The 56,633-nt window shown below is 73.1% G+C and carries 49 protein-coding genes (1 of these 49 running past the window's edge); 27 read left to right on the top strand and 22 right to left on the bottom strand.

Annotated features, from left to right (window positions below; genetic code table 11):
• On the bottom strand, positions 1-1,260 hold the 5' end (the start) of the coding sequence (locus tag A949_RS0118345) for a helicase-associated domain-containing protein (RefSeq protein WP_019357485.1). The gene continues 1,392 nt to the left of window position 1, outside the view; the window shows 1,260 of its 2,652 coding nt (coding positions 1-1,260); its start codon is at positions 1,258-1,260; the stop codon falls past the left edge of the window.
• A 220-nt stretch (positions 1,261-1,480) separates the two neighbouring features.
• Here A949_RS0118345 and A949_RS0118340 point away from each other — a divergent pair, with 220 nt between their 5' ends.
• Entirely contained in the window at positions 1,481-2,560 is a 1,080-nt protein-coding gene (locus A949_RS0118340) for a hypothetical protein (RefSeq protein WP_026004793.1), read from the top strand.
• A 98-nt stretch (positions 2,561-2,658) separates the two neighbouring features.
• Here the strand turns inward: A949_RS0118340 and A949_RS0118335 are convergent, their stop codons facing one another.
• Positions 2,659-3,240 carry a hypothetical protein gene (locus tag A949_RS0118335; RefSeq protein ID WP_139141059.1) on the bottom strand — a complete coding sequence of 194 codons (582 nt, stop codon included), beginning with the start codon at positions 3,238-3,240 and terminating at the stop codon, positions 2,659-2,661.
• 264 nt (positions 3,241-3,504) lie between these two features.
• On the opposite strand from A949_RS0118335, the gene A949_RS0118330 reads away from it, so the two are divergent.
• Both A949_RS0118330 and A949_RS33810 read left to right on the top strand, forming a co-directional pair.
• On the top strand, positions 3,505-4,101 hold the full coding sequence (locus A949_RS0118330; protein ID WP_019357482.1) for a hypothetical protein: 597 nt from the start codon (positions 3,505-3,507) through the stop codon (positions 4,099-4,101).
• A gap of 64 nt (positions 4,102-4,165) precedes the next feature.
• The gene (locus A949_RS33810) at positions 4,166-4,873 is read left to right on the top strand and encodes an HAD family hydrolase (protein WP_019357481.1); all 708 of its coding nucleotides are present in this window, start codon (positions 4,166-4,168) and stop codon (positions 4,871-4,873) included.
• Positions 4,874-4,946: 73 nt separating this feature from the next.
• Here A949_RS33810 and A949_RS0118320 read toward each other — a convergent pair whose 3' ends face one another.
• Positions 4,947-5,189 carry a hypothetical protein gene (locus A949_RS0118320; protein WP_078534696.1) on the bottom strand — a complete coding sequence of 81 codons (243 nt, stop codon included), beginning with the start codon at positions 5,187-5,189 and terminating at the stop codon, positions 4,947-4,949.
• A gap of 295 nt (positions 5,190-5,484) precedes the next feature.
• Between A949_RS0118320 and A949_RS39530 the strand changes: the two genes are divergently transcribed.
• On the top strand, positions 5,485-5,868 hold the full coding sequence (locus A949_RS39530; protein ID WP_019357479.1) for a cold-shock protein: 384 nt from the start codon (positions 5,485-5,487) through the stop codon (positions 5,866-5,868).
• A 151-nt stretch (positions 5,869-6,019) separates the two neighbouring features.
• Here the strand turns inward: A949_RS39530 and A949_RS0118310 are convergent, their stop codons facing one another.
• From A949_RS0118310 to A949_RS0118295, 4 genes are all read right to left on the bottom strand, one after another.
• The gene (locus tag A949_RS0118310; RefSeq protein ID WP_019357478.1) at positions 6,020-6,922 is read right to left on the bottom strand and encodes a 1,4-dihydroxy-6-naphthoate synthase; all 903 of its coding nucleotides are present in this window, start codon (positions 6,920-6,922) and stop codon (positions 6,020-6,022) included.
• 126 nt (positions 6,923-7,048) lie between these two features.
• The gene (locus tag A949_RS0118305; protein WP_019357477.1) at positions 7,049-7,726 is read right to left on the bottom strand and encodes a futalosine hydrolase; all 678 of its coding nucleotides are present in this window, start codon (positions 7,724-7,726) and stop codon (positions 7,049-7,051) included.
• A 90-nt stretch (positions 7,727-7,816) separates the two neighbouring features.
• Positions 7,817-8,344, bottom strand: a complete 528-nt coding sequence (locus A949_RS0118300) for a hypothetical protein (protein WP_019357476.1) — start codon at positions 8,342-8,344, stop codon at positions 7,817-7,819.
• A 164-nt stretch (positions 8,345-8,508) separates the two neighbouring features.
• Positions 8,509-9,957 carry an MFS transporter gene (locus A949_RS0118295; RefSeq protein ID WP_037706789.1) on the bottom strand — a complete coding sequence of 483 codons (1,449 nt, stop codon included), beginning with the start codon at positions 9,955-9,957 and terminating at the stop codon, positions 8,509-8,511.
• Between the two features lie 403 nt (positions 9,958-10,360).
• On the opposite strand from A949_RS0118295, the gene A949_RS0118290 reads away from it, so the two are divergent.
• From A949_RS0118290 to A949_RS0118280, 3 genes are all read left to right on the top strand, one after another.
• Positions 10,361-11,251, top strand: coding sequence for a DUF3027 domain-containing protein (locus tag A949_RS0118290; protein WP_019357474.1), 891 nt, complete (start codon positions 10,361-10,363; stop codon positions 11,249-11,251).
• Between the two features lie 306 nt (positions 11,252-11,557).
• The gene (locus A949_RS38140) at positions 11,558-14,746 is read left to right on the top strand and encodes a sacsin N-terminal ATP-binding-like domain-containing protein (RefSeq protein ID WP_019357473.1); all 3,189 of its coding nucleotides are present in this window, start codon (positions 11,558-11,560) and stop codon (positions 14,744-14,746) included.
• 161 nt (positions 14,747-14,907) lie between these two features.
• A complete protein-coding gene (locus A949_RS0118280) occupies positions 14,908-15,144 on the top strand; it encodes a hypothetical protein (RefSeq protein WP_019357472.1) in 237 nt (78 codons plus the stop codon).
• A gap of 282 nt (positions 15,145-15,426) precedes the next feature.
• Here A949_RS0118280 and A949_RS0118275 read toward each other — a convergent pair whose 3' ends face one another.
• Entirely contained in the window at positions 15,427-16,395 is a 969-nt protein-coding gene (locus tag A949_RS0118275; protein WP_019357471.1) for an alpha/beta hydrolase, read from the bottom strand.
• Positions 16,396-16,710: 315 nt separating this feature from the next.
• On the opposite strand from A949_RS0118275, the gene A949_RS0118270 reads away from it, so the two are divergent.
• The gene (locus A949_RS0118270) at positions 16,711-17,616 is read left to right on the top strand and encodes an AraC family transcriptional regulator (RefSeq protein ID WP_019357470.1); all 906 of its coding nucleotides are present in this window, start codon (positions 16,711-16,713) and stop codon (positions 17,614-17,616) included.
• 155 nt (positions 17,617-17,771) lie between these two features.
• Positions 17,772-18,521, top strand: coding sequence for an SDR family oxidoreductase (locus tag A949_RS0118265; RefSeq protein WP_019357469.1), 750 nt, complete (start codon positions 17,772-17,774; stop codon positions 18,519-18,521).
• Between the two features lie 130 nt (positions 18,522-18,651).
• Here A949_RS0118265 and A949_RS33805 read toward each other — a convergent pair whose 3' ends face one another.
• Positions 18,652-21,120, bottom strand: a complete 2,469-nt coding sequence (locus A949_RS33805) for a cation-translocating P-type ATPase (RefSeq protein ID WP_019357468.1) — start codon at positions 21,118-21,120, stop codon at positions 18,652-18,654.
• A 185-nt stretch (positions 21,121-21,305) separates the two neighbouring features.
• Positions 21,306-21,581 (bottom strand): DUF2530 domain-containing protein, encoded by a 276-nt coding sequence (locus A949_RS0118255; protein ID WP_019357467.1) that lies wholly within the window; start codon positions 21,579-21,581, stop codon positions 21,306-21,308.
• A 215-nt stretch (positions 21,582-21,796) separates the two neighbouring features.
• Between A949_RS0118255 and A949_RS0118250 the strand changes: the two genes are divergently transcribed.
• Complete coding sequence (locus A949_RS0118250) at positions 21,797-23,275, top strand: NCS2 family permease (protein ID WP_019357466.1); 1,479 nt, start codon at positions 21,797-21,799, stop codon at positions 23,273-23,275.
• Between the two features lie 91 nt (positions 23,276-23,366).
• Here the strand turns inward: A949_RS0118250 and A949_RS0118245 are convergent, their stop codons facing one another.
• Positions 23,367-23,618, bottom strand: a complete 252-nt coding sequence (locus A949_RS0118245) for a hypothetical protein (RefSeq protein ID WP_019357465.1) — start codon at positions 23,616-23,618, stop codon at positions 23,367-23,369.
• A gap of 285 nt (positions 23,619-23,903) precedes the next feature.
• On the opposite strand from A949_RS0118245, the gene A949_RS0118240 reads away from it, so the two are divergent.
• From A949_RS0118240 to thpR, 3 genes are read left to right on the top strand one after another with little or no spacing between them, the layout of a single operon-like run.
• Entirely contained in the window at positions 23,904-24,281 is a 378-nt protein-coding gene (locus A949_RS0118240) for a MarR family winged helix-turn-helix transcriptional regulator (protein WP_051019546.1), read from the top strand.
• A 33-nt stretch (positions 24,282-24,314) separates the two neighbouring features.
• Positions 24,315-25,838: an MFS transporter gene (locus tag A949_RS0118235; protein WP_019357463.1), complete on the top strand. Its 1,524-nt coding sequence runs from the start codon at positions 24,315-24,317 to the stop codon at positions 25,836-25,838.
• 31 nt (positions 25,839-25,869) lie between these two features.
• Complete coding sequence (gene thpR, locus A949_RS0118230; RefSeq protein WP_019357462.1) at positions 25,870-26,469, top strand: RNA 2',3'-cyclic phosphodiesterase; 600 nt, start codon at positions 25,870-25,872, stop codon at positions 26,467-26,469.
• A 159-nt stretch (positions 26,470-26,628) separates the two neighbouring features.
• On the opposite strand, the gene A949_RS0118220 is transcribed toward thpR, so the two are convergent.
• The 3 genes from A949_RS0118220 to A949_RS0118210 form a co-directional block, all read right to left on the bottom strand.
• A complete protein-coding gene (locus A949_RS0118220) occupies positions 26,629-27,630 on the bottom strand; it encodes an aldo/keto reductase (protein WP_019357460.1) in 1,002 nt (333 codons plus the stop codon).
• Positions 27,631-27,682: 52 nt separating this feature from the next.
• Positions 27,683-28,357, bottom strand: a complete 675-nt coding sequence (locus A949_RS0118215; protein WP_019357459.1) for a TetR-like C-terminal domain-containing protein — start codon at positions 28,355-28,357, stop codon at positions 27,683-27,685.
• 400 nt (positions 28,358-28,757) lie between these two features.
• The gene (locus A949_RS0118210; protein ID WP_026004786.1) at positions 28,758-29,432 is read right to left on the bottom strand and encodes a GDSL-type esterase/lipase family protein; all 675 of its coding nucleotides are present in this window, start codon (positions 29,430-29,432) and stop codon (positions 28,758-28,760) included.
• Between the two features lie 118 nt (positions 29,433-29,550).
• Here A949_RS0118210 and A949_RS0118205 point away from each other — a divergent pair, with 118 nt between their 5' ends.
• A complete protein-coding gene (locus tag A949_RS0118205; protein ID WP_019357457.1) occupies positions 29,551-30,513 on the top strand; it encodes a hypothetical protein in 963 nt (320 codons plus the stop codon).
• Positions 30,514-30,615: 102 nt separating this feature from the next.
• On the opposite strand, the gene A949_RS0118200 is transcribed toward A949_RS0118205, so the two are convergent.
• Positions 30,616-31,404, bottom strand: coding sequence for a TetR/AcrR family transcriptional regulator (locus A949_RS0118200; protein ID WP_019357456.1), 789 nt, complete (start codon positions 31,402-31,404; stop codon positions 30,616-30,618).
• 97 nt (positions 31,405-31,501) lie between these two features.
• On the opposite strand from A949_RS0118200, the gene A949_RS0118195 reads away from it, so the two are divergent.
• Positions 31,502-32,515 (top strand): daunorubicin resistance protein DrrA family ABC transporter ATP-binding protein, encoded by a 1,014-nt coding sequence (locus A949_RS0118195; protein WP_019357455.1) that lies wholly within the window; start codon positions 31,502-31,504, stop codon positions 32,513-32,515.
• Positions 32,512-33,342: an ABC transporter permease gene (locus A949_RS0118190; protein WP_019357454.1), complete on the top strand. Its 831-nt coding sequence runs from the start codon at positions 32,512-32,514 to the stop codon at positions 33,340-33,342. Before A949_RS0118195 ends, A949_RS0118190 begins: the two co-directional genes overlap by 4 nt.
• A 78-nt stretch (positions 33,343-33,420) precedes the next feature.
• Here the strand turns inward: A949_RS0118190 and A949_RS0118185 are convergent, their stop codons facing one another.
• Together A949_RS0118185 and serC are read right to left on the bottom strand one after the other, a co-directional pair.
• Positions 33,421-33,813, bottom strand: coding sequence for a hypothetical protein (locus A949_RS0118185; RefSeq protein WP_019357453.1), 393 nt, complete (start codon positions 33,811-33,813; stop codon positions 33,421-33,423).
• Between the two features lie 106 nt (positions 33,814-33,919).
• Positions 33,920-35,038: a phosphoserine transaminase gene (serC, locus tag A949_RS0118180; RefSeq protein ID WP_019357452.1), complete on the bottom strand. Its 1,119-nt coding sequence runs from the start codon at positions 35,036-35,038 to the stop codon at positions 33,920-33,922.
• Between the two features lie 116 nt (positions 35,039-35,154).
• Between serC and A949_RS0118175 the strand changes: the two genes are divergently transcribed.
• Together A949_RS0118175 and A949_RS0118170 are read left to right on the top strand one after the other, a co-directional pair.
• Positions 35,155-35,526, top strand: a complete 372-nt coding sequence (locus tag A949_RS0118175; RefSeq protein ID WP_037706769.1) for an MmcQ/YjbR family DNA-binding protein — start codon at positions 35,155-35,157, stop codon at positions 35,524-35,526.
• Positions 35,527-35,795: 269 nt separating this feature from the next.
• Positions 35,796-38,702, top strand: coding sequence for an FAD-binding and (Fe-S)-binding domain-containing protein (locus A949_RS0118170; protein WP_051019545.1), 2,907 nt, complete (start codon positions 35,796-35,798; stop codon positions 38,700-38,702).
• 60 nt (positions 38,703-38,762) lie between these two features.
• Here A949_RS0118170 and A949_RS0118165 read toward each other — a convergent pair whose 3' ends face one another.
• Entirely contained in the window at positions 38,763-39,425 is a 663-nt protein-coding gene (locus tag A949_RS0118165; protein ID WP_019357449.1) for a dioxygenase family protein, read from the bottom strand.
• 116 nt (positions 39,426-39,541) lie between these two features.
• Positions 39,542-40,468 carry an AraC family transcriptional regulator gene (locus A949_RS0118160; RefSeq protein WP_019357448.1) on the bottom strand — a complete coding sequence of 309 codons (927 nt, stop codon included), beginning with the start codon at positions 40,466-40,468 and terminating at the stop codon, positions 39,542-39,544.
• 246 nt (positions 40,469-40,714) lie between these two features.
• Between A949_RS0118160 and A949_RS0118155 the strand changes: the two genes are divergently transcribed.
• The 7 genes from A949_RS0118155 (at position 40,715) to A949_RS33800 (ending at position 49,944) form a co-directional block, all read left to right on the top strand.
• The gene (locus tag A949_RS0118155; RefSeq protein WP_019357447.1) at positions 40,715-41,566 is read left to right on the top strand and encodes a TIGR03084 family metal-binding protein; all 852 of its coding nucleotides are present in this window, start codon (positions 40,715-40,717) and stop codon (positions 41,564-41,566) included.
• Positions 41,563-43,371 (top strand): acyclic terpene utilization AtuA family protein, encoded by a 1,809-nt coding sequence (locus tag A949_RS0118150; RefSeq protein WP_019357446.1) that lies wholly within the window; start codon positions 41,563-41,565, stop codon positions 43,369-43,371. Before A949_RS0118155 ends, A949_RS0118150 begins: the two co-directional genes overlap by 4 nt.
• On the top strand, positions 43,368-45,119 hold the full coding sequence (locus A949_RS0118145) for an acyl-CoA carboxylase subunit beta (protein WP_019357445.1): 1,752 nt from the start codon (positions 43,368-43,370) through the stop codon (positions 45,117-45,119). The genes A949_RS0118150 and A949_RS0118145 overlap by 4 nt, the downstream gene beginning before the upstream one ends.
• 29 nt (positions 45,120-45,148) lie before the next feature.
• Positions 45,149-47,116, top strand: a complete 1,968-nt coding sequence (locus tag A949_RS0118140) for an acetyl/propionyl/methylcrotonyl-CoA carboxylase subunit alpha (protein WP_019357444.1) — start codon at positions 45,149-45,151, stop codon at positions 47,114-47,116.
• A 127-nt stretch (positions 47,117-47,243) separates the two neighbouring features.
• Positions 47,244-48,410 (top strand): acyl-CoA dehydrogenase family protein, encoded by a 1,167-nt coding sequence (locus tag A949_RS0118135; protein WP_019357443.1) that lies wholly within the window; start codon positions 47,244-47,246, stop codon positions 48,408-48,410.
• Positions 48,410-49,195, top strand: a complete 786-nt coding sequence (locus A949_RS0118130; RefSeq protein WP_019357442.1) for an enoyl-CoA hydratase family protein — start codon at positions 48,410-48,412, stop codon at positions 49,193-49,195. The genes A949_RS0118135 and A949_RS0118130 overlap by 1 nt, the downstream gene beginning before the upstream one ends.
• A gap of 218 nt (positions 49,196-49,413) precedes the next feature.
• Positions 49,414-49,944 carry a TetR/AcrR family transcriptional regulator gene (locus tag A949_RS33800; RefSeq protein WP_070032733.1) on the top strand — a complete coding sequence of 177 codons (531 nt, stop codon included), beginning with the start codon at positions 49,414-49,416 and terminating at the stop codon, positions 49,942-49,944.
• A gap of 241 nt (positions 49,945-50,185) precedes the next feature.
• Here A949_RS33800 and A949_RS0118120 read toward each other — a convergent pair whose 3' ends face one another.
• Genes A949_RS0118120 through A949_RS0118110 form a run of 3 tightly spaced genes read right to left on the bottom strand, consistent with a single transcriptional unit; the run spans position 50,186 to position 53,649 of the window.
• Entirely contained in the window at positions 50,186-50,785 is a 600-nt protein-coding gene (locus A949_RS0118120) for a hypothetical protein (RefSeq protein WP_019357440.1), read from the bottom strand.
• Positions 50,785-53,214 (bottom strand): hypothetical protein, encoded by a 2,430-nt coding sequence (locus A949_RS35630; protein WP_158687599.1) that lies wholly within the window; start codon positions 53,212-53,214, stop codon positions 50,785-50,787. The genes A949_RS0118120 and A949_RS35630 overlap by 1 nt, the downstream gene beginning before the upstream one ends.
• A gap of 42 nt (positions 53,215-53,256) precedes the next feature.
• The gene (locus tag A949_RS0118110) at positions 53,257-53,649 is read right to left on the bottom strand and encodes a hypothetical protein (RefSeq protein WP_019357438.1); all 393 of its coding nucleotides are present in this window, start codon (positions 53,647-53,649) and stop codon (positions 53,257-53,259) included.
• A gap of 592 nt (positions 53,650-54,241) precedes the next feature.
• Here A949_RS0118110 and A949_RS0118105 point away from each other — a divergent pair.
• Both A949_RS0118105 and A949_RS0118100 read left to right on the top strand, forming a co-directional pair.
• The gene (locus A949_RS0118105; RefSeq protein WP_019357437.1) at positions 54,242-55,474 is read left to right on the top strand and encodes a hypothetical protein; all 1,233 of its coding nucleotides are present in this window, start codon (positions 54,242-54,244) and stop codon (positions 55,472-55,474) included.
• Between the two features lie 167 nt (positions 55,475-55,641).
• The coding region (locus tag A949_RS0118100; protein ID WP_158687598.1) for a serine/threonine-protein kinase at positions 55,642-56,633 on the top strand (992 nt) is incomplete at its 3' end.

The following is a 56,633-nucleotide window of genomic DNA, read 5'->3' as shown; positions in this document are numbered from 1 at the left end:
CGCGTACCAGGCCGCGGCGAGCGCCGCCCACCGTTCGGCGGGCGCGGCGCGGAGCCAGTCGTCGTAGGCGGGGGTCGGCGCGTACACCTCGTCGGCCTCGCCGTCCGAGGCGACCAGCCCGGCCACGTACGCCAGCTCGATCCAGCCCGCGGCGGCCGGTTCGGACACATCCAGCGCGGCGGCGGTGCGCTTCAGGTCGCGGACGCCCAGTCCGCCCGCGCGCAGCACCGGCGGCGGCTCCGCCTCCCAGAGCCCCAGCAGCTCCTCGACGGTCGCCACCGCGGCCATCGCCTGCCCGGCCGCCGTGGCGTCCACGGTCGCCGGCTCGTACGTCCGCGCCACCTCGACCTGCGGCGCGGTCGGCTCCAGCGCCCGGTGCGCCCGGCCGCCGCGCAGGTGCAGGGCGACCTCCCGGGGCAGCACGACACTGCCGGGCGCGCCGGAGCCGCCGCCCGGCTCGGCGCCGGTGGGTACCAGCAGGGCGCGGTCCAGCAGCCAGCGGACCGCCGGTGGCGGTGCCTCCAGGTCGACCGTGCCGTAGGGCGGCCCCCACTCCAGCTTCCGCAGCACCGCCTCGGCCCCCTCGGGGGCCCCGGCGAGCAGCTCCGCCATCCGGTCGGGATCGTCGAACAGCGCCGTCAGCGCGGCCAGTGCGCTGACCGGGTCGTGGGTGGCCGCCAGCCCGGCCGCGGTCAGCATCTCCTGCAGCCGGGAGGGCGCGGGCTTGGCCGGTCCGGCGGCCGCCACCGCCTCCGCGAGCGTGGGTCCCAGGCCGGTGGGCGAGGGCGAGGTGAGCAGTTCCCGCGCGGTGCGCACGAGTCGCGGCCGGTCCGGAGGGCCCCACACCAGGGCGCGGGCCCGCAGCTCGTCGAGCGCCGGGCGCAGCCGTGCGGCCGCCTCCGCGCCGGGGAGCAGCCGTGCCAGCGCCGCCTCGGCCGCGGCCGGGCCCTCCTGGGGTGCCGCCCCGGGCGGCGGGGGAGCGCCGGGGGCGACCGCCAGCGCTTCGGCCGTCTGCAGCGTGAACCGGTCCAGGTGTTCCAGCGCCCGGACGACGGAGGCGCGGGTGCCCGCCCGGGTGGCGAGCTGGGTGAGGTCGCCGGGAACGGGGGAGAGGAGGTCGGGACGGGCATGCAGCAGCGCGGCGAGCGCGCTGTCGTCCCGCGCGCGGAGGTCCTCCGCGAGGGTGCGGGGCCCGGACGCCGACGTCCCCGGCGGTGCGTCCGGCCGTGCGGAAGAGCCCCCGTTGTGCTCACTGCTCATCCTCCCCACGGTAGCGGCACGCGGCTCCGCCGGGCCGGGTGCCGCTTCGGCCGGGCGGGCTGACGGGTGCCCCGGGGCCGCGTCCCCGGGGCGGAGCGGGACGTTCCGCCGAACGGCGGGTGCCGCACCGGCCGGTACTCCCTTCCGGGCGGGTTCGCGCGGTACCGTCGGTGCGGAGGGCCTGAACAGGCTTGAAGGGCTAGTGGGCTGCGGGGACTTGGTGGGGATCGAGAGCGATCAGCTTGTCTTCGACTATCTGAGCCGGGTCGGGGACCTGGCGCACAGTACGCGGATGACGGCTGCCGAACGGGCCAAGCTCGTCGGCGGGTTGCGCGGCGAGATCGACCGGGCGCGGGCCGCCGAGGGCGGCGCGGTGACCAAGGCCGCCGTGCGGAAGATCCTGGACCGGTTCGGCCGCCCCGAGGACGTGGTGGCCTCCGCGAACGGCGGTGAGGGCCCCCGGCCCGCGGCGCCGACGCCGTCCGAGGCGGCGGCGGGCGGTGGGAGCGGCGCGGGCCCGCAGGTGCCGCGGACCTCCGGAGCGGAGCCGTCGGTGCCCTCGCTGCCCGCCCAGCGCACCGGCGGCGGAACCCCCACCGCCGCGTTCGGCGCCTCCTCGCCGCACCTCGCGAGCCTCGACGAACTGGGCCCGGAGGATTCCGACCCCGACTGGTGGCGGGTGGACCCCAGCCCCTTCGGCACCGGTCCCGGCGGCACCAACGCCGTGGCGGCGGGGGAGCCGGTGCCCGGTTTCGTCGGCGGGATCGAACTGCCGGAGGTCCTCAAGCCCCCGCCGGGGGACGCCCCGGAGGCGCCGGGCGCGCCCGGACCGGCCGGGCAGGTCCCGGCGGCCCCGCAGGGGGCTCCGCCCGCCGAGCCGGCTCCGGCGACCGCTCCCGGGCTGGGCGTGGCCGTGCTGCTGGGGCGGCGGCTGCGCGGCAAGGGCGGCCCGGTGCGGGGCGGCGTGGTCGAGTGGGCCGCCGTGGTGCTGCTGGTGGCGGGTGCCGTGCTCGGTTCCCTGATCCCGCTGGCCCTGGGTTGGCTGGCGGCCTGGTGGTCGCCCAAGCTGAGCAGCAACGAGGGCAAGTGGGCTGCTCTGGGCATGCCGGGTCTGGTGGTGGCCGGTACGGGGGTGTGGCTCTGGGGCCGGGCGGACGGCCGGTGGGGCGAGCCGCTCGCCGAGGGCAGCGAGGCCCTGAGCGGAGCGATCGGTGACGCCTTTCCGGTGCTGCTGCGCCTGGCGGCGGTGGCCAGTGCCCTCTATCTGGTGTGGCGCGCCCGGCGGTCGGCGCCGGAGTGAGAGCCCCGCGGCCGGGCGAGTCGTCCGGCGGGCGGGATCCGCGTTCCGGACGCCGGACGGCAGCGGGTCGGGGAGTGTGCGTGCGCCGCGGGACGCGCTCAGCGGCGGCGGCCGACGAGGGAGGCCATTCCGAAGGTGCCGCCTCCGGCGGCGGCGAGCCCGAGCAGCGCGATACCGCCCTTGAGGCCCTTCCACCAGAACTCGGCCGGGGCGCCGGGGTCGTTCTCCATCATCGACTCGAACACCTCGCTGCCGCCCGCGTTGAGGATCACGAACACGAAGCCGTTGGTGGTGCCCAGGAAGACCGCGAGCATGGCGAACAGCGCCGGGACGACGTACGCGGCGGGGTTGGGCCCGCCCACCTTGCCGGCCACGCCGCCCACGAGCAGGGCGAGCCCCAGCGCGAAGACCACGTACATGATCCGCAGGCCGACCTTCGAGAGGTCCTCGTAGCTGGCGAGGAGCAGCACGGCGAACACCGTCGCTCCGGCGCCGGAGATGAGCCAGCCGAACAGGAACGCCTTGACCCCGCTGCCGCGGCGCTGCGGCGGGAAGCCGGGCGGGCCGGGGTGGTACGGATAGCCGGGCTGCATGGGCTGCATGGGCTGCATCGGCTGCATGGACGGCGGCGCGGGCGGCATCGGCTGCATGGGCTGCTGCGGCGGCCAGGGCTGACTCATCTCGTTCCCCCGTGTGTGAAGCGTCGGCCGAGTGCGTGAAGCGCCGGCCGAGCTGAGCTCTGGTGGCCCAAAATACCCAAGGCGCCCGGGCGCGGAAGGCCCCCGGTGGCAGCGGAGTCCGAGGCGTACCCCGTCGGTTACTCTTCCGCCCCAGTGCACCGAGACTGTCATGAACTCGCAACGGCCATGACGGTGGCACGGTGTTCCAGTACAAGCTTGGACAGGGCTGTCCAGTCCACGCGCTCACGCACACCGGGGGATCACATGCGTACACGCCGCGCCATCGGCGCCGCCAGTCTCGTCCTTGCCAGTACGGCCGTCCTCGCGGGCTGCGCCGACGACCCGAAGGACAAGGCGTTCGGCGGCCTGGGGGACCTGGACGACATGCCCTCGGCGCCGTCCGCGCCGTCGTTCCCCTCGCCCTCCGGCAGCCCGGGGCTCAGCTCGGGCGGCTACAGCGGGGGCTCCGGCAGCGGGTCCGACTCCGGCGGCCTGACCGGCGGCAGCAGTCCCACGCCGACCGTGTCCGCGCCGCCGACCTACAATCCGAGCGCCGTCGGCGAAGTCGACGGCGAGAGCTGCGACTACTCCCGGTCGAGCGGCCGGATCAGCTACCAGGTGAAGATCCAGAACGCCTCGGCCGACCAGGCGTTCCGCTACAGCTTCACGGTGCGGTTCAAGGTCGGTTCCTCGCCCAGCTCAACGATCGCCACCCGCACCGTCGGCACCAGCTTCAAGACCGTGACGGTGCGCGGCGGTGCCGACCGCACGGTCTCGGTGCACGCCTCGTACTCCAACAACCAGCGGTTCGTCTACTCCTGCCAGGTCTCCACGGCCAGCAAGTCCCCGACGTCGTCCTGAGCCGCCGGCTCCGAGTCGCGGCCCAAGCACGCGGACCGGTACGGAGCCGGGCACAATGAGCGGTATGGATACGCCCGTCCCGCCACCCGCCCCGGCGCCGCCGCGCACCGGGACCGGCCCCACCGTGGGCTTCGATCTCGACATGACGCTGATCGACTCCCGCCCCGGTATCCACGCCACCTGGCGGCGGCTGGCGGCCGAGACGGGCGTACGCATCGACGCGGATCTGGTCGTCACCCGGCTCGGCCCGCCGCTCGCCCAGGAGCTGGCGTACTGGTTCCCCGAGGAGGAGATCCCGGCGATGGCGGCGCGCTACCGCGCCCTCTACCCGGACCACGCCATCGCGCCGACCACCGCGCTGCCGGGCGCCCGCGCGGCGCTGGACGCCGTACGGGCCGCGGGCGGGCGCACGCTGGTCGTCACCGCCAAGCACCGCCCCAGCGCCGCGCTGCATCTGGACCACCTCGGCCTCGTCCCCGACGTGCTGGTCGGCGAGCTGTGGGCGGAGGGCAAGGCGGAGGCGCTGACCGCGCACGGGGCCGCCGCCTATGTGGGCGACCACGTGGGCGATGTGCGGGGCGCGCGGACGGCGGGCGCGCGGTCCGTGGCGGTCGCGACCGGGCCCTGCCCCGAGGCCGAGCTGGCCGCGGCGGGCGCCGACGTGGTGCTGCCCGACCTGACGGCCTTCCCGTCCTGGCTCGCCGCCTTCACCCGCGGGGAGGCGCCCGGCGGGCGCCCGCCGCACCCCTCGGGCGCCGGGCAGCTGAGCTGACGCCGCCCGGCGTGCTGCCGCCGCCCGGCGGAGTGCCGAGGTCAGCGGCGCCGTGCGGCATGGCTGCGCGGCGTCAGACGTGCCGTGCGGCCCGGCGCCGCTGCGCGACCGCGGTGCGTACCACCCCGGCACCCGCCAGCAGGAAACCGAGTCCCATCAGCATGCAGACGAAGTAGGCGGGCGCCGGGAACGGGTCGGTGCCCAGGAACAGCGGGGCGACCGTGACCAGCGTGGCCACCGCGCCGACCAGGAAGACGATGCCGCCGATACGCACGAGAAGATCACCGGCGGTCGGAGTTTCAGTGTTCACCCACACAGGGTAGGTCCGGGAGCGAGTGCCCACCCAGCGGGCACTCGGGCCGCCCGGAGCCTTCCCGGCCGGGAGCCACCCGACGGCACCCCGCCTCCGGTGGCACCTTGCCACGGTGCCCCGGGCCATTAACCTTGGTGGCGGCGGGTCCTACGGCCCGCCCGACTGCTGTTCCGGGGGATCGGGGGTCGGGTACGGGGAAGATCTCGGGGCGCGGACACCGCCTCGACGCAGCAGGACCAGCCAGTTTCCAGCAGCCGCAGCCCGGTGCATCCGGACGAGTACGAGGACGAGGACAGACGTGCCTACCGGCAAGGTCAAGTGGTTCAACAGCGAGAAGGGCTTCGGCTTTCTCTCCCGCGACGACGGCGGTGACGTCTTCGTGCACTCGTCGGTGCTCCCGGACGGCGTCGAGGCGCTCAAACCGGGTCAGCGGGTGGAGTTCGGCGTCGTCGCCGGACAGCGCGGCGACCAGGCGCTCTCCGTGACCCTGCTGGACCCCGCACCCTCCGTGGCGGCGGCGCAGCGCCGCAAGCCGGACGAGCTGGCCTCCATCGTGCAGGACCTGACGACGCTGCTGGACGGCGTCTCGCAGTCGCTGGAGCGCGGCCGCTACCCCGACAAGCAGCACGGCCGGAAGATCGCGGGCATGCTGCGCGCGGTCGCCGACCAGCTCGACGTCTGACCCGGACGGTCCCGGGTGCGGACCCGCCGGGTGCCGCGCCCGGTCCGCGCCCGGCCGGCTGCGGCCTCGCGGCGCGGCTCCGCCGGAAATCCGCCCGCCGGAACCCCGCCCGCCGGAAATCCGCCCGCCGGAACCGCCTCGCCGAACCGCTTCACGGGAAGGCCAGTGCCTCCGGTGCCACCACCGGTACGAGCCCTTCGGCCGCTGCCCGTTCGAGCAGCCCGCGCACGGCGGCATGGCCGTCCGGGCCCAGTTCCGCGGTGAACTCGTTGACGTACAGGCCGATGTGCTGCTCGGCCACCGCCGGGTCCATCTCCTGCGCGTGCTCCAGCACATACGGCCGGGAGGCGGCCGGGTCCTGCCAGGCCGCCCGCACCGAGGCGCTGATCGTCGCGGCCAGCGCGCGCAGTGTCGGCGCGCCCAGCGACCGCTTCGCGATGATCGCGCCCAGCGGGATCGGCAGTCCGGTCGTGGCCTCCCAGTGCTCGCCCAGGTCGGCGAGGCTGTGCAGCCCGTAGTCCTGGTAGGTGAACCGGGCTTCGTGGATGACCAGGCCCGCGTCCACCTTGCCGTCCCGCACCGCGGGCATGATCTCGTGGAACGGCAGCACCACGATCTCGCCCACGCCGCCCGGCACCTCGGCCGCGGCCCACAGCCGGAAGAGCAGATACGCCGTCGACCGCTCGCTCGGCACCGCCACCCGCCTGCCGCTCAGCGCCGCGGCGCCCGCCGCGCCCCCGTCGCCCGCCGCGCCGCCGTCCGCGGCTGCGGGCCGGGTGAGCACGAGCGGCCCGCAGCCCCGGCCCAGCGCCCCGCCGCAGGGCAGCAGCGCGTACTCCTCCAGAACCCAGGGCAGGACCGCGTAGGAGACCTTCAGCGCGTCCAGCTCGCCCCGCTCGGCCATGCCGTTGGTGACGTCGATGTCCGCGAACGTCACCTCGGGCGGCACCGCGTCCGGCACCCGCCCGTGCACCCAGGCGTCGAAGACGAAGGTGTCGTTGGGGCAGGGCGAGAAGGCGAGGGAGAGCGGCGCTGCTATGGCGTTCGTGTCCATGGGGGAAGCCCTTCTGTGCGGTGCCGGGCGCCGGCCCGGACCGGTTCCGGGGGGTCCTGCGGCGCGGTTCCGGGAGTCCTGCGGTGCGGTTCCGGGGGCCTGCGGGTCCTGCGGTGCTGGTGAGTGCTAGGTGACCAGCTTGCCGAAGGCGGCGGTGAGCGCCGCCAGTGCGTCCGGGATGCGCCAGGCCGCCCGGTCCCGGGGGCCGACGGCATTGGAGACGGTACGGAGTTCGAGCACCGGCAGCACGGTGCCGCGAGCCGCCGCGTGCGCCGCCGCGGCCTGCGCGACGCCGAAGCCCTCCATCGCTTCCGCTGCCGCATCCGGATGCCGGGCCAGCAGCTCCTCGGCGCGCTCCCGGGTGCCGGTGACCGTGGAGACGCTGAGCACCGCGCCGATGCGGGCGCCGGTCGCCTCGGCCGCTGCCCGCACCGGGTGCGGGGGCGGGGTGTGTTCGGCGGTGCCGAACCCCAGCTCCGCCACCGAGGCGAAGCCGTCCGGGGTCCGGGCGCCCAGGTCGGCGGCGACGATGCGGTCGGCGAGCACGGTGTCACCGACCTGCACGCCGTTCTCCGCGAAGCCGCCGCCGATGCCGGTGGACACCACCAGGTCGTAGGGGTGCGCCCGTTCGGCGGCGGTCACCAGCGCGGTCGCGGTCGCCGCCGCGGCCGCGGCCGGGCCCACCCCGCCGGCCAGCACGTCGAGCTGCGGGGCGCCGCCGGTGGCGGCGAGGACGGCCTCCCGCTCCGCCGGGACCGCCGCGACCACCAGCACTCGCCGGTACGCCGACAACGCCGACAGCACTGCACCGCCTCCTGGTCGGATGGATCGCCGTGAGCCGTGCCCCGGAGCGGCGCCGGTGGCCTTCCGGGGCGGTCGCGCGGGGACGGCCGCCTACTCGCCCGCCGTGTTCTTCAGGGTGAAGTGCCAGACGCCCTTGAAGTCGCCGCCGGAGGTCTGCACCAGGGTCAGGTTGATGCTCTTCTTCGGGCCGGAGGGCTTCTCGCCCGGCTGCTGGGACCGGGACTGGAAGAACACCTCGCCCACGAAGGAGTAGTAGGTCTTCTTCAGCGTCTCGGAGAGCATCGGGTCGCCGTCGGCGAAGATCTGCCAGCCCGCGTCAGCCGTCTCCGGGGGAACGCCGATGCGGACCTTCTCGGCCGCGTCGACGGAGATCGTCTTGCTGGGTGCCTTGCTCAGGCACTTGCGCAGCTCGTCCTTCGGGATGGTCTTCCCGTCGTTGTAGCAGGAGGCCTCGGTGGAGACCGAGTCACCGCCGACCGTCGCGGTGGCCATCGGGCGCGGCTGCTCGCACCCGCTGAGGGCGAGAAGGCCGAGCGAGGCGGCACCGAGGGCGGCGGCGGTGCGCACACCCCGCGGCGACTGTGACGACATGCGGCCCTGCCGCGCGAGCTTGCTCATGCGGGCAGGCTATCGGGCCCGCACCGCTGTGCGACGTGGGGGTACGGCGTGCCGCGCGTCGTGCGGGCGGCGTACCTGTCCGGCCGCCGGGCGCCTTCCGGACGGGGCGGGACGGCTGCCGGCCCGGTGCGGGCCCGGCGCCCCTCCGGAGCGAGCCGCGTGCGTCAGGCGACCCGGGGGCGGGCCGCTCCGCGCCGGGCCGCGCCCAGCAGCCCGCGGACGGCGGTGAGCACCCCGGTGGCGACCACGGCGGCCGCGACCGTCATCCCCAGCCATCCGACCAGCGGCAGCGCCATGGCCACGGCGCCGCCGGCGACCCAGGACATCTGCATCAGCGTCTCGGAGCGGGCGAAGGCCGAGGTGCGCACCTCCTCGGGGACGTCGCGCTGGATGAGCGCGTCCAGCGACAGCTTGCCGAGGGCCTGCACGATCCCGGCGGTGGCGGCGAGGACCGTGACCGTGACGGTGCCGTACAGCGCGGCGGCGGTGACCGCTGCCGCGAGGGCACAGAACAGTACGCAGGTGATGATCACCTCGGGTCCGCGGGCCCGCAGCCAGGCGCCGATGGCGGTGCCCAGCGCGTTGCCGCCGCCCGCCGCGACACCGGCCAGACCGAGCGAGACGGCGGCTCCGAGTCCGTCGAAGGGGTGCTCGCGGAGCAGGAAGGCGAGGAAGAAGGTGAGGAACCCCGAGAGGGCGCGCAGCGCGGAGTTCGCGAACAGCGCGCTGAGCACCGAGGCGCCGACGGTGCGCAGCCCCGGACGCGACCGCTGCTCCGCGCCGGACCGGTCCCGAGCCGACCCCTCCGGACCGGGTCGCTCCCGGCCGGGCCGTTCCCCGGCGGACTGCTCCGGGCCGGGCGGCAGCGGTGCCGCGGACCGGTGCCCCGGCGGCAGGCCGCCGGGCACGGGCAGTACCGCGGCCGCGGGGGCCAGCCGCGCCGGGCGTTCGCCCTTGGCGGAGTCGACCTTGGGGGCGAGCGAGAAGGACAGCAACGTCCCCGCGAGGAACACCGCGCAGGCGGCGTACAGCGGCCATTTCTCACCCAGCAGATGCAGCCCGGCGCCGGCCGGTGCCGCCAGACCGGTGGCGAGCAACCCCGCCAGCGTCACCCGGGAGTTGGCCTTGACCAGGGAGATCCGCGGGGGGAGCAGCCGCGGCACCACGGCGGAGCGGATGACCCCGTACGCCTTGGAGGAGACCAGCACCCCCAGCGCCGCCGGATAGAGCTCCAGCCCGCCGGTCGCCACGGCGCCCGCCATGGTCAGCGCCAGCAGCGCCCTGGCCAGCATCGCCGCCGCCATCGCGGCGCGCCGGCCGTGCGGGACGCGGTCCAGCAGCGGGCCGATCACCGGTGCGAGGAGCGCGAACGGCGCCATCGTCACCGCCAGGTACAGCGCCACGCGTCCGCGGGCCTCGCCGGTGGGGACCGAGAAGAAGACGGTGGAGGCGAGCGCCACGGTGATGAGCATGTCGCCCGCGGAGTTGACGGCGTGCAGTTCGATCAGTTTGCCGAGCCCGGACTCGCCCGCGCCCTCCGCGTGCGTGGCGCGCCGGACGCGGCGGGCCAGCGCCGCCGGGGGGCGGCGCAGCGCGCGCGCCGCCCGTCCCATGGCGCTGGGTTCGCCGCGTGTGCGGGGTTTGCCGGGCTTGTCGACAGGCACGCACGTCAGTGTGCCCCGAAACACGCCGTTCAGTTCCCTCCTTCGCACCGCTTCTCCCGTTCTTCCCGGCCGCCTCCCGGCCCCCCTGCGGTCCGATTCCGGGCCGCCCCCGGCTGCTGCGGCCGCCCCCGGCGGGTGCGGGGAAGGCTGGCTGCGGATTCTTCGGGTGACCCCGTGGGGTAGCGTGGGTGAACGGTGCGCACCGTAGGGCCTTTGAGCGCGGGCGCGGACGTCGCAGCGGCCATCCGGTGCCGCTCCGTCCCCGATCCCGCCCCTCCACTCGTGGCCGTACGGGCAGCGCACGCCGACAACGGCGCGACGGCGTAGGAGAGACGATTCTTGTGAGTGCTGCATGAGTGCCGCGACGCGGAGTACGAGCCGTGGCGCGCGGAGCCGGCGCGCCCCCGACAGACTGTGTGCCGAGGCCGTCGAGCAGGCCAGGGCCGCGGCCGAGGAAGCGGCGGCGCCCGGTTCGGTCGGGCCGTGGCTGGAGGCCGTCGCCGACCCGGGCGCGGACCGGGTGGTCACCCACCTCTTCGAGGCGCAGGAACCCGGCTACCGGGGCTGGCGCTGGGCGGTGACCGTGGCGCGGGCCTCCCGTGCCAAGAACGTCACCGTCGACGAGTCCGTCCTGATGCCGGGCCCGGACGCGCTGCTGGCCCCCGAGTGGGTGCCCTGGAGCGAGCGGCTGCGCCCCGGTGACCTGGGCCCCGGCGACCTGCTGCCCACCGACGCCGAGGATCTGCGGCTGGAGCCGGGCTACTCGGGTGCGGACGAGCCGCCGCCCGACTCGCCCGTCTCCGACGAGCAGCCCGAAGCGCGGGGCCCCTTCCGGGCCACCATCGGCGGGGTCGCCGAGGAGATCGGCATGGAGCGCCCGCGGGTGCTCTCCCGGTACGGGCTGCATGCGGCGGCCGACCGCTGGGAGGAGTCCTACGGCCCCAAGTCGCCGATGGCGCAGGCGGCCCCGGCCAACTGCATGAGCTGCGGTTTCCTGGTGCCGTTGGCGGGTTCGCTGCGGCAGGCGTTCGGAGTCTGCGCCAACGAGTACAGCCCCGCCGACGGCCACGTCGTCTCCCTGGCCTTCGGCTGCGGCGGCCACTCGGAGGCGGCCGTCATGCCCCGCACCCCGCAGCCGCCGCCCCCCGTCGTCGACGAGACCGTGAGCGACCCCTTCGGCCTGGGGCGGGAGTCGGAACCGTCCTCGCAAGAGTCCGCGCCCGCCCGGCGCGAGCAGGGCTGAGGCAGGCCTCCCGCCGCTCCGCCGTACGCGGGGCCTGCTCCCGGGCCGGCGGCCGGCCGGCCCGGGAGCAGGCCCCGGACGGTGCCGGACCACCCCGTCGCGGCCGGCCGGCAGCAGGCCGGCGGCCGGTCTCCCGCAGCTTCGCGGCCGCGGGCCGAGCCCTGGCGCGGAGCGGGGCCCGGGCCCGCGTGCCGTAACCTTCCCTCTCGCCGCTGGAGGCGGCGGGTCCGCCCGCCCCTCCGCGAACGGGGGAGCGGGACAAGCGCGACAAAGGGGCGGGATGCGAGTGCCGAGGAGGCCGGTGGCGTGAGGGACACGTTCGGAACCGAAGGGTTGCGCCGGAGCGTGCTGGACGCGTGGACGGCGTCCGCGGCCCGGTTCCGGGAGGACGCCAACGCCGAGCAGGACCTGGCGCTGGGCGGCTACCGGGACCGGCTGGTCGTGGAACTGGCGCAGAACGCCGCGGACGCCGCGGCCCGCGCCGGTGCGGACGGCCGGCTCCGGCTGGTCCTGGCGGACGGCACGCTGACCGCCGCCAACACCGGGCAGCCGCTGGACGCCGCGGGCGTCGAATCGCTCTCGACGCTGCGCGCCTCCGCCAAGCGGGACGGTGCCGACGAGGGCGCGGTGGGCCGCTTCGGCGTCGGTTTCTCCGCCGTACTCGCGGTCAGCGACGAACCCGCGGTGGTCACCCGCGCCGCAGCCGCGCCGGACGCCGCCGAAGGCGTGCGCTGGTCGCTGGCCGAGGCCCGCGAGCTGACCCGGCAGGCAGCCGCCGCCGAACCCGGGCTCGCGGCCGAACTCGACCGGCGCGAGGGACATGTACCACTGCTGCGGCTGCCGCTCCCCGCGCCGTACGACGCCTCCGTCGTCCCGGCGGGCTACGACACCGCCGTGCTGCTCCCGCTGCGGGACGAGGCGGCCGAGTCGCTGGCCCGGCGGCTGCTGGCCGCCGTGGACGACGCGCTGCTGCTGGCGCTGCCCGGGCTCGCCGAAGTCGTCATCGAGACCGGCGACGGCCCGGTCCGCACCCTGACCCGGCATCAGGAAGGTCCCTACGTCCGGATCGAGGACTCCGCCGCGGGCGCCACCCGGTGGCGGCTGGCGGGCGACAGCGGCCTGGCCGGGCCCGAGCTGCTGGCCGACCGGCCGGTGGAGGAGCGGGCCCGGCCCGGCTGGACGGTGACCTGGGCGGTGCCGGTGGACGCCGAGGGCGCGCCCCGCAAGCCGCGTACCGCCGCGTGCCTGCACGCGCCGACCCCCACCGACGAGCCGCTGGGCTTCCCGGCGCTGCTGCTGGCCTCCTTCCCGCTGGAGCCCACCCGGCGCCATGTGGCGCCCGGTCCGCTGACCCGCTTTCTGCTGGCCCGCGCCGCCGACGCCTACGCCGCGCTGCTGCGCGACTGGCGGCCGGTGGCCACCAGCACCGTGGACCTGGTGCCCGGGCCGCTGGGCGCGGGCGAGCTGGACGGTGAGCTGCGCGCGCTGGTGCTGGAGCGGCTGCCGGAGGTTTCGTTCCTGGCGAGCGCCGTCTCCCGCGGCGTCGGCGAGGACTCCGGGGAGGGGCTGGAGGAGGCTCCCGGCCCGGACGAGCCGTATGCGCTGCGTCCCCGCGACGCCGAGATCGTCGAGGGCGCGGGCGCGGCGACGGTCGAGGTGCTGGCCGAACTGTTCCCCGGACTGCTGCCCGCCGGGCTCGAACGCCGCACCGAGCTGCGGGTGCTGGAGGTCCCGCGCGTCCCGCTGGGCGAGGCCGTGGACCGGCTCACCGGTGTCGAGCGGGAGCCGGACTGGTGGTGGCGGCTCTACAGCTCGCTCGCGGGTGTCGACCCCGAGCGGCTGACGGGGCTGCCGGTGCCGCTGGCCGACGGCCGCACCGCGGTCGGGCCGCGGCATGTGCTGCTGCCGCAGCCGGACGGCGCCGTGCCCCCCGAGCGGCTGGCCCGGCTCGGGCTGAAGGCCGCGCACCCGGACGCCGTGCACCCGCTGCTGGAGAAGCTGGGCGCCACGCCCGCCACTCCGCGTGCCGTGCTGACGACCCCGCAGGTGCGGGCCGCCGTCGCCGGCTCGCTGGAGGCGGAGGAGGCGTGGGACGACGGAGTGGAAGCCGCCGGTCCCGACCCCGAGGAACTCGCCGAGACCGTCCTCGGCCTGGTCCGCGACGCACATCTCGCGCCCGGCGACGAGCCGTGGCTGGGCGCGCTCGCGCTGCCCGACGAGGACGGCGAGCCCGCGCCCGCCGCCGAGCTGGTCTACCCCGGCTCCGCTTTCGCGCGGGTGCTGCGCGCGGGCGAACTGGCCGGGTGCGACGCGCAGCTGGCCGAACGCTGGGGCGAGCAGCCGCTGACGGCGGTCGGGGTCCAGGCGGACTTCGCGCTGGTGCGGGCCGAGGACGTGGTGCTCGACCCGGACGGCTTCGAACCGCGTGAGGGCGACTACCCGGAGCCGGACGACCCCGGGCTGCTGGACGCCGTGGACGTGTGGTGCGAGGACGTACTGGACCAGGTGGCGGCGGACGGCGGGGACGCCGCGTCGGCGGTGCCGCCGGTCGCGGTCGAGTTCCTCGCGGTGCGCGACCTGGACCTGGTGGACGACGCGCACTGGCCCGAGGCCCTGGCGATGCTGGCCCGGCCGCCGCTGCGGGACGCGCTGACCGCCCCGGTGCGGGTGCGGCTGGGCGACGGCACGGTCACCGACGTCCGCCCGTACACCGCCTGGTGGCTGCGCGGCCACCCGGTCCTGGACGGCCGCCGACCGGCCGGGCTGCGCGCTGCCGGGGGCGATCCACTGCTGCGCGGCCTGTACGAGGAGGCCGACCCCGGGGAGGTCACCGACGAGCGGGTGCTGCGCGCGCTCGGCGTCCGTACGACGGCCGCCGCTCTGCTCGCGGAGCCGGGCGGCCCGGCGGAGCTGCTGCGCGGGCTGGCCGACCCGGACCGCCCCGTCGACCCGGCCCAACTCCACGGGCTGCACACTCTGCTGGCCGCCGCGGGCCTGGACCCCGCCGAGGTCACGCTGCCGGAGGAGCTGCGTGCGGTGCGCGCGGGCGGCACCGTCGTCGTGGACGCCGCCGAGGCGCTGGTCGCGGACGCGCCCGACGCCCTTCCCCTGGTGGGGGAGCGGCCGCTGCTGCCGGTGGCGCCGCGGTACGCCGCGGAGCTGGCCGCGCTGCTGGAGGTGCGCCCGGCGGGGGAGGCGGCCGCCGGGCTGGTGCCCGAGGAGGCGGGGACCGAGCGCGAGGTGCCCGCCGCCGTACGGGAGCTGCTGCCCGGCGTCCCGGCGTACTACCGGGAGCACGAGGAGCTGCGGATCGCGGGTGTCGAACTGGACTGGCGCCGCACCCCCGACGGCACCCTGCACGCCGCCACCCTGGAGGGGCTGGCCTCCGCGCTGGCCTGGGCGGCCGGGGCCTGGCCGCGCCGGTTCGAGGTCACCGCCCTGCTGGAGGACCCCGAGCGGGCGGCGGAACTGGCGGCGGCCCGCTGGTTCGACTGAGCACCGCGCCGGCTGCCGGACGGGCCGCGGGCCCCCGGCAGCCGCGGCCGTGGTGCGGTGCGCCCCTCCAACGGGTGCGCCCGGCCGACTGAGACGGGGTCCGGGGTGCGGTTCGCGGGGTAACGATGTGCTCGCTTCCGCACCCGATCCAAGGAGAGCCCATGCCCGTCTGCGAGGTCTGCGACAACGACTACCCGCACACGTTCGAAGTCCGTGCGGCGGGGCAGGTGCACGTCTTCGACTGCCTGGAGTGCGCGGCGCACAAGATGGCGCCCGTGTGCGAGAACTGCGGCTGCCGCATCCTGGGCCACGGCATGGAGTCGGAGGGGCACTACTACTGCTGTGCGCACTGCGCCCGTGCGCAGGGGCGCACCGAGCTGGCCGACAGCGCGCCGTGAGCCCGGTGGCGTGCCGCGCCCGCCCGGCCTGAACCCGCGGGCGCGGCGCGGGCGCCCGTCCCGAATCCGGGGCCGCGGCGTGGGACGGCCCGGGGCGTCCGCGCCGGGCCGGGGCGGGAGGGCCGCGGGGGCCGGGGGAGAGCTGCGGGAGAACCTACGGCCCTGCTTCCGCCCCTCGGCGGAGGCGAGGGCCGAGGTCGCGGTCCCGCTCGCGCCCGGGGACGACGGACGCCGAGGTCTTGGCCGCAGCTGAAGCGTACGACCGGAACGCGTCGACTTCGCCTATGCGGCGGGGTTCGTGGCCAGGAGTCGGGCGAGCCAGTCGGTGCGGGTCCGGCGGGCTGTGGCCGAGAGGTGTGCCTGCGGGTACAGGGCGTCGAATCCGTGGAAGCCGCCTGCCCAGACGTGGAGTTCGGCCTGGCCGCCCGCCGCCCAGATGCGGGTGGCGTAGTCGGCGTCCTCGTCCCGGAAGACTTCGGCGGAGCCGGTGTCGATGTAGGTGGTCGGCAGGCCCGCGAGGTCGTCGGCCACTGCTGGTGAGACGTGTGCGGGTACCTCGTCCCCGGTGCGGTCGCCGAGGAGGCAGCGCCATCCGAATCCGTTCATCTCGCGGGTCCAGACGCCGGGCCCGTTCGAGTACTGGAGACTGGAGGTGGTGGCGTTGCGGTGGTCGAGCATGGGGCCGATCAGGACTTGGGCGGCGATCGCCGGGGTGCCGAGGTCCCGGGCCAGCAGGGTGACGCCGGCGGCGAGTCCGCCGCCCGCGCTGGCGCCTGCGACGATGATCCGGGCGGGGTCGATGCCCAGTTCTTCGGAGTGTTCGGCGATCCAGAGCAGTCCCCGGTAGCAGTCGTCGACCGGGATGGTGCCGGTGGCCTCGGGCGCGAGCCGGTAGTCGACGGAGACCACGACGGCGCCGAACTCGTCGAGCCACTCCAGCGGGATGTCGAGCTGTGAGAAGCGGTCGCCCATGACCATCCCGCCGCCGTGCATCCAGTAGAAGCAGGGCGCGGCGGTGGTGCGAGCGGTGTTCGCGGGGCTGAAGACGGACATCGGGATCGGGGTGCCGTCCGGGCTCGCGGCGGTGACCTCGCGCCGGTCGATCGCGCGGCCTTCGAGCAGCGGCTCGACGGGCGCCGAGGAGCAGGGGCGTATCCGCGCCAGCAGTTCCGGGCCGAGCTGGGACATCAGCGGCGTGCCGGCCAGGAGTTCCCGCAGTTCGGGGTCGAGGGCGGGGCGCGTTGCGGTCATGGTCGTCGCCTTTCGTGGGTGGTGTGGCGGAGCGGTGGGCCCGGGGCCGCCTCGGCGGGCACCGGAGCGGCAGAGGCCGCGGTGCGGGGGCGGTCAGCAGGCGGCTTTGCCGCGGTCGGCCGTTCCGGGCCGGGCGGTCCGGGCGGCGGTGAAGCCGTATGTGGCAATCATGGCGTCTCTCGTCCGCGTCGATGGAGTGAACTGTTTCCATTCAAACGCTGTGACCTGCGAAAATGTTAGACCGATGCTCGCTGGTACTTGCACGATCCTCGTGAGGACGGGAGTCGCAGCCCAGGGCGGTGCTGCAATGGAGGCATGCACCTCGAAGAGCTCCGCACCTTGCTGGCCCGACATGTCCGGCCCGACTGGACCACCGCCATCGACGGCGTCCTCATCTCCAAGGTCGACCGGCCGGATCCGCCGGCGCCCTCGATGTCCGGCACGGTGCTCGCGGTCATCGCCCAGGGCGCCAAACGCCTCGCGCTGGGCGACCGGGTCTACACGTACGGCGCCGGGCAGTACCTGGTCGCATCGGTCGACCTGCCTGTCACGGGGCAGTTCCTCCAGGCCGACCCCGAGCGGCCGGCGCTGGGTTTCGGCCTCGTCCTGGAACCGTCCGCCATCGCCGAGCTGCTGCTGGAGGCCGGGCACGGGGACGCCCCCCGCCGCGGCGGGGGCGCGCCGTCGGGGATCGCCGTCAGCGACGCCCCGGCCGCACTGCTGGACGCGGTGGTCCGGTTGCTGCGTCTGCTCGACGAGCCCCGTGACCGGGCCGTGCTGGCCCCGCTGGTCAAGCGCGAGATCCTTTGGCGGCTGATCACCGGCGAGCAGGGGGCGACGGTGCGCCAGCTCGGCTTGGCCGACAGCAGCCTCAGCCACGTCTCGCGGGCCGTGCGCTGGATCCGTGAGCACTACGCGCAGCCCTTCCGCGTCGAGGACGTGGCGCGGCAGTCCGGCATGAGCGTCTCCGCCTTCTACCGCAACTTCCAAGCGGTGACCGCGATGAGTCCCATCCGGTTCCAGAAGCAGATCCGGCTCCAGGAGGCCCGGCTGCTGCTCGCCACCCGTCCCGGGGACGTCACCGGGGTCGGCCTCCGCGTCGGCTACGACAGCCTGTCCCAGTTCAGCCGGGAGTACCGCCGCCAGTTCGGCGCGCCCCCCAGTCAGGACGCCGTCCGCCTGCGTCAGGCCGGGCAGGTGCCGACCGGTGTCATGCCGTGAGCCGGACAGAGCGAATGGGAGGATCGTGCAAGAAGTGGCGAGGATAATTCTACTGTCTTCGCAGGTCAAAGCGGTTCAATGGAACTACTGGTTCTCCGGTGAGGCAGGAAAATGCCTGTCCGTCCGGGTGGATCCCATCGCAGAAGGGGCAGACCATGAAGACCGTTCTGATCACCGGTACCTCCTCCGGCTACGGCCGGGAGACCGCCCGCCACTTCCACGCGCAGGGATGGAACGTCATCGCCACGATGCGGACACCGCGTCCGGAAGTCCTCCCCGAGTCGGACCGGCTCCGCGTCGTCGGGCTCGACGTCACCGAGCCCGAAAGCATCACCGCCGCGTTCGAGGCGGCGGGCCCCGTCGATGTCCTGGTCAACAACGCGGGGGTGCCGTCGATCGGCGTGTTCGAAGGCACCCCCATGGCCCGAGTGCGGGAAGTCCTCGAAACCAACACATTCGGCGTGCTGGCGACGACGCAGGCGGTGCTGCCCCAGTTCCGCGAGCGGGGCTCCGGCGTGGTGGTCAACGTGACCTCCAGCGTGGTGCTGGGCCACATGCCGCTCTCGGCCGTCTACAAGGCCAGCAAAATGGCCATCGAGGGGTTCACCGCCTCCCTCGCGCTCGAACTCGCGCCCTTCGGCGTGCAGGCCAAGACGGTCCAGCCGGGTGCCTGCCTGACGACGAACTTCGCGGCCAACGCGACGAAGGGCGCCTCGCTGGACGAGTTGGTCCCGGCGCCCTACGTACCATGGGCGGAGAAGGCCATGGGCGACTTCACGGGCCAGGATCTCTTCACCAAGGAGAGCGACGTCGCCGAGACGGTGTGGCGAGCCGTGCACGACACGACCGGCCAGCTGCGATTCCCCGCCGGCCCCGACGCGGTTTCGCTCTCCCAGGCGAAGTGACCGGCCGACGGGCAAGGCCACGCCGCACTGAGATCAGGAGCCGGCCCCGAATCGACACGGGCATGCCACTGGTATCCGTCTGAACACTGGTCAGACGCTCTCCCGGCACCGGATTTCGTCCCGATGCTCCTCAGCCGGGGAGCGCCGCGGCCACCCGGCGCCACGCCACCTCCAGGAGGAGGCCCGCCACCCCGGCCACCGCCACCGCCGTCCAGGGCACCGCCGCGCCGACCAGGTTCAGTGCGAAGAAGTGCTGGAGGGGTGGTGCGGCCAGGACGGTCAGGAAGGCCGCCCCCATCGTCAGCACGAGCGCCACCCGCCACCAGGTCCAGGGCCGCGCCACGATGGCCAGCACCCACATGGCGACCAGGAACAGCGTCAGGGTCGCCGCGCTGGTCTCGGCGGTGAGCGAGCCGGGCCCGCTGTAGTGGTGCCGTGCCAGCAGATAGGTGCCGAAGGTGGCCGCGCTCGCGATGAGTCCGGACGGCAGCGCGTAGTGCAGCACGCGCCGCACGAAGTGCGGTCTGGCCCGCTCCCGGTTGGGCGCCAGCGCCAGGAAGAAGGCGGGGATGCCGATGGTGAGCGAGGACAGCAGGGTCAGATGGCGGGGCAGGAACGGGTAGGGGACCTGCCAGCTGACGACCAGCAGCGCCAGCAGGACCGAGTAGACGGTCTTGGTGAGGAACAGGGTGGCGACCCGCTCGATGTTGCCGATGACCCGGCGGCCCTCGGCGACCACCGACGGCAGGGTGGCGAAGCTGTCGTCCAGCAGCACGATCTGGGCGACGGCCTTGGTCGCCTCCGAGCCCGAGCCCATGCACACGCCGATGTCGGCGTCCTTGAGCGCGAGTACGTCGTTGACGCCGTCCCCGGTCATCGCCACGGTGTGCCCGGCCGCCTGGAGGTCGCCGACCATCTCCTGCTTCTGCTGCGGGCTGACGCGGCCGAAGACGGTGCCGTCGGCCACCTGCCGGGCCCGCTCGGGCCGGTCCGCGGGCAGCGCGCGGGCGTCGAGGGGGAGTTCGGCTCCGGGCAGGCCCAGCTTCGCGGCGACGGCGCCCACCGAGACCGCGTTGTCGCCGGAGATCACCTTGGTGGCCACGTGCTGCTGGGCGAAGTAGCCGAGGGTCTCGGTGGCGTCCGGGCGCAGCCGCTGTTCGAGGACGACGAGCGCGGCGGGCCGGGCTTCGGGCGGCCCCCCGTCCGCCGCCTCCAGCCCGCCGGGCGCCCTCGGGCCGTTCCGGCGCTCCGCGCCTTCCGGGCCTTCTGAGCCGTTCGGTGGTGCGGGCCCGTCCGGCCCGTACAGCCCGTCCGGTTGGTCGGCTGCCCGGGCCAGCAGCAGCACCCGCAGGCCCTCGCGGTCCAGCCGGGCCGCCTCGGCGAGTGCCCCGTCGCCGTCCGCGAGCAGTACGTCGGGTGCCCCCAGCAGCCAGGTGCTGTGCTCCCCGCCGGGCTCGGCGAAGGCGGCGCCGCTGTACTTGCGTGCCGAGGAGAAGGGCAGGGTGGCGGTGGTCCGCCAGCTTCCGGCGCCCTCCGGCGGCGGCGGATACGCCTCGACGATCGCCCGGAGGCTGGCGTTCGGATGCGGTTCGGCGCCGCCGAGGGCCCGCAGCACCTGGGCGATCCGTGCCGGGTCGGTCCCGTCCAGCGGCCGCACGTCCGCGACGTCCATGCCGCCCTCGGTGAGGGTGCCGGTCTTGTCCAGGCAGACGACGCTCACCCGCGCCAGGCCCTCGATGGCGGGCAGCTCCTGGACCAGGCAGTGCTTGCGGCCCAGCCGGACGACGCCGATGGCGAAGGCCACGGAGGTCAGCAGCACCAGCCCCTCGGGGACCATCGGCACGATGCCGGCCACCATGCGGCGGACGGCTTCCGCGGGGTCGCTGTGCTCGACCACGAGCTGACTGAGGATCAGTCCGATGGCGGCCGGGACCATCATCCAGGTGATGTACTTCAGCAGGGTGCTGATGCCGCCGCGCAGTTCGGAGCGGACGAGGGTGAAGCGGCTGGCCTCCTCGGCGAGCCGGGCCGCGTACGCCGCGCCTCCCACCCGGGTCGCGGTGAAGGCGCCGCTGCCCGCCACCACGAAACTGCCGGACATCACCGGGTCGCCGGGGTGTTTGAGCACCGGGTCGGCCTCCCCGGTGAGCAGCGACTCGTCCACCTCCAGGCCGTCCGCCTCCGCGAGCTCGCCGTCGACCACGCACTTGTCGCCGGTCCGCAGCTCCACCAGGTCGCCGAGGACGATCCGCTCGGTGGGGACCTCGGTGCTGCGGCCGTCGCGCCGCACGCGGGGCCGGGTCTCACCGAGGACGGCCAGACTCTCCAGGGTCCGCTTGGCCCGCAGTTCCTGGACGATGCCGATGCCGGTGTTGGCGATGATCACGAAGCCGAAGAGGCTGTCCTGGATCGGCCCCACGGCCAGGATGATCAGGAAGAGCACGCCGATGATCGCGTTGAACCGGGTGAAGACGTTGGCGCGCACGATGTCGGCCGCCGACCTGCTGTTGCGCGGCGGGACGTCGTTGACCTCCCCGCGCGCGGTCCGTTCCGCCACCTCGGCGCCGGTGAGCCCCTGCGCACGGACCCGGGCGCTCACCCGGCGGCCGGCCCGGCGGGGCGCACCTCGACACCCGGATCACCCATCCCGCCTCCCTGTCCGTCGCGGTGGCACGTCTCGGCCCGCTGCCGGGGACCGGTCCACTCGCGGTGACCGGTCAGCGCACGGGCCCGTGGCCGAGGCTAGGCACCCGGCCCTGCCGAACGGGGGACGGACACAGCGGGTCAGCCGTCCTGGGTCTCCTGGGACGCTGCTTGGCGGATGGCCTTCTCGCGGGCCCGGACGTACCAGATCCCCACACAGCCCAGGGCGGCACCCGCGGCGCAGGTCCACAGCCACCAGGTGCGGTCGTGGTCGGCGAACCAGCCGTAGAAGGGGAGCTGCACCAGGAACAGGGCGAGCCACAGCAGCGTGCCGGTGACGACGGTGGCGGTGACGTTGCCCTCCAGCGGCTCGGGCGCCTCGCGCTCGCCGCTGGTCCACCTGTCCATGAGGCTCATCGCCCTGGCTCCCTCGTCTGTCGCCTGTTCCCCGGCTCCAGCCTAGCGAGGGGGTGCGGGGAGGCCGCAGCCGGAGTTGGCGATCAACCCGTTCGGTTGTTCATACTGAACCGGGCTGCTTGTGGCCGGATCTTTTCGTCGGATTGTCCAATCTGATTCCAAGGCCGCAGTCCGCCCGCCCGCCCGCACGCACCAGCACGTATCCGAGGTCACGCATGTCCGCTTCGGCCAGCCCGGTCGATTCCGGGGACTCCCCGCAGGGAACCCCGCCCGCCGCCCCGTCCGCACTGGACCGCTTCTTCCAGATCTCGCAGCGCGGCTCGACCGTCAGCCGTGAGCTCCGGGGCGGACTTGCCACCTTCTTCGCGATGGCCTACATCATCGTGCTGAACCCGATCATCCTCGGGGCCGGCGAGGACAAGTTCCACCAGCACCTCGACAACGGCCAGCTCGTGACGGCCACCGCGCTGATGGCCGGGCTCACCACTCTCCTCATGGGCGTCATCGGCAATGTGCCCATCGCGCTCGCCGCCGGCCTGGGCATCAACGCCGTCGTGGCGCTCCAGCTCGCCCCCAAGATGAGCTGGCCCGACGCCATGGGCATGGTGGTGCTCGCCGGGATCGTGCTGATGATCCTGGTGGCCTCCGGGCTCCGGCAGCGGGTGATGGACGCCATCCCGAACGGGCTGCGCCGCGCCATCGCCATCGGGATCGGCCTGTTCATCTCGCTGATCGGCCTGGTCGACTCCGGCTTCGTCTCGCGCAACCCGGACAAGGCCGACACCACCGTTCCGCTCGGTCTCGGGACGGGCGGCCAGCTCCAGGGCTGGCCCGTGCTGGTGTTCGTGCTGGGCCTGGTGCTGATGTACGTGCTGCTGGTGCGCAAGACGCGGGGCGCCATCCTCATCGGCATCGTGACCATGGCCGTCGTCGCCATCGTGATCAACGCCGTGGCCGACATCCCGGACGCCGCCTGGGGCCTGTCGGTGCCGAAGCTGCCGGACTCGGTGGTGGGCAGCCCGGACTTCGGGCTGATCGGCGAGATCAGCCTGTTCGGCGGCTTCCATGAGGTCGGGTGGCTGACCGGCTGCCTCTTCGTCTTCACGGTGCTGCTGTCGGGCTTCTTCGACGCGATGGGCACCATCATCGGCGTGGGCGAGGAGAGCGGACTGGCCGACGACCGCGCGCACGGACAGCTTCCGCGGATGGGACGCATCCTGTTCATGGACGGTGTCGGGGTGGCCGCCGGCGGAGTCGGCTCCTGCTCGGCCAACACCTGCTTCGTGGAGTCCACCGCCGGGGTCGGCGAGGGCGCGCGCACCGGCCTGGCCAACGTGCTGACGGGCGGGCTCTTCCTGCTGGCCCTGATCTTCACCCCGCTCGCGAAGGTGGTGCCCTCCCAGGCGGCGACCCCCGCGCTGCTGGTCGTGGGCTTTCTGATCATGGCGTCCAATGTGCGGGAGATCGAGTGGGCCGACTCCACCGTCGCCATCCCGGCCTTCCTCACCATCGTCTCGATGCCGTTCACCTACAGCATCACCAACGGCATCGGCATGGGCGTGATCGCCTTCATCGTGCTGCGGGCCGCCGCCGGGCGCGCGCGGGAGACGCCGTGGCTGCTGAACGTGGTGGGGCTGTGCTTCCTGGTCTACTTCCTGCTGAATCCGATCGAGCAGCTGCTCGGCGTCTCGTAGGGTCCGGCGCCCTTCCGGGGCGGCAGGTCCGCTGGTCGGAGGTCCGCGGGCGGGGTGTTCGCGGGCCGGGCGATCGGCGTGGGCGGAGGGCTCAGGCGAGGCCTCTGCTGCCCTGCGGCGAGGGGCCGTAGAACTGCTCGGTCCGTTCGACGGACGCCTTGAAGCGCTCGTCGAAGTCGTCGCGGACGAGCGTGCGGACCACATAGTCCTGGACGCTCATCCCGCGCTTCGCGGCATGATCGTTCAGCCGCTCGAAGAGGGCGGCCTCTATCCGCAGGCTGAGAACCTGGGAGTCGGACTGCTCGTGAGGGTCGCCGGCGCACGGCGAAGTCAGGCTGCTCATACGACAACGGTCGCGAACCGACCCGGCCCGCTGTCCGGCGAACGTGTGTGGACTCACTCGTACGTGTGAGCCACTGCGGGTAAACCCCTTGGTCTTTAGGGCGAGTAATGAGTTAAGCTAAGGACCATGTCGGAACAGCTCCCCGCGCCGCGCTACGCGGACGGGCCCGCACCGGGCGCGGTCGATCAGCTCGCCGGGCCGGACCGGCCCGTGCCGCCCGACGAGGGCGACCAGGACCTCGCCGAGCTCGACAAGGAAGCCGTCAACGCCCTCCGCGCCGCGGTGATGCGGCTCTCCAGGCGGCTCAAGCACCAGCGCGTGGACGAGTCGCTGAGCCCCACGGAGATGTCCGTGCTCGGCACCCTCGCCCGCTGCGGCTCCGCCACCCCCAGCGAACTGGCCCGCAAGGAACATGTGCAGCCGCCGTCGATGACCCGCATCGTCGCGATGCTGGAGGCCAAGGGCCTGGTCCGGCTGGACGCGCACCCCGAGGACCGGCGGCAGAAGGTGGTCACCCAGACCGAGCAGGCCGAATCCATGCTCGCCGCCGCCCGCGCCAAACGGAACGCCTGGCTGACCGAGCTCGTCCAGGAACTGGACGAGGAGGACCGGGCGACGCTGCGCGCCGCCGCGCCGGTGCTGGAGAAGCTGGCACATCTGTAAGGAGCACGACCCAGAACAGGAGGCGACGCCGCTTTGAGTACGGGCCACGGAGCAGACTCCGCACCCGCACCATCCGCAGCCGACCACACCACCCCGCAGCAGCCCCGCCACGCCCGCGGCCCGGACCCCGCCCGCGGCCCGGACCCCGCGCCCGCCGCATCCGCGCCCTCGCCCGGCGTGCCGGCCTCCACCGCGGCGCCCGGCGTGCCCGCGCCCGGCGCCCCCGTGAAGCCCTCGATGTTCAGCTCGCTGCGGATCCGCAACTACCGCCTCTTCGCGATGGGCCAGGTCGTCTCCAACACCGGCACCTGGATGCAGCGCATCGCCCAGGACTGGCTGGTGCACAGCCTCACCGGCTCCTCCACCGCCGTCGGCATCACCACGGCCCTGCAGTTCCTGCCCATGCTGCTGTTCGGGCTGTACGGCGGCGTCATCGCCGACCGCTGCTCCAAGCGCCGGCTGCTGTTCGTCACCCAGGCCACGATGGGCGTCATCGGCCTGGTGCTGGCAGCGCTCACACTCAGCGGAAACGTGCAGGTCATGCACGTCTACGTGCTCGCCTTCGCGCTCGGTCTGGTCACCGTCGTGGACAACCCCACCCGGCAGACCTTCGTCTCGGAGATGGTCGGCCCCACCCAGATACGCAACGCCGTCTCGCTCAACTCCGCGAACTTCCAGAGCGCCCGGCTCGTCGGCCCGGCCGTCGCGGGAGTGCTGATCTCCGCGGTCGGCGGCGGCTGGGCGTTCCTGATCAACGGCCTGTCCTTCGGCGCCCCGCTGCTCGGGCTGCTGCTGATGCGCGGCGCCGAACTCCACACCGGCAAGCGGGTGCAGCGCGGCAAGGGCCAGTTGCGGGAGGGCCTGCGCTACGTGGGCGGCCACCCGGAACTGCTGTGGCCGATCGTGCTGGTCGGCTTCATCGGGACCTTCGGATTCAACTTCCCCATCTGGCTCACCGCCTTCACCAGCGATGTGTTCGACGCGGGGGCCGGCACCTACGGCATCCTCAACTTCCTGATGGCGGTCGGCTCGGTGGCCGGAGCACTGCTGGCCGCCCGGCGCGGGCAGTCGCGGATGCGGCTGATGGCCGGTGCCGCGCTGGCCTTCGGCGTACTGGAACTCGCCGCCGCGCTGTCACCCTCGTACTGGCTGTTCGCCGCACTCATGGCACCGATCGGGCTCGCCGGGCTGACCTTCAACGTCACCGCGAACTCCAGCGTCCAGCTCGCCTCCGACCCGGCGATGCGCGGCCGGGTGATGAGCCTGTTCATGATGGTGTTCGTGGGCGGCACCCCCATCGGCGGCCCGATCATGGGCTGGATCACCGACACCTGGGGCCCCCGCACCGGCTTCCTCGCGGGCGGCCTCATCTCGGCCGCGGCGGCGGTCGGGGTCGCCCTCGTCCTGGGCCGCCTCGCCGGGCTGCGCCCGGCGGTCAGCCTCCGCAAGGGCCGCCGCTACGTCCGCTTCGTCCCCCGCGAGAACCCCGGGACCCGCGAGCCCGACGACACCCCCGGGACCCGCGAGACCCGCGAAGCGGTCACCGAGCCGGCGTGACCGGGGCGCGGCCGTGGCAGGCTGCTCGCCCATGAGACTGTTCGCCGCACTGTGGCCCCCGCCGGCCGCGGTGGAAGAGCTGGACCGGGAGGTGGCCGCCCTCCGGGAGCTCCCCGACGCGGTCGCGCTGCGCTGGACGCGGCCCGCGAACCGGCACATCACGCTGAGCTTCTACGGGGAGGCGGACGAGCGGGCACGAGCCGACCTCGCCGCCCGGCTGGGCCGGGCGGCGCACCGGGCGGGCGGACCCGTCCCGATGCGGCTGGCCGGCGGCGGCCGCTTCGGCGGCCACACCCTGTGGACCGGGATCCGGCAGGAGTCACCGGAGCGCGACGCGCTCCGGAGGCTGGCCGCGGCCACCACCGCAGCGGGCCGCCGCGCGGGCCTGCTGCCCGCCGACGCGCCGCCCTCCTTCCGCCCGCACCTCACCCTGGCCCGCGCCAGGGGCCGCGGGCCGGGCGTCGACCTGCGCCCCTTCGTGGCCGGGCTGGAGCCGTTCCGCGGCTCCGGCTGGTGGGCCGGGGAGCTGCTGCTGATCCGCAGCGTGCCCCCGACCGGCGGAGTCCCGGGTGAGCAGCCGTACTACGAGCCGCTGGCCCGGTGGCCGCTGGGCGGCGGCCCGGGGCGGTGACGGAGCCGCTTCCCGCAGCGCCGCCGGCCCCGGTTACCGTTGTCGCCGTGAACGCTAAGACCAGAATGCGCATCGTGACGGGTGTGCTGGTGGTGCTCTTCCTCGTCGTCGTCCTGGCCTCGGCCCTGGGCGGTCGCTGATCCCCGGCCGCGGGCAGGGCTACCAGGCGAAGGCCTCCGGGGAGGGGCCCGGCCCGGGGAAGATCTCGTCCAGCGCCCCGAGCAGCTCGTCGCCCAGCCGCAGCTCGACGGCGCGGAGTGCGGAGTCGAGCTGCCCGGCCGTGCGGGGCCCGACGATGGGTCCGGTGACGCCCGGCCGGGACAGCAGCCAGGCGAGCGCGACCTCGCCGGGTTCCAGCCCGTGCTCGGCGACGAGGTTCTCGTACGCCTCCAGCTGTGCCCGGACCGCCGGGTCGGCGAGCGTGCTGGCCGCGCGCCCGGAGGCGGTGCGGCCGCTGCCGCCGCCCTCCCGTTCCTTGCGCAGCGCGCCGCCCAGCAGCCCGCCGTGCAGCGGGGACCAGGGGATGACGCCGAGTCCGTAGTCCTGAGCGGCCGGGATGACCTCCATCTCGGCGCGCCGCTCGGCGAGGTTGTAGAGGCACTGCTCGCTGACCAGCCCGAGGGAGCCGCGCCGGGCCGCGGTCTCGTTGGCCTGGGCGAGGTGCCAGCCCGCGTGGTTGCTGGAGCCCACGTAGAGCACCTTGCCCTGCTGCACCAGGACGTCCATGGCCTGCCAGATCTCGTCCCACGGCGTCGCCCGGTCGACGTGGTGGAACTGGTACAGGTCGATGTGGTCGGTGCCCAGGCGGCGCAGGCTGGCCTCCACCGAGCGGCGGATGTTCAGTGCGGAGAGCTTGTCGTGGTTGGGCCAGGGCGCCTCGCCGTCGGGCGCCATGTTGGCGTAGCCCTTGGTGGCCAGCACGGTCTTGTCGCGGCGGCCGCCGCCCTTGGCGAACCAGCTCCCGACGATCTCCTCGGTGCGGCCCTTGTTCTCGCCCCAGCCGTAGACGTTCGCGGTGTCGAAAAGGTTGACGCCCGCCGCCAGGGCGGCGTCCATGATCGCGTGGCTGTCGGGCTCGTTCGTCTGCGGTCCGAAGTTCATGGTGCCGAGAACGAGCCTGCTGACCTTCAGGCCGGTGCGTCCGAGCTGCGTGTACTCCATGCCGACACGCTAGCCACCTGGAGCGCACTCGAAGCAAGGCGTACACGGCCGACTAGCCGCGTCCGGCCCCCTCTTCCGCCCCGTCGCCGGTACGGAAGACGCCCTCGACCGCCGCGAGGTAGGCGGTCTCGGCGCTGGTGCGGGCCAGGTTCGCGTCGACGGGGCGGCGGAGCATCAGCAGCCGGTAGTAGAACGGCCCGCCGAGCGCGGCGATCACCTCGAAGCCGTCCGTGTCGGGTGCGACCTCGCCGCGTTCCGCGGCCCGGTCCACCAGGGAGGCGACGTGCCGGACGCGGCCCCCGAAGACGGTCTTCAGCACCTCGGCGGCGCCGGGATCGCGGGTCGCGGCCGTCACGATGGCCTCGACCAGCCGCTGGTTGCGCGGGTCGGTGTAGAAGTCGGCGAGGGAGCGTGCCAGGGCGTGCAGGTCCTGGCGCAGGCTGCCGGTGTCGGGCACCGGGATCGTTCCGCCGCTGCGGCTCAGCAGGTCGCTGATGACGCCCTCGACCGTCCGCCAGCGCCGCCGGATCGTGGCGGCGTGCACTCCTGAGCGCTGGGCGATCCGCTCGACGGTGAGCGAGGCGAGGTCCTGGGTGCCCAGCTCGTCCCAGGCCGCGGCGAGTACCGCTGCCCGGGTGCGTGCTGTGCGCCCGCCGGGGCGGGTGGCACCGTGCGCCCTCGGCTGCTCCGGCGGCCGGCCGGATTCCTGCGGTTCTGGGGGAGTCATGGCTCCGCGTTGCGTCGAGGCTGGGATTCCGATTACTGTTCCGAACACTTAGTGCGCGCTCGCGTGCATTAGTCGGGGGATGCCGCGAGCGCCCCGTGTAATGGTCCAAACCATCGCACTCGGGGTGTTCGCGGCACACAAGGAGCCAGTCTGGCCCAGAGGCCCCCCTGATGGCGCACTGCGTGTCGGCCTGTGGCAGGTTCCGACGCGAAAGTTACGGCTCCTGGCTGGATATTGCCGCACTTGACCGTACTTGACGGATCTTGACGTATGTGTACGGGTGTCGCCGTACTCTCACGCGCGGTGCGCGCACCGCGCGGTTCGCGGTCGTGCGCTCCCTTCGCCCCCTGCCCCCCGGCCGCCCGGCCGCTCCGACTGCTCCGTCCGGCCCGGCCGTGCCTCATGCCGCTCCGGCGCGGTAGCGGCCTCCCACACCCCACGCCTGGTGCAGCGCCTCGGCGAAGGCGGCGGCCATCCGGTGCTCGCCCGCGGCCGAGGGGTGGGTGCCGTCGTAGGTGTCCCGCCGCGGGCACCAGTCCTGCGGTGCCGAGGCCAGCAGCAGCGGCGACCGCGGCTCCGACCGCTCCGCCACCGCCTTGGCCAGCAGCGTGTTGAAGTGCGCGCAGGCGGCGGCGAATCCGGCGTCGGTCACCGCACGGATGTTGGGCAGGACCGGCAGCAGCACCGCGCGGAGCGCGGGGTCGGCGGCCCGCGCCCGGGCCAGGAACAGTTCGACGTTCTCCAGCGTCTGCGCCGGATCCGTGTAGAACCCGAGGTCTATCAGCCCGAGCGAGACCAGCAGCGTGTCCGCGCCATGGGCCGCGACCGCCTCCTCCACGACCGGCGCCATGTGCACCCACCCCGCACCCCACTCCGCGAGATGGGCCCGCGCGTGCGGCGGGAACCGCGGATCGGCGTAGCCGTCGCCGCCGCCGTGCAGTGCCGTACGCGGGCCGACGATCGACCAGCCGCCGTCGGGCACGGTGCGGGTGAGGTGCTGCCACATCCGGTAGCGCCAGGTGTGGGCGCCGGGCGCGCCGATCGTCATGGAGTCGCCGACGAAGAGAACGCGCATCCGCATATCCTCCGGGATGCCGACTCGCCCCGCACCGTGATGCTGGACACTGGGTGCCATGTCTGTGCGTATGCGTGGGGTCGGGGTCGGGGCGGCGGTCGCCGTGGTGTTGGGCGCGATGACGGCGTCCCCGGGCGTCGCCGCCGCCGCGGACGGCCCGGAGGGTTTCACCATCCGCGACTCCCGCATCACCGAGTCCAGCGGCCTCGCGGCCAGCCGCGCCCACAAGGGCGTCTACTGGACGCACAACGACTCCGACGACGGCCCGTACGTGTACGCGGTCGACAGCTCCACCGGCAAGACCGTCTGCCGCGTGACGCTCAGCGGTATCGAGCCCCGCGACGTCGAGGCGATCTCCCTCGGCCCGGACGGCGACCTCTACGTCGGCGACATCGGCGACAACCTGGACGGCACCTGGCCCGAGGTGTGGATCTACCGCTTCCCCGAACCGAAGGAACTGCGCGGGGAGGTGACGGTGACCCCCACCCGCTACACCGTCCGCTACGACGGCGGCCCGCGGAACGCGGAGTCGCTGATGGTCCATCCCAAGACGGGGCGCGTCTACATCGCGAGCAAGAGCGCGAAGGGCAAGGGCGGCGTCTACGCCGGACCCGAGAAGCTCGACCCGAACGGCGTGAACACCTTCTCGCGGGTGGCGAAAATCGACTTCGAGGCGACGGACGGCGCCTTCTCCCCGGACGGCACCCGGCTGGTGCTGCGCGGCTACTTCAGCGCCTACGGCTACACCTGGCGGAACGGCAGGCCGGAGAAGATCGGTTCCGTTCCGGTGCCGTTGCAGCGCCAGGGCGAGTCGGTCACCTTCGCGAACGACGGACGGACGCTGATGTACGGCTCCGAGGGCACGAACAGCGGTGTCCAGCCCGCACGTCTGGAGGGCGAGGCGGTGCCGCCCGCCGCGCGCGAGGAGGACTCCGCGGACTCCGCGTCCGACGGGAAGGGCGGCGGCGAGGACTCCTCGGCGGACGACGACCGCAACCTGGCGCTGGGTGCCGGGACCTTCGTCGCGGCCCTGGTCGTCTGGTTCGGCCTGCGCCGCCTCTTCGGCCGCCGCCGCGACTGACCGCCTCCGGCGCCGTCGGCCGCGGTGCGGTGCGCGGTCGGCATCCTGTCCGTGTGCGCCAGGGTCCGGTTCTCGGTCCGGGGCCGGCGGCCAGGCCGGTGGTCAGGTGCCGCGCTGCTCCAGCAGGTGCTGGAGGCCGTCCAGGAGGGCGCGGACGGCGAAGCGGGTACTGTCGGCCGGGTCGGCGGAGAAGGCGTCGTCGGGGAGGGCGGCCATGTGGGAGAGGTCGCCCTCTTCCATGCCGCGCACGATGTAGGGCTCTTGGGTGCGCCAGAACTCCTCGTCGGTGACGCCCGATTGCTGGGCTGCCTGCTGGTACAGGACGAGGGAGCGGGCGGCGCCCATGACGAGATTGTCGAGGGCGATCAGGATGGTCATCTTCTCCTGGCCGGTGAAGGGGAGGTCCTCCAGCGCTCCCAGGGCGAAGTCGAGGTTGGCCATGGAGTGCGGGCCCAGGACCGGGCGGGCCTGGTTGACCTGGAGCAGCCAGGTGTGGGTGGTGTAGAGCTCCCACGATGCCTCGGTGATCAGTTCCAGCGTCTCGCGCCAGTTCTTGCCGCGCCACTGCTCGAGGTCGCCCGGCGGTAGGGCGACCTGGTCGCACATCAGGGCGATGAGTTCGTCCTTGCCCGGCACGTAGCGGTACAGGGACATGGTGCCGACGCCCAGTTCGGTGGCGACGCGACGCATGGAGAGGGCGGTCAGGCCCTCGCGGTCGGCGAGGCCGACGGCGGCGGTCACGATCTGCGCGAGGGTCAGCCCGGGCTTGGGGCCGCGCGCGGGGCGGTGCCGTCCCGTCCGCCCCCACAGCAGGTCGAGGCTGCGGACGAGCCGGGTGAGTCCGTCGGGGCCGGGGTCCGCGGAGTCCGTGCGCGGGTGGTTGCTCGTCATGGTCGGGCCATCGTAGGAAATCCCCTTGCCGACATCTGCGTAGGTTGTACGCTGTTTTATCTGAGTACGGCGTACCCAGATCCAAAGGAGGGGATGTATGTCCGCACCACCACCGGACCAGTACTCCGTCGTGGCCGAGGGACTCCGCAAGACGTACGGCGGCAAAGCCGACGGACACGCGCTCGACGGCCTCGATCTGGCCGTGCCGCGCGGCACCGTCTTCGGACTGCTGGGACCCAACGGGGCCGGCAAGACCACCGCCGTACGCGCCCTGTCCACCCTCGTCCGGCTCGACGGCGGCCGCGCCACCGTCGGCGGGTACGACGTGCGCCGCGACCCCCGTGCCGTGCGCCGCAGGATCGGTCTCACCGGGCAGCACGCCGCCGTCGACCAGATCATCACCGCGCGGCAGAACCTGGAGATGTTCGGCCGCCTCTTCCACCTCGGTGCGGCACACGCCCGGCGCCGGGCAGCCGAACTGCTCGACCGGTTCGGGCTCACCGAGGCGGCGGACAAGCAGCCGCAGGGCTTCAGCGGCGGTATGCGCCGCCGCCTCGACCTGGCCTCCAGCATGATCCTGGCCCCGGAGGTGCTCTTCCTGGACGAGCCGACCACCGGGCTCGACCCGCGCGGGCGCAGCGAGGTGTGGGAGGCGGTGCGCGGCCTGACCCAGCAGGGCACCACCGTCGTCCTGACGACCCACTACCTGGACGAGGCCGACAAGCTCTCCGACCGGATCGCCGTCATCGACCGCGGCCGCAACGTCACCGAGGACACCCCGGCCGGACTCAAGCGGGCCATCGGTGGCGACCGCATCGAGGTCGTCGCCGCCGAGGCCCGGGATCTGCCCGTCGTGACCGCCGCCGTCGCCCGCGTCGCGCTGCGAGGTGCCGAGCCGGAGAGCGACACCGCCGAACTACGCGTCCACGCGCCCGTCTCGGCGGGGGTCCCCGCGCTCACCGAGGTGGTGCGTGGCCTTCAGGACGAGGGCGTGGTGGTGGCCGACATCGGCCTGCGCCGGCCCACGCTGGACGAGGTCTTCCTCGCCCTGACCGGCAGATCCGGCGGCGAGCAGCGGGAGAGCGCGGAACACCTGGAGGCCGCCGTATGAGTGTCGTCGCGCCGCCCGCGGAGCGGCAGAACGCCGGGCAGCGGCTGTACTGGGCGGTGGCCGACTGCTGGACGATCGTCCGCCGCGACCTGACCCACCTGGCGAAGCAGCCGTCCATCATCGCCTGGCAGCTCGGCTTCCCCCTCGTCTCCGTGCTGCTGTTCGTCTATGTCTTCGGCAGTGCGATGGATGTCGGCGAGGGAGTGGACTACAAGGACTACGCCATGCCGGGGATGTTCGCCATGACCATGGCGTTCGGCTTCATGAACACGGCGATGACCGTCGTCGTGGACAAGGAGCGCGGTGTCACCGACCGCTTCCGCTCCATGCCGATGGCGCCCTCCGCCGTGGTGACCGGGCGCGGGGCCTCCGATGTCCTGCACGCGGCGCTCGACCTGGCCGTGATGGCGGCGATCGCGCTGGTCATCGGCTGGCGTTCGGACGGCGGGCTGCTCAGTACGCTCTGGGCGTTCGCGCTGCTGCTCCTGCTGCGCTTCTCCCTGATCTGGATCGGTGTGCTGCTCGGCCTGCTCGCCAGGAACCAGGAGTCGGCGGGCAACCTGTTCGCCGTCGCCTTCCCCTTCGGCATGGTCTCCAGCGTCTTCACCCCGCCCTCCGCCATGCCGGACTGGCTGGGCACGGTCGCCATGTGGAACCCCGTCTCGGCCACCGCGAACGCCGTCCGCGAGCTGTACGGCAACCCGCTGCCCAGCGGAGGAAGCTGGATCGAGGAGCACGCGGAGCTGATGGCGGTGGTGTGGCCGCTGGCGCTGACGGCCGTCTTCCTGCCACTGGCCGTCTGCAGGTTCCAGCGCCTCGGCAGCTGACGGGCAGCACCCGGCGGACGGAACCTGGCAGGTGAACGGCCCACCCCGGCGGGTGGCCGACGCCCGGCAGCCGCGCGGCTACTCGCCGACCAGCCGCAGCTCGTAGTGGACCGGCCGGTCGAACATCAGCCGGTAGCCGAGCGGCACCAGGAAGCCCTGGGTGAGCGGGTGTCTGCGGGCGAGCTGGGCCGCGGCGTGCCGCGCCTCGCTGTCCCGCAGCTCCCGCACCCGGGCCTTCATCGGCGCCCCGGCGGGGGTGCCGGTCAGGGTGGCGGCGGCCAGCTCCACTTCCGGGTAGCGCTCGATGTGCTCCCGCTGCCGGGCCCTGGCGTGCGTGCGCACATACGCACGGTCCCCCTCGACGGCGATCTGCGCGCCGTGCCCGAAGGGCGTGCCTTCCCTCTCGTAGGTCGTCAGCCGTACCCGCCGTTCCCGGGCGAACAGCTGAAAACCGGTGCTGGGAGTGCTCATGCGGCATCCCGTACCCGATCGCGGGCGCGGGGATGCCCCGCGGCCGCATGCGAACGCCGGACGGGCTACCGCGTAGCCCGTCCGGCGCTCCGGAGCCCGGAGGTCGTCAGAGGCGCTCGATCACCCAGTCGACGCACGCGGTCAGCGCCTCCACGTCCGCCGGCTCCACCGCCGGGAACATGGCCACGCGCAGCTGGTTGCGCCCCAGCTTCCGGTAGGGCTCGGTGTCCACGATGCCGTTGGCCCGCAGCACCTTGGCCACCTCGGCGGCGTCCACGCCGTCCGCGAAGTCGATGGTGCCCACGACCTGGGAGCGCTGGTCCGGGTCGGTGACGAAGGGCGTCGCGTAGGACGCCTTCTCCGCCCAGTTGTAGAGCCGGGCCGAGGAGTCGGCGGTGCGGGAGACGGCCCACTCCAGGCCGCCCTGCCCGTTGAGCCAGTCCAACTGCTCACCGAGCAGGAAGAGCGTGGCCAGCGCCGGGGTGTTGTACGTCTGGTTCTTGCGCGAGTTGTCGATCGCCGTCTGCAGGTCGAAGAAGGCCGGGATGTGCCGGTCCGAGGCCGCGAGCCGCTCCGCGCGGGCGATCGCGGCGGGCGAGAAGACCGCGATCCACAGCCCGCCGTCGGCCGCGAAGGACTTCTGCGGCGCGAAGTAGTAGACGTCCGTCTCGGTGATGTCGACCGGCAGGCCCCCGGCGCCGGAGGTGGCGTCCACCAGCACCAGCGCGCCGTCGTCGGCGCCCGGCACCCGGCGCAGCGGCATCGCCACGCCCGTGGAGGTCTCGTTGTGGGTCAGCGCGTAGGAGTCCACGCCCTGCTCGCCGCGGGCCTCCGGGTGGGTGCCCGGGTCGCTCTGGATGACGCTGGGCTCGCCCAGCCAGGGCGCCTGCGCGGCGGCCTTCGCGAACTTGGAGGAGAACTCGCCGAACGACAGGTGCTGGGACCTGTTCTCGATCAGGCCGTGGGTCGCCACGTCCCAGAAGGCGGTGGAGCCGCCGTTGCCGAGTACGACCTCGTACCCGTCCGGCAGCGAGAAGAGGTTCCGTACGCCGTCACGTACCTGTCCGACCAGGTTTTTGACGGGTGCCTGCCGGTGTGAGGTGCCCATGAGCGAGGTACCGGTCGCAGCCAGGGCGCTGAGCGCCTCCGGACGCACCTTGCTGGGGCCCGAGCCGAAACGGCCGTCGGCGGGCTTGAGGTCAGCGGGAATCTGGAGATCAGCCACGAGGGTCAGCCTAGTGCCGCCGTCCAGACCGCCTCGGCAGCCGTCCAGCGCCTGAGACGGGCGGGGGATCCGCCCAGGGCCGGTACGGACCGGGCTCGGGCCCATAAGCTGGGTGTATGACAGCAGGTCACAGACCCGGTCCCGACGATGTGCGCCGCCTCGCGCTCGCGCTGCCCGAGAGCAAGGAGGTCGAGGCGTGGTCCATGCCGACCTTCCGGGTGGCGGGGAAGATGTTCCTGACCATGCCCGACGACGAGTCCTCCTTCGCGGTGCGCTGCCCCAAGCTGGAGCGCGGCGAGCTGATCGCGGCCGAGCCGGAGAAGTTCTGGGTGCCGCCGCACGAGGCGGGCTCGAACTGGGTGCGGGCCCGGCTGGCGGCCCTGGAGGACATGGCGGAGCTGCGGGACATCGTCGTCGACTCCTGGCGGCAGGCCGCGCCGCCCCGGTTGCTGGAGACGTTCACCGCACCCGACCCGTACGAGGGATGAGCCGCGACCCGTACGAGGGAAGAGCCCACCGCACCGGGCGGGGGGCGAGTCCCGTACGGCGCGGTACCCACTGTCTCCCGGCCGCTCTTCAATGGCCGGGGTGGACAGCTCCGCAGCCGCCTCTCGGCCAGATCGGCAGGCTGACAAAAACCGGTCTTTCCCCAGGTGGGGCCCGTTTCGGCGAGGAGGCGGCAGCGTGACGCGGACCACAGACACGAAAGATCCCGCAAGGGCAGCGCGGGGCGGGCTCCAACGTGCACGCTGTGCCCATGGGAGACGCACGTAGGGCAGACGCACAGGAGCTGGAGCGGGCGCTGCGCGCCGCGGTGCGCGGTGGTGAGGTGGAGTTCGGCGCCCAGGACAGAGCACTCATGACGATGGACGCCTCCAACTACCGGCGGGTGCCGCTGGGCGTGGTGGCGCCGAAGGACGACGACGACGTGGCGGCCGTGCTGGCCGTCTGCCGCGAGCAGGGCGTGCCCGTGGTGGCGCGCGGCGCGGGCACCTCCATCGCCGGGCAGGCGACCGGACTCGGCGTCGTGCTGGACTTCACCCGGCACCAACGCACCATCGAGCACCTCGATCCGGAGGCCCGCACCGCTGTCGTGCGCCCCGGCGTCATCCTGGACGACCTGCGCGGGGCCGCCGGAGCCCACGGGCTCACCTTCGGACCCGACCCCTCGACGCACGCGCGCTGCACGCTCGGCGGGATGATCGGCAACAACTCGTGCGGCTCCCACTCGGTCGCCTGGGGCACCACCGCCGACAACGTGCACGAGCTGGAGGTCCTCACCTACGGCGGCGAGCGGGCCCGGCTCGCGCGGGGCGGCTCCGGGGTACCCGAGCGGCTGCGCGCCGGAGCGTCCTCCCTGGTCCAGGGCGAACTGGCCCGGCTGCGCACCGGGTTCCCCGAGCTGCCGCGCCGGATCTCCGGCTACGCGCTCGACGAGCTGCTGCCCGAGAAGGGCGAGGACTGGGCGCGCGCCTTCACCGGCAGCGAGGGCACCCTGGGCGTGCTCACCCGGGCCACCGTCAAGCTGGTGCCGACCCCCGGCGCACGGGTGCTGGCGGTGCTCGGCTACGCGGACGAGTCCGCGGCGGCCGAGGCCGCCGCCGGGCTGCTGCCCTACGGTCCGCTGACCGTCGAGGGGATGGCCAACGACCTGGTGGGCGACGCGGCGCGGGCCTCGCTTCCCAGGGGCGGCGCCTGGCTGTTCGTGGAGGTCGGCGGCGACGACGCGGCGCAGGCCAGGGCCAACGCCGAACAGCTGTGCCGTGCGGCGCGCGAGGGCACCACCGACCACACGCTGGTCACCGAACCGGCCGGGCAGCGTGCGCTGTGGCGGGTGCGCGAGGACGCCTCGGGCACCGCGACCCGGATGCCGGACGGGGCGGAGGCGTGGCCCGGCTGGGAGGACTGCGCCGTCCCCCCGGCCCGGCTCGGCGCGTATCTGCGGGACTTCCGCAAGCTGCTGGGCGAGTACGGGCTGCGCGGACTGCCCTACGGGCACTTCGGGGACGGCTGCATCCATGTGCGGATCGACTTCGACCTGCTGGGCGAGGCGGGCATCGCGAAGTTCCGGGACTTCTCCACCGCGCTCGCCGACGTCGTGGTGGCGCACGGCGGCTCGCTCTCCGGCGAGCACGGCGACGGTCTGGCCCGCGCCGAGCTGCTGACTCGGATGTACGGCGAGGAGATGGTCGGGCTCTTCGGCCGGTTCAAGGACCTGTGGGACCCGGCGGCCGGCCTCAACCCGGGTGTGCTCGTCCGGCCGGATCCGCTGGACGCCAACCTGCGGTTCGCGCCGCTGCCGCGCAAGCCCGTCGACGTCGAGTTCGGCTATCCGCACGACGGCGGTGACTTCTCCGCCGCCGTCCGCCGCTGCGTGGGCGTCGCCAAGTGCCGGAACGAGTCGGCCGGGGCGAGCGTGATGTGCCCGTCCTTCCGCGCCACCGGCGAGGAGAAGCACTCCACCCGCGGACGGGCCCGGCTGCTGCACGAGATGCTCGCCGGGGAGGTCGTCACCGACGGCTGGCAGTCCGAGGAGGTGCACGACGCGCTCGACCTGTGCCTGTCGTGCAAGGGCTGCCGCAGCGACTGCCCGGTGGGCGTCGACATGGCCACCTACAAGGCCGAGTTCATGCACCACTACTACGAGGGCGACGCCGCGTCCGGCACTCCGGGCAAGCGCCGGCCGATGGCGCACTACTCGATGGGCTGGCTGCCGCGCTGGCTGCGGCTGGCCGCCGCCACCCGCACCGTGCCGCTGCTGAACGCGGGCGCCAAGGTGCCGCCGCTGGCCGCCCTCGCCAAGCGGCTGGGCGGGCTGGCGCCGGAGCGGGACATCCCGGCGCTGCCCCGCACGCCCTTCACCCACTGGTGGCGCAAGCAGCCCGACCGTGCCGCCGACGGCGGCAAGCCGGTCGTGCTGTGGCCGGACACCTTCACCAACTACCTCTCCCCCGAGGCCGGCTCGGCCGCCGTGCAGGTCTTCCGGGACGCCGGGCTGCGCCCGGTGGTGCCGCCGAAGCAGGTGTGCTGCGGCCTCACCTACGTCTCCACGGGCCAGCTCGACCGGGCCCGCGCGGTGATGCGGCGCACCCTGGACGTCATGGAACCGGCCCTGGACGCGGGCCTGCCGGTGGCCGTCCTGGAGCCGCCGTGCGCGGCGGCGCTGCAGACGGACGTCCCCGAGCTGCTGGGCGACGACCCCCGCGCGAAGCGGCTGGCGGAAGCCGTCCGCACGTTCGCGCAGACCCTGGAGGAGCAGGCACCGGACTGGGAGCCGCCCCGGATCGACCGGCCGGTCGCCGGGCAGACCCACTGCCACCAGCACGCCGTCATCGGCGACGCCGCCGAGCGGCGGCTGCGGGACCGGGCGGGTCTGGCCGGCGACCTCAGCGGCGGCTGCTGCGGCCTGGCCGGCAACTTCGGCTTCGAGAAGGGCCACTACGAGGTGTCCGCGGCCTGTGCCGAGGACCAGCTCCTCCCGGCCCTGCGCGCCGCGGAGCCGGGCACCGAGATCCTCGCCGACGGCTACTCCTGCCGCACCCAGATGGACCAGCTGGGCGGCTTCCGCAGCCGGCACCTGGCGGAGGTGCTGGCCGAGGGCCTGACCGCGGGCCCGGCCGCCGCCGCGGCGGACGCGTCCGCGGAGCGGGCCGCCGGGGAGTGACGTACCGGCGGGTCCGGGGGTGGCTGCCCCGGACCCGCCGGACCGTGCGAGCCCGCGGGCTCAGGCGTTCACCACGAAGTCGAACGAGCCCGCCAGTCCGCCGCCCTCGGTCCGGACGTCCATCAGCAGCCGGGCATCGAAGATCGTGTCCGTGCCGTTGCGCGGCTCACCGGGGAAGTAGAGCTGGGTGGTGAGCACGGGCCGGTAGGGCGCCTGCACCTTGAGGTGCAGATGCCGGGTGCGCCCCGGGTACAGGCCGGGCCGCAGGGTGGTCAGCCGGAAGGCGCCCTGTGCGTCGGTGTACTGGTGGCCCCGGAACCGGTACCCCCTGTTGTCGTAGGCGCCGTTCGGGTCCGCCTGCCACCAGTCGAGCAGCACGTGCGCCAGCGGGGCGCAGTTCCGTCCGAAGACATAGCCGCTGACGACCAGCGGCGTTCCCGGGGTGCCCGGCGGCACGAGCGAGTCCCGCTCGGGGGAGTAGGGCTTGAAGTACGGGCCCTCGGTCTGCGGGGGCGTCGGGTCGTCGCCGTCGTCGCACGAGGGGGTCGGGGTCAGCTGTTCCGCGGTCCCGCGCCGGTCGCGCGCGAGCGCCGGGGTGCCGCCTGCGGCGCCGCCCACGAGTACCGCCGCGGGCCCGGCCGCCATCGCGGCCCGCAGCACGCTCTTGCGGCTCACTCCGCGGCGGCGGCCGGGTGCGGGCTGGTCGTCGTCCGTGTGGGACATGGTCGGTTCCTCGCTCTCCTGGATGGGGGGAAGTGCGGGGGACGGACGCGTCCGGCCGGGTTCGGCCGAGTGGGGACGACGCTACGGGCGGCGTGCGCGGGGGTCGATGGACGGAGCTACCGGAGTGTGGTGTTTTCGTCGCCGTCCGGTCTCCCGTGGCTCTCGCGGCGGAACTCGCCCGGGCTGGCGCCGGTCTCGCGGCGGAAGAAGCGGCAGAAGTAGGCGGGGTCGGCGAAGCCCACCTCGTGCGCCACCTGGCGCACCGTCATGGCCGTTCCGGCCAGCAGCCGCTTGGCCTCCAACACGTGGGCGTGCCGGATGAGCTCTCCGGGCGTCCGCCCGGTGCCCGCACGGACGGCGGTGTTCAGATAGCCCACGGAGACGCCGAGTTCAGCGGCGCAGGCCGCGACCGTGCGGGCCGCGGCGGCCTCCGGGCGCTCCAGCAGCCGGACGAACTGCCCGGCGACGGCCGCGGGCCGGGAGCAGGCGGCTTCGCCGTCCGGTGCGCCTCCGGGGTGCTCCTGGGCCGGTAGGCGGTCGGCCTGGACGAGCAGGATGTGCAGGTACGCCTGGAGGACGGTGCGCATGCCGGGCTGCGCCTGGCCGTACTCGGTGCGCATCCCGGCCAGCAGTTCCGCCGCGCGGGCTGCCGCGGGCGGGGACAGCGGCAGGGAGGGGTGCGCACCGAGCCGGCGCAACAGGGTGCGGTCGCCGGGGTGGGCGAGCAGGAACGCCTCGTCGAACAGGACGACGCAGCCCTGCACCTGTTCGTGCTGCTGCCAGTGGTGCGACTGGCCGGGCGTGATGAAGCACAGGTGCGGTGGACGCAGGGTCCACCGCCGCAGGTCGATGACGTGGGTGCCGCTGCCGCCGGTGACGTAGGCGATCTCGTGGAAGGTGTGCCGGTGCGGGTAGGCGGCGCGGGAGAGCGGGCCGATCGAGTCGAAGGTGCCGATGGCGAAGGGGAGTCGGCGCGGCGCGGGGACGTCCAGGCGGTGCAGCGGCATGGTGCGGTGCGCGCGTCGGGAGCTGTCGGTGGCCACCACGGTCCGCCCTCTCTTCCGGTCTGCCGGATGTCTCGGCGCGGCGTCGCGCCGTGCGGTCGTCTGCCGCGGATGTCCGCCCGAGGGCTACCCGAGGGGATCGGCGGGGCACCCGGAAAAAGTCATGCAAGCACGCTTGCTTGTTTTTGAGCCGGCTGTCAGTCTCGGTGCCACGGACGGCGATCGGGCGCGTCCGCGGGGCGGTGCGACCCCCGGCGACCGCACCGTGGAGGGGAGGGCGGGGCTGTGGCCTCAGCGGCGGACGTGCTCGGCGAGGTGCTGGCGGATCTGCGCGCCGAGAGCGCGGAGGCGGACCGGCTGGTCGCGGACCTGCCCCCGGAACGCTGGACGGCGGCGACACCGGCCGCCGGCTGGACGGTCGCCCACCAGATCGCCCACCTGGCCTGGACGGACGAGCAGGCGCTGCTCGCCGCCACCGACCCGGCGGCCTTCCGCCGCCGGGTGGAGGAGATGGCGGCCCGCCCCGACGCGGCGGCCACCTTCATCGACGACACCGCGGCCGAGGGCGCCCGGCGGCCGCCCGCCGAGATCCTGGCCCGCTGGCGGACCGGACGCACCGCGCTGGCCGAAGCGCTGGCCGCGGTGCCGACCGCGCAGCCGCCCCGGGCGCGGCTGCCCTGGTTCGGGACGTCGATGAGCGCGGCGAGCATGGCGACCGCGCGACTCATGGAGACCTGGGCGCACGGCACCGACGTCGCCGACGCGCTCGGCGCCGCACGTGAGCCGACCGCCCGGCTGCGGCACATCGTCCGTATCGGGGTGCGCGCCCGCGACTTCGGCTACGCCGCGCACGGACTCCGGCCGCCCGCCGAGCCGTTCCGCGTGGAGGTGACCGGACCCGGCGGCCAGGTGTGGGCCCACGGCCCCGAGGACGCGGCGCAGCGGGTGACCGGCAGCGCCCTGGAGTTCTGCCTGCTGGCCACCCAGCGGGTGCACCGCGACGACACCGCTCTGCGGGCCGAGGGCGCCGAGGCGGAACGCTGGCTGGGCATCGCGCAGGCGTTCGCGGGGCCGCCCGGCGCCGGCCGGGCGGCAGGCGGCCGCGCGGTACGGGAGGGACGGGAGGGAGAGGCATGACGGCACCGGAGCCCGCCCCGCGCGAGCCGCTGCGGATCGGGAACGCCTCCGGCTTCTACGGCGACCGCGCCGACGCGCTCACCGAGATGCTGACCGGCGGCCCGCTGGACGTCCTCACCGGCGACTACCTCGCCGAGCTGACCATGCTGATCCTGGGCCGCGCCCGGCTCAAGGACCCCGCGCGCGGCTACGCCAGGACGTTCCTGCGGCAGCTGGAGACGGGACTGGGCCTGGCCCGGGACCGCGGCGTCACCCTCGTCACCAACGCGGGCGGCCTCAACCCGGCGGCCCTCGCCGACGCGGTACGGGAGTTGAGCGAACGCGTCGGCGTGCCCGCGCGGGTCGCCCACGTGGAGGGCGACGACCTGCTCGCCGCACGCGACTGGGGCGAGGGCGTGCTGACGGCCAACGCCTACCTGGGCGGTGCCGGGATCAGCGCCTGCCTGCGGGCCGGTGCCGATGTCGTCGTCACCGGGCGGGTGGCCGACGCCTCGCTGGTCAGCGGCTGCGCCGCGGCGCACTTCGGCTGGGCCGACGACGACTGGGACCGGCTCGCCGGCGCCGTCGTCGCCGGGCACGTGCTGGAGTGCGGGACGCAGGCGACCGGCGGCAACTACGCCTTCTTCGTACGGGACGGGATCGACGTGCGCCACCCCGGATTCCCGCTCGCGGAACTCGCGGAGGACGGCTCCGCGGTGCTCACCAAGCACCCCGGGACCGGCGGCGCGGTCACCGTCGGCACCGTCACGGCGCAACTCCTCTACGAGACCGCGGGGCCGCGCTATCCGGGCCCCGACGTGACCGCCCGCCTGGACTCCGTGCGGCTCGTCCAGGCGGGCACCGACCGGGTGCGGATCGAGGGCGTCCGCGGCGAGCCCCGCCCGGAGAGCCTGAAGGTCGGCCTCACCCGGCTGGGCGGCTACCGCAACGAGGTCACCTTCGTGCTGACCGGGCTCGACGTGCCCGCCAAGGCGGATCTGGTGCGGGAGCAGCTGGAGGCCGCCCTCTCCCGCCCCGGGGTGCGGCGCCCGGCCCAGGTGGACTGGAGCCTCGCCCGCACCGACCGGGCCGACGCCGCGGCCGAGGAGGAGGCCAGCGCGCTGCTGCGGCTGGTGGTGCGGGACCCGGAGGAGAGCGCGGTCGGCCGCGCCGTCTCCGGCCCGGCGATCGAACTGGCGCTCGCGAGCTACCCCGGCTTCCATGTGACGGCCCCGCCCGCGCGCGGGGCACCGTACGGCGTGTTCGAGGCGGCGTACACGGACGCGGGGTCGGTGCCGCACGTGGCGGTGCTGCCGGACGGCACGCGGCTGGACGTCTCCTTCCCCGCCGCCCGGCGGCAGCCGCCCGCATCGCCGGACGACGGGGGGCAGTCCGGGCCGCCGGACGACGCGTCGCAGCCCGCGCCCTCGACCTCGACCTCGACCGAAGATCCCTCGTCCGAAGTGCCTCCGCCCGGCGCCCCGGCCACCCGCCGGGCCCCGCTCGGCCTGGTCGCCGGGGCCCGCAGCGGCGACAAGGGCGGGAGCGCCAACATCGGGGTGTGGGCGTACGGCGCGGACCCGGACCTCTACGCGTGGCTGCGGGAGTCCCTGACCACCGACCGGCTGCGCGTGCTCCTGCCCGAGGTGCGGGAGCTGTCCGTCACCCGGCACGAGTTCCGCAACCTCGCAGCGCTCAACTTCGTGATCGACGGCATCCTCGGCGACGGCGTGGCCGCGCAGCACCGGTTCGACCCGCAGGCCAAGGCGCTCGGCGAATGGCTGCGCGCCCGCCACCTCGACATCCCGGAGGTGTTCCTCCCATGAGCCCAGCGACGAGCCCCGGCCCGGTCGGCACCGCACCCGGCACCGCGTCCGCGCCGGGTCCCGCGTCCGGCCCCGCCCCCGGGCCCCCTTCCGGCACCGGCCCCGGCACCGGCATCGGCACCGGGCCCGCGGGACCGCCCGGCCCGGCGGCCCTCCGCAGCGCCCTGGACACCGCGGCGCCGGAGTACGCCGACAACCGCGCCGCGATGCTCGGCAAACTGGCCGAACTCGACACCGAGCAGGCCGCGGCGCTCGCCGGCGGCGGTGAGAAGTATCTGACCCGGCACCGCGAACGCGGCAAGCTCCCGGCCCGCGAGCGGATCGAACTGCTCCTCGACCCGGACACCCCGTTCCTGGAGCTGTCGCCGCTCGCCGCGTGGGGCAGCGACTACACCACCGGCGCCTCGCTGGTGGCCGGGATCGGCGTCGTCGAGGGCGTCGAGTGCCTGATCACCGCGAACGACCCCACCGTCCGGGGCGGCGCCAGCAACCCGTGGACGATGAAGAAGGCGCTGCGGGCCAACGAGATCGCCTACGCCAACCGGCTGCCCTGCATCAGCCTGGTGGAGAGCGGCGGCGCCGATCTGCCCAGCCAGAAGGAGATCTTCATCCCCGGGGGCGCGCTCTTCCGGGACCTCACCCGGCTCTCGGAGGCGGGCATCCCCACCATCGCCGTGGTGTTCGGCAACTCGACGGCGGGCGGCGCCTACATCCCCGGCATGTCGGACCACGTCATCATGGTCAAGGACCGTGCCAAGGTGTTCCTCGGCGGGCCGCCGCTGGTGAAGATGGCCACCGGCGAGGAGGCCGACGACGAGGAGCTGGGCGGCGCCGACATGCACGCCCGCACCTCCGGGCTGGCCGACCACTACGCGCTCGACGAACCCGACGCGCTGCGCCGCGCCCGCCGCGTCGTCGCCCGGCTCAACTGGCGCAAGGCGCACCCCGACCCGGACCCGGCCACCGTGCGCGAGCCGCTGTACGACCCCGAGGAGCTGCTGGGGGTGGTGCCCGGCGAGCTGAAGGTGCCGTTCGACCCGCGCGAGGTGATCGCCCGGATCGTGGACGGCTCGGAATTCGACGCGTTCAAACCGCTGTACGGGACGAGCCTGGTGACCGGCTGGGCCCGGCTGCACGGCTACCCGGTCGGCATCCTCGCCAACGCGCAGGGCGTGCTCTTCAGCGAGGAGTCGCAGAAGGCCACCCAGTTCATCCAGTTGGCCAACCAGCGCGACATCCCGCTGCTGTTCCTGCACAACACCACCGGCTACATGGTCGGCACGGAGTACGAGCAGGGCGGCATCGTCAAACACGGCTCGATGATGATCAACGCCGTCTCCAACTCGAAGGTGCCGCACCTGTCGGTGCTGCTGGGCGCCAGCTACGGCGCCGGCCACTACGGGATGTGCGGCCGCGCCTACGACCCCCGCTTCCTGTTCGCCTGGCCCAGCGCCAAGTCCGCGGTCATGGGCCCGCAGCAGCTCGCGGGCGTGCTCTCGATCGTGATGCGCGAGTCGGCCGCGGCCAAGGGCAAGGAGTTCGACGAGGAGGCGGACGCCGGACTGCGGGCCATGGTCGAGCAGCAGATCGAGAGCGAGTCGCTGCCGATGTTCCTCTCGGGCCGCCTCTACGACGACGGCGTCATCGACCCGCGCGACACCCGCACCGTCCTCGGCGTCTGCCTGTCCGCCATCCACACCGCGCCGGTGGCCGGGGCCCGCGGCGGCTTCGGCATCTTCCGGATGTGAGCCGCGCACCGTCGCAGAGGGAGCAGCGAATGATCCAGTCCGTCCTCGTCGCCAACCGCGGGGAGATCGCCCGGCGCGTCTTCCGCACCTGCCGCGAACTGGGCATCGCCACCGTCGCCGTGCACTCCGACGCGGACGCCGGGGCCCCGCACGTCCGCGAGGCCGACGCCGCCGTGCCGCTGCCCGGCAGCGCCCCCGGCGACACCTATCTGCGCGGCGACCTCGTGGTGCGGGCCGCCCTCGCCGCGGGCGCCGACGCCGTCCACCCCGGCTACGGCTTCCTCTCCGAGAACGCCGGCTTCGCCCGCGCCGTCCAGGACGCCGGACTGGTGTGGATCGGGCCGCCGCCCGCCGCGATCGAGGCCATGGCCTCCAAGACCGCCGCCAAGAAACTGCTGGCCGGCTCCGGGGTGCCGCTGCCGCCGTCGCTGGAGCCGGACCGGGTGCGGGAGGCCGACCTGCCGGTGCTCGTCAAGGCCGCGGCGGGCGGCGGCGGCCGCGGCATGCGGGTGGTGCGCGACCGTGCCGCACTGGCCGGCGAACTCGCCGCGGCCCGCGCCGAGGCGGCCGCCGCCTTCGGGGACGGCGACGTCTTCGTCGAGCCCTATCTGGAGCGCGGCCGGCACGTCGAGGTGCAGGTGCTCGCCGACGGCCACGGCACCGTCTGGGCGTTGGGCACCCGGGACTGCTCGCTCCAGCGGCGCCACCAGAAGGTCGTGGAGGAGGCACCCGCACCCGGACTGGACGACGCGCTGCGCCGGACCCTGGAGGAGGCGGCCGTCGCCGTCGCCCGCACCGTCGACTACACGGGCGCGGGCACCGTCGAGTTCCTCGTCTCCGACCGCGGCGAGCCCTCCTTCCTGGAGATGAACACCCGCCTCCAGGTCGAGCACCCGGTCACCGAGGCCGTGTTCGGCCTCGACCTGGTCGCCCAGCAGATCCGGATCGCCGAGGGCGCGGCCCTCCCCGCCGAGGGCCCGCCCGCCGCGCACGGCCACGCGGTCGAGGCCCGGCTGTACGCGGAGGACCCGGCCCGCGACTGGGCGCCGCAGACCGGACGGCTGTGGCGGCTGGCGATACCGGGCAGCGCGGCCGGACAGGTACGTGTCGACTCCGGCGTCGAGGACGGCGACCTGATCGGCATCCACTACGACCCGATGCTCGCCAAGGTCGTCGCCTGGGCGCCGACCCGCGAGGCCGCCGTACGGAAACTCGCCCGCGCCCTGGAGCAGGCGGCCGTGCACGGGCCGGTCACCAACCGGGACCTGCTGGTGCGGTCGCTGCGCCACCCCGACTTCGCCGACGTCGCCGCGGGCCGTCTCGACACCGGCTTCTACGCACGCCACCTCGCCGAACTCACCGCGCCCGAACCCGCGGACACGCCAGACGGCGCCGGACACGCGGTACTGGCCGCCGCGCTGGCCGAGGCCGTCCGGGACGCGCCCGGCAGGCCGCGGCTCGCCGCCCGGGTCGGCGGCTGGCGCAATCTGCCCTCGGCCCCGGCGAGCCGCCGCTACCTCGACGGCGACGGCACCGAGCACGAGGTGCGGTACGTGTGGGGCCGCGGCGGCGTCGCACCGGAGCCCGCCGCGCACCCCGGGGTGCGGGCCGTCGCCGTCCGCGCGGACCACGTCGTCCTGGAGACGGACGGGGTGCGGCGCGGATTCGACGTCGCGGTGCACGGCGACCGCGTCTTCGCCGGACGCCACGCCTTCACCGCCCGGCCGCGGCTCGCCGAGCCCGCCGCCGACACCGCGCCCGGCTCGCTGCTCGCGCAACTGCCCGGCACCGTCGTCCGGGTGGCCGAGGGGATCGCCGAGGGCGCCGAGGTCGCCGCCGGCCAGCCGCTGCTGTGGCTGGAGGCGATGAAGATGGAGCACCGCGTGGTGGCCCCCGCCGACGGGACGGTCACCGAACTGCGGGTCGCGGTCGGCCGGCAGGTCGAGGTGGGCGCCGTGCTCGCCGTCGTCACCCCACCAGCAGCCGCCACCCCATGAGCCGCCGCCATCCCGACGAGCCGTCACCATCCCGACCAGCCGACCTCACCCATGACAGGGCTCTGGCCCGCGGCCCGCGTGGCCGGGGCGGAGCCGCAACCGCGCCAGCAACCTCAGGGAGTCGCACATGACCGGTCCGGTCGAAACCGAGGAGCACACCGCACTGCGCGCATCGGTCGCCGCACTCGGCAAGCGCTACGGCCGCGACTACTTCGCGCAGGTCGTCGCGGACGGCAAGCACACCGACGAGCTGTGGGCGGAGGCGGCGAAGCTCGGCTATCTGGGAGTCAACCTCCCCGAGGAGTACGGAGGCGGCGGCAGCGGCATCCAGGAGCTGTCCATCGTGCTGGAGGAACTCGGCGCCGCGGGCTGCCCGCTGCTGATGCTGGTGGTCTCCCCGGCGATCTGCGGCACGGTGATATCCCGCTTCGGCACCCAGGAGCAGCAGCGCACCTGGCTGCCCGGACTGGCCGACGGCACCCGGAAGATGGCCTTCGGCATCACCGAGCCGGACGCCGGCTCCAACTCGCACCGCATCACGACCACGGCCCGCCGCGACCCGGCCACCGGCGACTGGCTGCTGACCGGCCGGAAGGTCTTCATCTCCGGCGTCGACATCGCCGACGCCACCCTGATCGTCGGCCGCACCGAGGACGCCAGGACGGGGAAGCTCAAGCCCTGCCTGTTCGTCGTCCCCCGCGACACCCCCGGCTTCACCTACAACATGATCGACATGGCGGTCGACGCACCGGAGAAGCAGTTCGAACTGGTGCTGGACGACGTGCGCCTCCCGGCCGACGCGCTGGTCGGCGACGAGGACGCCGGGCTGCTCCAGCTCTTCGCCGGACTCAACCCCGAACGCATCATGACGGCCGCCTTCGCCCTGGGCATGGCCCGCTGGTCGATCGAGCGGGCACTGGAGTACGCCCGCACCCGGCAGGTGTGGAAGGAGCCGATCGGCGCCCACCAGGCCATCGCCCACCCGCTGGCCCAGGCGCACATCGAAGTGGAGTGCGCACGGCTGATGATGCAGAAGGCGGCCCGGCTCTACGACGCGGGCGACGACACCGGCGCGGGCGAGGCCGCGAACATGGCCAAATACGCCGCGGGAGAGGCATGTGTGCGGGCCGTGGACCAGGCGGTGCACACCCTCGGCGGCAACGGGCTCACCCGCGAGTACGGGCTCGCCGCGATGATCGCCGCGTCCCGGGTGGCGCGGATCGCCCCGGTCAGCAGGGAGATGATCCTCAACTACGTCTCCCACCAGACCCTCGGCCTGCCGAAGTCCTACTGATGGCCGCGCCCGACAGCACGCTGGGGACCGGCACCGCAGACGGCGTCCGCACCCTCACCCTCGACTCCCCGCACAACCGCAACGCGCTCTCCACCCGCCTGGTGGCCGAACTGTACGCGGAACTGGAGCGCGCCGAGGCCGACCCCGGCGTCCGCGCCGTGCTGCTCGCCCACACCGGCAACACCTTCTGCGCCGGTGCCGACCTGAGCGAGGCGCGCGCACACGACGGCCCGACGGACGCGCCGCTGGAGCTGGCCCGCCTGCTGCGCACCGTGGTGGCCTTCCCCAAGCCCGTCGTCGCCCGGGTCAGCGGCCACGTCCGCGCGGGCGGCACCGGGCTGCTGGCGGCCTGCGACATCTCCGTCGCCGGTCCGGGGGCGACGTTCGCCTTCACGGAGGCCCGGATCGGGGTGGCCCCGGCGGTGATCTCCATGCCGGTGCTGCCGCGCACCGACCCGCGCGCGATGTCCCGCTACTACCTCACCGGCGAACGGTTCGGCCCGGCCGAGGCCGCCCGGATCGGCCTGATCACGCTGGCCGCCGACGACCCGGACGAGGCACTGGCGCCCGTCCTGGACGGACTGCGGCAGGGCTCCCCGCAGGGCCTCGCGGAGTCGAAGCGGCTGGTCACCAGGGAGGTGCTGGCCGCCTTCGACCGGGACACCGGTACGCTCGCCGAACTGTCGGCGCGACTGTTCGCGTCGGACGAGGCCCGCGAGGGCATGACGGCCTTTCTCGAACGACGGGAGCCCGAATGGGCAGTGCGGCAGGCGCCCGTGCGGTGAACACACGGGCCGGGCGCGAACGGACGACGACCGGCGGCGCGGGCGATGCGCGCGGCGCCGCCGGGATCGCGGGCGCCGACGGGAGCGCGGCGCCGGCTGAGCAGGGCCGGACCGGACCTGAGCAGGGCCGGACCGGGGGTGCGGCGCCGGCCCGGCAGGACCGTACCGCCCGGGGCGCGGCGCCCAAGCAGGACCGCAGCCGCGCCACCCGGCAGCGCCTGCTGGAGTCCGCCGTGACCTGCCTGGCCGAACACGGCTGGTCGGGCAGCACGGTCAGCGTCGTCGCCGAGCACGCGGGCGTCTCCCGCGGCGCGGCCCAGCACCACTTCCCCACCCGCGAGGACCTCTTCACCGCCGCCGTCGAATACGTCGCCGAGGAACGCTCCCGCGCCTTGCGGGAGCTGCCCGCCCCGGCCGGCGCGCGTGCCGTCGTCGAGGCGCTGGTCGCCCTCTACACCGGGCCGCTCTTCCGCGCCGCGCTGCACCTGTGGGTCGCCGCCTCCAACGAGCCCCAGCTCGGCCCCCGCGTGACGGACCTGGAAGCCCGGATGGGACGCGAGACCCACCGCATGGCCGTCGACCTGCTCGGCGTGGACGAGCGCCGCCCCGGCGTCCGCGAGACCGTCCAGGGCCTCCTCGACATGGCCCGCGGCCTCGGCCTCGCCAACCTGCTCACCGACGACAGCGCCCGCCGCGAGCGCGTCGTGGCCCAGTGGGCCCGCCTGCTGGAGGACAGCCTGCGGGACTGAGCCTCGGGGCACCTGGTCCGGCGCCCCTGTCCGCGGCCTCGTGTTCGTCATCACCGTTGCGGCCCGAGGCGCCTCGCCCCCCTTCGGCCGGCTCGCCTGCCTCGGTGGCACGACTGGCAGTGCGCCAGACGGCATCATCTGCTCGGTCGTCTGCCAGGGCGTTGAGGGCGTCTCGTGGGCTGACCCGTACCTGTCGCGGGTGGGCGACCGCAGCGCACCTGGGCCGTCACCTCGCCCTCCGCTACTTCTCGCATCCCACCAGTTCCACGGCGCGGTCCGCAGTGCGCTCGGCGAGCCTGAGGAGATCTTTCTCGTGGTCGCTGCCCGATGGGGTCGTAACGGTCAGGCTCAGGCCCTCGTTTGCCCCCATCGCCGCCTTTCGTCCAGGACAGGGCAGGAAGAGCGCTGCTGCGTGCGTGTCGGAGAAGCCGCCGCCGTACCGGTCCACGCGGTGCCGATCGGGAGACCACTCGATTTCGTTGCGCGTGATGTATTTTTCCCAGTCATCTCGGTCCCCTGCTGTTTCTTTCACCAGAAACCTCACCGCTACCTGGTCGTCGGCGCGCACCTCACACCGCAACTTGGCGGATTTCTCATCCACAATCTTCTCAGATGTCACTGCATAGGAGGAGGCATCCGGGACGATGCGGCGCAACTCGGCGATATTGCTTGTCCCCGTGACCGAGGAACAGTCCGCTTCTGCGGATCCGAAGGACTTGCCCGGACTGTCGTTGTCATGGGAGATCAATGCTGCGGAAAGGGTGATCACTGCGATCAGGAGTACAGCTACGGCAACAATCAGCCAGATCACCGGTTGCCTGCGGTCAACACTGAATCCCATTATTTCCCCGACGTCTTCAAGGTCTTCACCTGGTCGCCACTGGTGAGCTCGGTGGCCATCGTCTGCCCCGAGCTCAGCGCCTCATTGAACCCGGCGTTCGAACCGTTACGCACCCATGTATCCCACTGGCCTGGACCGAACTCCTCGCCACCGTAGCTGTTGTAAAGCTTATTGGTTGAGGTGATGTCGTCTGCTTTGGCGTGCGACCAGTAGTCCGAGGTCAATTGAGCCTTTTCTGCCCCCTCGTTGTGGTCGTTGGCCATGTTCCACTCACTCGGCCCGACGAAGAGACCGGAGCCTGTCAAGCCTGAGATGACCGCGCTTGCGACAGGTTTGACCCCGCCCTGTGCCAACAGCACATTGGTGGCTGTGGCACCCGCACCGTAGCCCCATGTCCCTACACGTGCCTGCGCCTTCTCGTATGCGGCGTCGTGCGCGAGCCCCTCTGCCACGACGGCTTCTTGCCGGCCAAGCGTCAACGCGCCTGTGACGTATCCTGACTGCTGGCTGACCCGCTCCACAACATCCTGTGCCCGGTCCTTGACGTCTGTCTCGGATCCTTCGAACCGTTCATACTGCGGAAGTTGTGCCTGTATTTCGGGGTCCAGATTGTGTTTCAGGACTGCGTCACCGTAGAGTTTTTGCCCGGCGAGGACTTCCTGGTAGCCCTCCGGGCTCTGCCCGAGAGATATCAAGAATCTAGCCAAATCCGACTCTCCCTCTCCAGATTTTCCGAACACCGCAGGTTCCCCGGCAATAGGGAAAAGTCGCTCGAGCACGTTATGTCGCCGAGTCTCCGGTAGATCATCCATTTCTGGTTTCGGCGGTTCACCGCTCTCCAGGCCCCGGTATATGTCGGGCATATATTCACGGCTCATCCGCCCCAAGCTGTCGCCCATTTCCAGGTTCCCGGTGAGACGGGATGGCTCGTCCGAGACGGCCTTGACGACTTCCTCCATGATTCGTGCCTGGGCGGAGGTGTGGACCAGCGAGTCGGGTTCCGCTCCTGCGACGTGGCCGGTCGCCCCAGCCTCAAGAGCTTCGGCCATCGCATCGCGCCCTGGCTTCCCGCCTGCAGATCCGGGAAGCGAGCCCCATTCGCGGTCCTTGAAAAGGTAGTCGAAGTGGGACTGTTCCCCCTCGTTGTCTTCTTCCGGATGACCGAAGAAGTCCGTCGAGGCTTCGGGGTTGTGTGACAGGGCCTTCATGAGGCCAGTCATCGGATCCACCCCGGCATCCTCGTCGTTGCCCGGCCCGAAACGCATCTCATCCTGCTGGGCGTAGGAAGGCAGCCGGTCCCACGGCAGCACATCTTCCCGTGTCCGACCGCCTGGCCCAGGGTCTTTCACATCGCTTGTATGCTTTTTCTCGTAGTCGACGAGCGCATCGCCATAGTTGTTGAGAAAATCTCCGTCGTACTTTCCGTGCCGCATCAGGTTACTCATGGCCTGGAACCCATAGATCGGCTTATGGGAAGCTGTCCCTGAGACCGGCTCATCTCCCACCTGAATCGCCTGTTTCTTCCACGCCGCCATGTCGCTGGACTCGGATCGGGAGGCCGTTGCCAACGTCGTTCCCAGTCCGGTCTCGAGTCGACCCAGCAACTTCTTCCGCACTTCCAGCATTTTCTTGTGCTCGCTGAAATTCCTCTGACCGCTCCCCGCTCCGTCGGACTCCCATTTGTCGAGATCCATGGCTTTGGCAAAGAAAGCAAGGGACTTCTTCGGCCCCATCTCGGTGGCGACTCTTTCCGCGAAGACAGGATCCTTCCCGCTACGTTGCAGCCAGTCGTCGAGACGGTTCAACTGGGTGTTGCTGAGTTCGCTGGGGTCCTTTTTGGCTAGCTTGAGTACGGCATCCGCATCTCTGACCGCCTGACGTGTCTTTTCGAAATCGGTGACGCGCGAAGCGAGGAAGTTGTATTTGTCCTTCGCTTCGTGGCGTAGTGATTCTGCAGCGCCCTTATCCGTTATTTTTGCGGCTTTAAGGACCTTATGTATTTCTTCGGCGGCGGCGTCGATCTGCTTCTGGGTGGGCTTGGGATCGGCGTCTTTCCGTGGTTCCACGGTACCGTTCTGCGTGATGTGAACTCCTTTGTCCGCGTTCGCGACCACCTCATTGAGGTCTTCCTTGTGTTTCTTCATCTTGGTGTGCAGCCCGTCCAGAATCGTGTGCACGCTCCGGGCTGTTGCAAGCACGTCATGGAACTCGTCAGCCGTTTTGGTGACGAATTTCTTTGTCACGTCTGCATTTTCCCCCACCCAGTCTGCCTTCTGCGCCCTTCTCGTGAGTCCTGTGCTGCTTGTGCCTTGCGCTTTCCCGTCTTCACCAATCAGTTCGACCAGGTCATCGACCATTTTCTTCCAGTCGGCAACTGCCTTCTTCAGGGTCCCTAGTCGAAGATCGTGAAGCTGGCGAAAGGTGACCATGTCTCCCCTATTGCGATTCCGGTGGATGGGCCCGAACTGCCGTTATTTTATGTAGTCGTATATACGGGAAACCGTCATAGGCTTTCCTGCTGCGTTCTGCATGGTCGTCTCGATGTCCTGCTCGTCCTTTGCGTGTTTCGCCTTGGAGTAGTCCAGGTGATTGGAGATGTGTGCGCACGCCTCCTTTATCGTCCCCAGCTTGGTGTTCCAGGCGTCGTGCAGGGTCGTCAGGGCAGAACCCGATTCCAGTCCGTCATTGAACAACTGGACTGCTGCGTCGAACGTGTTTTGTCGAGCCTGGTCCCCTGTGGTCGACAACTTAGAGTGCAGGGTGTAGGCCATGTTGCCGAGTGCGCCCAACTCGTCGTCGTGAACAACCAGGTCTTTCTGTCTACCGTTAGCACCGTCGGGTGGCAGCGCATGGTCTAGCTGCATCCCTACTCCGCCGCCTTCGACGGCAGTGACTTCCGGAGTGCTCGAACCGTCAGTGTGAGCTTGCATTCTCCCCCTCCTGCAACCGGTTGCGCCGAAGCAATTACAGGCCCCTACCCAGCCAGTTGGGTGACCATAACCTCCGAGTTCTTGGTCACGCCCGTGCGACTGGTCCCACGTCCACCCAGATCCGAACTGAGCTGACAGAGTCCGGCGAATCAGCCCCAATCAGTCCCTCAGCATTCCCGTCACCGGGCGCGGGCCCTCGGAGACACGGTGCGCCTTCCCGACGCATGGGCGTACGTCGACGCCGGCCGACCGTTCCTCTTCCTTCCCCTGGCAGGTCGGTGGGCATGTCGTTCAGCGATGGAGCCAGCGCGTTGCGGGATCGAGTGGTGGACAGATCGGGGCGTTGGCCATGGCTGGGCCATGTCGGTCGGCCGCAGCCTGCTCTCTCCGCAACCCCGGCCGTGAACGTCAGGCCGTGTACTCGCGTTGTCGGAGGGCAGGAGAACCCGGCACCCCGCGAAGGAGGGCCCCGATGCACCGTCTGCCCCCGTCGGATCCGTGTACGCCGCATCCGGGGAGCCCCGGAATGCCGCGCCGCCGCCTGCTGCTCGGCGCGTCCGCCGCAGCGCTGCTGGCGGCCGGATGCAGCGCGGAGGGCGACGGGGACGGCGGACACCAGGGCGGCGGCTCCGCGCAGCGCCCGGCAGCGGCGCCCAGCGGCATCCTGGGCGCCAACTTCAACGAGGACCCCGGGGAGGTCAGCTTCGCCCGGCTGCGGGGCGTCTCCGCGAGCTGGGTGCGGGGCTTCCTGCCGATGCCGCAGGCCGACCGGGGCCCGGTCCGCGAACAGCGCGCGGTGGCCGCCCTGCTGGCCGCGCACGAGCAGCACTACGGCACCGTGCTGTCGCTGAAGTTCCCCTACCGGCAGCGGGCGCTGCCCGCTCCGGGAAGCCGGGCGATGGAGGCCGAGCTGGCCCGGGTGGAGAAGGCGGCCCGCGCGGTGCTGGGAAAGGTCGACATCCTGGTGATCGGCAACGAGCCGTTCCTGGAGAGCCGACGCGCCGACCGCGAAGGCCCGGCCCTCAACACCTTCTACGAGCACGTGGCCGAGCACGTCGTCACCTACCGCAGGAAGCACTTCCCCGACGGCTGCCGCACCCGCCTGTACATGGGCGCCCTCAACCACCTCGACAACCCCGCCGAGCGAACACCGGCCACCCGCCGCTGGCTCGACTTCGTCCACGGCGCTCCGGAGATCGAGGGCGTCGACATCCACCCGCACGTGACCTCCCTCGACGCCGCCCAGCAGTACCTGGACTATGTGGTCCCCCACCTGCGCTCCGACCAGAAGTTCCTCGCGACCGAGTTCTCCCTCGTCCGCCACTGGCGGGCCCACCTGCGGGACCGCATCCCGCCCCGCTTCGCCCGCCGCTACGACATCGCTCCGGACACCCGGGTCTGGCAGCTCCTGAAGACCGCGGTGGACACCCCGTTCCCCCAGGAGAAATGGGACGCCTTCCTGTCCCTCAGCCCCTGGTTCCACAAGAACCGGCACTACGTGCGGGACCAGGTCCAGCGGTTCCGCGACACCGGGAAGCTCGCCGTGGCCACCTACGGAGTCGCCCAGGCGGACGCCATGGTCCGCGACATCGGCCCCGACAAGCAGCCCTGGCTCCTCAACAGCGTGTACGCCACCCGCACCGTCCGCGCCCACGAGGACGGCGCAACCGGCCACACCACGGCCTGGTTCGACGACTTCGCGGCGCTGCAACGCCCCCGCGACCGCCGCCCGGTCCGCACCAGCCGGACGTCGACCTGAGCCTTCGGGTCCGCCCCCGGCACGAGGCGCCGCCGCTGTTCCTGTGGGCAGGGTCAGTTCCGCTTGTAGGACATGCGAAGTACTCGTATACGGCGGTGGCGGTGATCTCTTGGACTCGGCAATGATGCTCTGGCGAGGGCCAGTTCGCGTGACGTGAGGGGAGCTTCGTGCCGGATCCGATGTGGGGCAGTCCGCTGGACGATCGGGACCCGACGACGGTGGGTCCGTATACGGTGCTGCGGGTACTGGGACAGGGCGGAATGGGCCGTGTCTACCTGGCTCGCGGCCTGGGCACGCGGTTGTACGCGGTCAAGGTGATTCGCCCGCATCTTGCGGACGAAGACGGATTCCGGGCGCGTTTCATCCGGGAGGCATCAGCGGCTCGGGTGGTGAGTGCAGCCTTCACCGCGCCAGTGGTCGAGGTGTCTCCGCCGGACGCGGAACTGCTCTGGATGGCCGTCGCATTCGTTGCCGCGCCGCCGCTCGACACTCTCATCGAGCGAGCCGGGATACTGCCGCCGGGAGGCGTGTGGTGGGTCGCGGCCGGCATCGCGGAGGCCCTGTTGTCATTCCACGGTGCAGAGTTGGTACACCGGGACCTGAAACCGGCGAACGTGCTGGTGACCACCGACGGGCCGCGAGTGATCGATTTCGGGATCGTCAAGGCACTGGATGCGGTGAGTACAACATCGACTCACGTGATGGGCACATCGGGGTACATGGCCCCGGAACACATCCGGGGAGCCGCCGGGCCCGCCAGTGACGTGTTCGCTCTGGGTGCGGTGATGGTCTTCGCGGCGACGGGGCACGCACCGTTCGAAGGGCCCAGCGCCGGAGATGTCCTGGCACAGACGCTGTATCGGCCGCCGAATCTGAGCGGCCTGCCCGGCGAGTTGGCTGACATGGTCGGACGGTGTCTGGCCAAAGAGACGGAGGCGCGGCCGAGTCTGAGTCAGATCTTTGAGGAGTTCGGGCACCATCGGGACCGGACGTTCACCCCCCACGCTGCCGCGAGCTGGCTCCCCGCCACGGCACTCGCAGTGATCGAGGACTTCGGGAGCCCGTCATCCATGACCCCGACCGCTCCGTTCCAGCCTCCGGCGACGACGCGCCCCATTGCAGCGGACCTGCAAGAACGTGCTCGTGCAGCACAGGCACT

The organism is Streptomyces sp. AA1529 (assembly GCF_000280905.1).
In the GTDB taxonomy this organism is placed as follows: domain Bacteria; phylum Actinomycetota; class Actinomycetes; order Streptomycetales; family Streptomycetaceae; genus Streptomyces.
This window is presented reverse-complemented; position numbering and strand designations above follow the sequence as displayed.

What these genes read in the sequence shown, in the direction of transcription:
- A949_RS0118335 (WP_139141059.1), bottom strand. Translation starts at nt 3,240, where the DNA reads ATGAGTCAGCCCTGGCCGCCGCAGCAGCCCATGCAGCCGATGCCGCCC.
- A949_RS0118330 (WP_019357482.1), top strand. Translation starts at nt 3,505, where the DNA reads ATGCGTACACGCCGCGCCATCGGCGCCGCCAGTCTCGTCCTTGCCAGT.
- A949_RS33810 (WP_019357481.1), top strand. Translation starts at nt 4,166, where the DNA reads ATGGATACGCCCGTCCCGCCACCCGCCCCGGCGCCGCCGCGCACCGGG.
- A949_RS0118310 (WP_019357478.1), bottom strand. Translation starts at nt 6,922, where the DNA reads ATGGACACGAACGCCATAGCAGCGCCGCTCTCCCTCGCCTTCTCGCCC.
- A949_RS0118300 (WP_019357476.1), bottom strand. Translation starts at nt 8,344, where the DNA reads ATGAGCAAGCTCGCGCGGCAGGGCCGCATGTCGTCACAGTCGCCGCGG.
- A949_RS0118295 (WP_037706789.1), bottom strand. Translation starts at nt 9,957, where the DNA reads ATGGGACGGGCGGCGCGCGCGCTGCGCCGCCCCCCGGCGGCGCTGGCC.
- A949_RS0118290 (WP_019357474.1), top strand. Translation starts at nt 10,361, where the DNA reads ATGAGTGCCGCGACGCGGAGTACGAGCCGTGGCGCGCGGAGCCGGCGC.
- A949_RS0118280 (WP_019357472.1), top strand. Translation starts at nt 14,908, where the DNA reads ATGCCCGTCTGCGAGGTCTGCGACAACGACTACCCGCACACGTTCGAA.
- A949_RS0118275 (WP_019357471.1), bottom strand. Translation starts at nt 16,395, where the DNA reads ATGACCGCAACGCGCCCCGCCCTCGACCCCGAACTGCGGGAACTCCTG.
- A949_RS0118270 (WP_019357470.1), top strand. Translation starts at nt 16,711, where the DNA reads ATGCACCTCGAAGAGCTCCGCACCTTGCTGGCCCGACATGTCCGGCCC.
- A949_RS0118265 (WP_019357469.1), top strand. Translation starts at nt 17,772, where the DNA reads ATGAAGACCGTTCTGATCACCGGTACCTCCTCCGGCTACGGCCGGGAG.
- A949_RS0118255 (WP_019357467.1), bottom strand. Translation starts at nt 21,581, where the DNA reads ATGAGCCTCATGGACAGGTGGACCAGCGGCGAGCGCGAGGCGCCCGAG.
- A949_RS0118250 (WP_019357466.1), top strand. Translation starts at nt 21,797, where the DNA reads ATGTCCGCTTCGGCCAGCCCGGTCGATTCCGGGGACTCCCCGCAGGGA.
- A949_RS0118245 (WP_019357465.1), bottom strand. Translation starts at nt 23,618, where the DNA reads ATGAGCAGCCTGACTTCGCCGTGCGCCGGCGACCCTCACGAGCAGTCC.
- A949_RS0118240 (WP_051019546.1), top strand. Translation starts at nt 23,904, where the DNA reads ATGCGGCTCTCCAGGCGGCTCAAGCACCAGCGCGTGGACGAGTCGCTG.
- thpR (WP_019357462.1), top strand. Translation starts at nt 25,870, where the DNA reads ATGAGACTGTTCGCCGCACTGTGGCCCCCGCCGGCCGCGGTGGAAGAG.
- A949_RS0118220 (WP_019357460.1), bottom strand. Translation starts at nt 27,630, where the DNA reads ATGGAGTACACGCAGCTCGGACGCACCGGCCTGAAGGTCAGCAGGCTC.
- A949_RS0118215 (WP_019357459.1), bottom strand. Translation starts at nt 28,357, where the DNA reads ATGACTCCCCCAGAACCGCAGGAATCCGGCCGGCCGCCGGAGCAGCCG.
- A949_RS0118210 (WP_026004786.1), bottom strand. Translation starts at nt 29,432, where the DNA reads ATGCGCGTTCTCTTCGTCGGCGACTCCATGACGATCGGCGCGCCCGGC.
- A949_RS0118205 (WP_019357457.1), top strand. Translation starts at nt 29,551, where the DNA reads ATGACGGCGTCCCCGGGCGTCGCCGCCGCCGCGGACGGCCCGGAGGGT.
- A949_RS0118200 (WP_019357456.1), bottom strand. Translation starts at nt 31,404, where the DNA reads ATGACGAGCAACCACCCGCGCACGGACTCCGCGGACCCCGGCCCCGAC.
- A949_RS0118195 (WP_019357455.1), top strand. Translation starts at nt 31,502, where the DNA reads ATGTCCGCACCACCACCGGACCAGTACTCCGTCGTGGCCGAGGGACTC.
- A949_RS0118190 (WP_019357454.1), top strand. Translation starts at nt 32,512, where the DNA reads ATGAGTGTCGTCGCGCCGCCCGCGGAGCGGCAGAACGCCGGGCAGCGG.
- A949_RS0118185 (WP_019357453.1), bottom strand. Translation starts at nt 33,813, where the DNA reads ATGAGCACTCCCAGCACCGGTTTTCAGCTGTTCGCCCGGGAACGGCGG.
- A949_RS0118175 (WP_037706769.1), top strand. Translation starts at nt 35,155, where the DNA reads ATGACAGCAGGTCACAGACCCGGTCCCGACGATGTGCGCCGCCTCGCG.
- A949_RS0118170 (WP_051019545.1), top strand. Translation starts at nt 35,796, where the DNA reads ATGGGAGACGCACGTAGGGCAGACGCACAGGAGCTGGAGCGGGCGCTG.
- A949_RS0118165 (WP_019357449.1), bottom strand. Translation starts at nt 39,425, where the DNA reads ATGTCCCACACGGACGACGACCAGCCCGCACCCGGCCGCCGCCGCGGA.
- A949_RS0118150 (WP_019357446.1), top strand. Translation starts at nt 41,563, where the DNA reads ATGACGGCACCGGAGCCCGCCCCGCGCGAGCCGCTGCGGATCGGGAAC.
- A949_RS0118145 (WP_019357445.1), top strand. Translation starts at nt 43,368, where the DNA reads ATGAGCCCAGCGACGAGCCCCGGCCCGGTCGGCACCGCACCCGGCACC.
- A949_RS0118140 (WP_019357444.1), top strand. Translation starts at nt 45,149, where the DNA reads ATGATCCAGTCCGTCCTCGTCGCCAACCGCGGGGAGATCGCCCGGCGC.
- A949_RS0118135 (WP_019357443.1), top strand. Translation starts at nt 47,244, where the DNA reads ATGACCGGTCCGGTCGAAACCGAGGAGCACACCGCACTGCGCGCATCG.
- A949_RS0118130 (WP_019357442.1), top strand. Translation starts at nt 48,410, where the DNA reads ATGGCCGCGCCCGACAGCACGCTGGGGACCGGCACCGCAGACGGCGTC.
- A949_RS0118120 (WP_019357440.1), bottom strand. Translation starts at nt 50,785, where the DNA reads ATGGGATTCAGTGTTGACCGCAGGCAACCGGTGATCTGGCTGATTGTT.
- A949_RS35630 (WP_158687599.1), bottom strand. Translation starts at nt 53,214, where the DNA reads ATGGTCACCTTTCGCCAGCTTCACGATCTTCGACTAGGGACCCTGAAG.
- A949_RS0118110 (WP_019357438.1), bottom strand. Translation starts at nt 53,649, where the DNA reads ATGCAGCTAGACCATGCGCTGCCACCCGACGGTGCTAACGGTAGACAG.
- A949_RS0118105 (WP_019357437.1), top strand. Translation starts at nt 54,242, where the DNA reads ATGCCGCGCCGCCGCCTGCTGCTCGGCGCGTCCGCCGCAGCGCTGCTG.